The sequence below is a fragment of the Rhodobacteraceae bacterium M382 genome, assembly GCA_025141015.1.
Classification (GTDB): Bacteria; Pseudomonadota; Alphaproteobacteria; order Rhodobacterales; family Rhodobacteraceae; genus Aliisedimentitalea; species Aliisedimentitalea scapharcae.
The window spans coordinates 1-57,671 of the sequence record CP081099.1 but is presented as its reverse complement, the minus strand read 5'-3'; the positions used below and the strand labels follow the sequence as shown (position 1 = coordinate 57,671).

Sequence of the window (57,671 nt, the reverse complement as noted above, 5' to 3'; positions counted from 1 at the left end):
CAACCCCTTGGGGTCGGCCTTGTTGTCCTGCAGGCCGCCGGTGATCGACACGGCGTCCATGGCCGAAACCGTGTCCTTGGTGAAAACATGCAGGTCTTCGCGGCCGGTGGCCCCGAAGGACAGGAAATAGCGTTCGTCCTCTTCGACGAACACCCGATCGCCGCCGCGCAGCAGGGTATCGAACCGGGGATTGTTGAGCAGATTGTCAACCGAGGTGCCATAAAGCGCGCCGCCGCGCATCAGCCGGATCTGCGGGTTGTTCAGCGTCGCAGCGATGCCGCCGCCTGCCGAAATCAGCCCCATCACCGAATAGTTGCGGTCGGGCATCGGATAGGTGCCGGGCCGGGCCACACCGCTGACCAGATCGACCGAGTTGTTGCGCCCTTCGTTCATGTCGAGCTGCAGCTGGGCCGAGGGGATGATGGTTTCCAGCGCCGATTGCAATTCCTCGCGGGCCAGATCCGGGGTCAGGCCGATGACGCTGATATTGCCCACATAGGGCATGAAGATCGACCCGTTCGAGGCGACGGTCACATCCTGCAACTGGACCATCTTTTCATCCAGAGAGGTCAGCAGTGAATTGTCGCTGCTGTCCCAGATCCGCAGCGTCAGCTTGTCGCCGGGCTGGATGATCTGGGTTTTGGCCCCCTGGCTGCCGGCGATCCAGCGCAGGTTTTCCTGGGTTCCGGTGGTCGGCCATTGGGCCACGGTGGGCAGAAAGGCGCGGGTGACCGGGTAGAGCGCGAAATCGGCGGTTTCCGCGTCGGCCTCTTTCAGGATTTCTTCGCTGACCGGCGCGCCCCCGGGCAGGCGGCTGCGCGAACAGGCCGCAGGCAGCAGGCCGACGCTGACCAGAACGAGAAGTAAAAGGATATGCCGCATGAAGCCCGCCTGTCGGAAATGTCTTGATTTTTGGTGTTCGCAAGATACTGCCGTGGGAGAACGCGTCAACCTGAACAAGGAGTATCATGTCGTTTCCTGCCACATTGGTTGTTGGAGCAACAGGCCGGATTGGCCGTGTGTTGCAACGGTGCTGGGGGCGGCGGTCTGCAGACGTGCTGTGGCAGAGCCGGTCCGGGCCTGCCACACAAGCAACAACAGAAGGCCCAACAGCGGGGACATGGGCGATCTTTGACCCGCTGCATGACGGAGATGCCTATCGGCGGGCCGCGCGCGATTGTGATGTGATCCTGTGTCTGGCCGGGGTCATTCCGGGCCGGGGCGCGGATCTGGAGGACAATGTCACCCTGGCCGAGGCGGCGATTCGGGTCGGGGCGGCCACGGGCGCGCGGGTGTTGCTGGCGTCATCGGCGGCTGTTTATGGCAATCAACCGGGCTGCCTGGACGAGACCGCCGCGCTGTGCCCACAGGCCCCTTATGGGGTGGCCAAGGCCCGGATGGAGGCGCGGGGCGCGGCCCTGGGGGCCGCATTGGGGGCGACGGTGAGCGCACTGAGGATTGGCAATATCGCCGGGCTGGATGCGATTCTGGGCGGCTGGCGGCCGGGATTTGCGTTGGATGTCCTGCCCGATGGCGGCACGCCGCAACGCAGCTATATCGGGATGGGAGATCTGGCACAGGCCCTGGGCGATGTGGTGGCGGCGACGGATCTGCCGCCCGCGCTCAACATTGCCGCGCCCGGTCCCATCGCCATGGGCGCGCTGCTGGATGCGGCCGGGTTGGCCTGGACACCACGTCCGGCCCCCGACGGGGTGATCGCCCGGGTTGAACTGGATCCCGCGCGGTTGGCTGCGATGTCCGTGGTCGGGCGCACCGCTGCTGATCCGTCGCAGATGGTGGCGGACTGGCGCCGGATCGGGCCACATGTCACATAGCGGGCAAACACCGCCGATAAACACTGCTGACACATACCGAGGGCAAGGAACCGCATGACCTGGAGAAAACGCATATTCGATCTGTTCTTTGCCGCGCTGCTGGTGCTGCTGCTGGGGCCGATCCTGCTGGGGCTGCTGATCTGGCTGCTGATCCGGGAGGGACGTCCGATTTTCTATGTGGCCGAGCGGATGAACGGGATGGATCGCCCCTTTATGTTGTGGAAGCTGCGCACGATGACGGTGGTTGCCGAGGACGCCGGTGTTTCGGGCGGGGACAAGAGTGCGCGGATCACCCCCACCGGGGCCTGGCTGCGTTCAAAACGGCTGGATGAATTTCCCCAGCTCTGGAACATTCTCAGGGGCGATCTGAGCTTTGTCGGGCCGCGCCCGCCGCTGCGGGAATATGTCGAACGCCATCCCGAGATCTACAGCGAGGTGCTGAAATCACGCCCCGGGGTGACGGGGTTGGCATCGATCACCTATCACCGCCACGAGGCGGCGCTGCTGGCGCGCTGTGCCACCCCTGAGGAAACCGATCTGGTGTATTCCAAGGTCTGCGTTCCGGCCAAGGCGCGGCTGGATCTGATTTATCAGCGCCATCAGAGCATGTGCTATGACTTTGATCTGGTGTTCCAGACCATTGGCAACCTGTTTCGCAGAAGCGGCTGATGGCGGCCCGCAAAACAGGTTGAAACAGGCTCTGATATGGGCGTTTGAGCCTGATCGGGTCGAACCGGATCAGAGTTTGCCCAACACGGCGGCCACCCACAGGGTGGCCTGGTTGAGGCCGCCCTTGCGGCGCAGCCGGGTGCTGCGCAACATGGCCAGCCGGGCCGGCAGCGCGCGGCCGCGATCCCGGGCAAACCGGAACAGGATGTCCTGTGCGTCGGGCATCAGAAGATCACGGGTCGCGTTCAGCGCGGTGACATTGAGATCATTCCAGGTGCGATAGGTGCCGCACAGCATGGCGCGAAACCGCCGCAGTTTCGAGCGCAGCCCGGTATTGGCACCGATCTGATTGCCGTGATGCTGGCGGTAGAGGATATGCGGCTCTTCGCCCAGCAGGACGGTCCCACCGGCCCCCGAAATCAGCTGGTACAGCCACCAGTCATGCACGGCGGCATCCCGGGTGCGGGGCAGGGCGCGTTGCACCAGATCCAGACCGCTGCGATTCAGCATCATGGTGTTGCCACCGGCAAAATTCTGCACCAGCGCGTGGCGGAAATCATAGGGCGGCGGCACCGGGCGTGACAGCTGCCGGCGATCGGTGTCCGGGTCCCATTCCCAGCTGCGCGTGCCCAGCAGGGCCGGGTGGGCACCCTGTGGGGCCAGACGCTGGACCGCGTCCTCCAGTTTGCCGGGCAACCAGATGTCGTCCTGGTCCGACAGCGCCACATGGGTGGTGTCGGCACCGGGGCGGGCCAGCAGCGACAGGAAATTGGCGGTGGCCCCCTTTTGCGGCCCGTCAAACAGCTGACAGTCGATACCGTCGGCGCGGGCGCGCTGAGCAAAGCGTTCAAAGACGGCGCGGCTGTCATCGTGCGACCCATCGTCCGAGGCCAGAATGCGCGCCGGTTTCAGGGTCTGGGTCAGATAGCTGTCCAGCTGGGGGGCCAGTTCGTCCCCGCCATTGCGCATGGCCAGGAGGATCGTGACATGGGCAGAACCGGTCATCGTGCGACCTCAGCCGATCCGGCGCAGGACAAAGACATCGCGAAATTCGCCAACCGCCCCGATGCTGGGGTCGTCGGGGATCAGATGGGTCACTGCAAAATTCGGCTCCCAGGCGCGGACCAGCGTGCTGAAATTGCGCCCGAAATGAAAGGTCACCAGCGCGCCGCCGTCTTCGTCGATCGGGTTGCCATGATATTCGGCCGGAGCCAGATGTTCGACGCCATCGTCAAAATAGATCGCGCGGCGTTCATTGCCGGCCTTGTCCGGATAGATCGGCGTGGTGAAAATCGCCAACCCACCGGGTTTCAGGGTGCGACACATTTCCCGGATGGCCTGGTCCGGGCGGTTCACATGTTCCATCACATCCAGATGCACATGCAAATCCAGGCTCTGATCTGCAAAGGTGAGCGCCTCGAGGTTTTCCGAGCGCACCCCGTCCCGGAGTGTGCCGCGGTCCACGTCCGGGAAGTATTGCGATCCGATATAGCCTGCGCATTCATCGGCCAGCCGTTTGGAGACCGCCCGGTCCGAGGGCGAGCATTCGTGGACTTGCATATCACGCCAGCCGGGGCGAAAGGTTTCCAGCGCCCATGTGAAAATGCGTTCGCGCGGGATTGATCCGCAGCCGCGGCAGATCAGATGGTCGCGAAACCATTCATCCGGGCTTTGGAACCCTTGTGTGGAGGCACAGACAGGGCAGGTACCATGGAATTCAATCATAAATTACGCCTTAAAACATCCAAATTGGCCGCGCCAAATTGTTGCGTGGGCTCCAGCATGGCCTTTTCCGCCCATTCATTCCACGCATTGATAAAAAGTTCGTTCCGATAAGAGCGCCCGAGCCGCTGTTGCAGCGTGCCGCGCAGCCAGCGTTCAAAGGACACCGGGTTGGCGCCATAGGCCATATGGGCATCGCGCCCGCGCCGCGCGGTATTGTCCCAGCTGGGCATGATCCCGGCAATGGTGTTTGCGGGCAATGCGTTGGCATAGCGTGCGCTCAGGCTGGTTTCGCGCACGGCGTTGTAATCATAGATCAACCCCGAAAAGCTGGGCATCACCCCGGCCTGCATCTGGTTGCCGTCGGGGCCACCAAACAGATAGTCGTCTGATCCCACCAGCCCATGCGGCGGCATTTCGACCCAGAAATCGAACAGGTCCTGGGCCACCGGGCTTTCGCCTTCGATATGGAACAGCACGGCCCCCAATTCGACCTCGCCAATGCCCAGGCGACGCCAGGTGTCGCGCATTTCGGCCACGGCCCCGGCGGGATCGGGCATGTCTTCGGGGCGATAGATCACGAACCGGGGCCGGGTGCCGTCGGGACGCTGATAGCGGGGATCGTTGAAATAGGGGATCAGGCTTTCGGCCAGATTGGCCGCGAACCCCGGCGTATAGGATTGATTCAGCAGCACCTCGCCGGTCATGCCATCCCAGTTGCGCCGCCAGCTTTCATTGGCCCAGCAGAGATAAAACGGGAAGTCGACATCGGGCCGCGTCAGCAGCCGGTCGATGGGGGCTTCGAGAATGCGGGTGCCGTCAAACCAGTAGTGATAGACACAGAATGCGTCGATCCCTGCATCGCGGGCCAATGCGGCCTGCTGTCCCAGGGTTTCGGTGACGCGCAGGTCGTAAAAGCCCAGATCGGCGGGCAGCACCGGATGGGCGTGGCCGACAAAATTGGGCCGGGCGCGGGTGGCCGCCATCCATTCGGTAAAACCGGCACCCCACCAGGCGTCGTTTTCCGGGGTCGGGTGGAACTGGGGCAGGTAAAAGGCCGAAACATAGTCGGGCGTGTCCGGCGCCGGGGCGGGATCGGGCAGGGCGGCGATTTCCGAGCTCTGCAGGATCCGCAGACCCGCAGCATCGGTCATCACCCCCAGAACCCGTTCGATCGCATGGGCCACGGTGCCGTCGGTCTGACCCAGTTCGGGGTCAAAATCCTCGGCCCCCAGCTGCAGGCCACGCAACAGCGTCACGATCTGGGGTTTGAGCCAATACATCGACCCGGCCGGAAACGACAGCCGGTCCAGATCAACCGGGATTTCGATCCGCTGCAACAGCTCGATGGTCTTGGTCTTGTTCGATCCCCACCACTGGGTGTCGTTGAAATGCTGCCCGTCGGCCACCCAAAAGGCGGCATCGGGTTCGGCGACAAACCGTTCCAGCAGCGCCCGGGTGCCGGTTTCGGGCAGAATGCCGTCGATCAGATGCTGGCGCCAATGGTCGCCGTCCTGACGGTGGGGCGATTTCTTGGTGTGGAATTTGCAGATCGCCTTGTAGGGGGACAGCAGCCCGGAGTTGATCACATGGATAAAGGGAAAGATGTCGCGCCCGTGGTTGGACATCGGCAGAACCCGCGCCTGGGGCCAATCGGCGCGGATCCGCTCTGCCAGCGCATCGCTTTCGTCGCCCTTGTAGGTCAGGCTGACAAACAGGTCGAAATCGAAGTCCAGCAGTTTCAGCCTGGCGTCGAATTCCTCCCACAGTTCATGGTAATAGACATGGATCACGACCGCATAATCGGCCGGGTTCGCGGCGGCCCCCCGCAGTTTTGGCAGCGGCATGTTCTGTCCGCCGACATCAGCGGGCAGATCTTTGGTGATCCGTTGTTCGTGACGTCCGATGCGCAGGTAATGATCAAAGGGCGGGATTGCGGAGCCCTGGATGTCGGGGTTGTGCTTGAGATAGGCCTTGGGCGAGAAATCGGGATTGGGATACAGCCCCGCAGCCTCTCCGAACAGGGCAAAGTGGCGCTCGGGGAAGAGTTTGAACACCCAGTGGATCAGCGGGTTGACCTCGGTATAGAACCGGCGATCGAACAGGCCGCTCCGCTTCATCCGACGCACATATAGGAACTGATGGGGCGACAGAAAGATCAGTCGCAGCGCATATTTGATTCGAGACAAGGCCGAGCCTGCAATTTTGTAAATTTGATGTTGGGTTGCGCTTAGCAGTTGGGTCTGGGCGGGTCAAATCCGTGATGCAGAAACCCGACGTTTGGGGGTGGTCAAATAGATGGTGGAGTGCCAAGACAACACTCTAGCCTGCCCGTTGCAGCCTGCCTGTTGTGCAGAGACGGGAATACTCAGTGAGCAGCCGAGATTTTGCGACGATGGAAAAGAAGATTGTTTTTCACATTGGACCTGCCAAAACAGGGACCAGCAGCCTGCAGGAAGCGCTGTTTCAGAACCGTCGGCATTTGCACCAACAGGGATACGAGTATCCCGAATTCGGACGCCACACGGACATGCAGCTTTTGCCGGGGCATCACGGCATCCCCGAGCAGCTGAAGAAACAGGGCAAACTGTCGCCCGCCTTGCTGGACAGTCTGGCAGCGCTGCCGGATACGCATACATTGGTCCTGTCTTCGGAAAATCTGGCCCATGTGCCCAGCCCCGCGATCCGCGCGATGCTCGAACAGATCGGGACCCAGAATGTAGAGGTGATCTATTACGCGCGCCGGTGGGATCATCTGTTGCCATCCGTCTGGCAGGAGCTGGTCAAACATGGATTCAGCCGCCCCTATCCGGAATTCCTGAACAACCAGGTGTCCGCGCCGATGGCCAGCATCTATCTGAATTACATGAATGCGCTGGACAAATGGGCCCAGATCGTCGGGCCGCGCAGACTTCGGATTTTTTCCTACAACAACATTCTGGAATCGGGCGAAGATGTCGTGGCGCATTTCAGCCGGGAGGTTCTGGGACAGACGCTGAACATGTCGGGGCCGCGCAGTGACAACCAGCGTCAGTCTCCGGGAGAGACCGAGACCCTGCGGGTGCTGAACCGCCTGACCTATGGCAGCAAGATCCCCTCGGCGCAATTGCGCTATGCCTTTGACAAATGCCGGGGCGAGATTGCGGGCGAGCTGGAGGCGCTGGAACAGATCTATGAGCCCCATCTGCGCGAAGCGCGCCCGTTTCCGCCGTTTCTGTTTGCGCATGTGGAGCGGGCGTTTCTCAAGCAATATGGGAACCGGGTTGAAAATCTGACCCCGAAACAGGCTCTGTTCAACGACCGCGACGTTCGCAACGCGCCCTATATCGACTGTGGCTATCTGTTGCAGCCGGGGGTGGCCGAGCGGTTCCAGAAACTGCTCAAGGTTCTGTCCCGGGCGTGAGGCAAGGGGCTGCGGCCCCTGTTCGTCCCCTGTTCTGTGGCCCCCTGTTCGTCCCCTGTGCGGGGCCTGTGCGGGACCTGCCCTCACTCAGAGGTTCATGGCATCGCGCAGATAGCGGCGCATGATGTGCAGACCGACCAGCAGCAGGACCAGCGACAATCCGACGACATAGGGGACCGACACATAGCTGGCCTCATAGGTGGGATAGATCCCGGCGCGGGTCAGCCCGATGATATGCACCATGGGATTGAACCAGAGATAATCCCGAAAGGGCTGGGGGATGCTGTCGAACAGAAAGAAAATGCCGGACACGATGAACATCGGCCGGTTCAGGATCGCCCAGATCTGGGCATAGGACGGGAAGGCGACGAACAGGTAGCAATTGAAGGTCCCGATGCTGAGCGCAAACAGCCCGGCCAGCAGAATGGCCAGGGTGAGTTTTTCGTAATCCATGACCTGGTTCAGGTCATAGATCGCCATGATGCCGATCAGGATGATCGCAATCACGATGATGTGTGTCAGGAAATTCAACAGGAATCGCGCCAACAGGGCATCCAGCGGCGTCACGGCGGGAAATTCCAGGAGCGGGCGGGAATATTGCACGGCTCTTGCAACGTTGTTGCCCACATCCACGTAGATGTTGAAGACAAGAAATCCCGAGGCAAAGAACAGCGGGAAATTCGACCCTAATGCAGGGTTTCTGAGGAAGGCGCTGAACACCACGGTCATCAGGGTCAGGGCGGCAACGGGTTCGATGATCGCCCAGAGATAGCCAACGACCGACCGGCCATAGGATGTTGCCATCTCACGCAGCATCAGCGCCGTGATCGTCCGCACCGAGCGCAATCGCCGGGTGCGCGGAGCCTGAGCGGGGTGTGCTGTCATGCCGTGAGACGCCTTACATATGCAATTATTGCGCGGTGTTCATTCGGCTTTTAGTGATATAAGAGGCGGAAGACAAAAGATTTCGAGAAGGTTTATTGGCAGTGACACAGCCCGCAGCACAATCCGGAGACGGAGCGCGGTCCGATCAGGGAAAACCCGAGACCGCTCCTGCTCTGAAGCCCGTTCAACCGCCGTCGCCTCAGGCTGGGGCCGCAGCCGGTGCCGGGGCCGGACCGACGCTTGCGGTGCCGCCCATGGCCGGACCCACACGGGTGCGCGCCCGGCATTGGGGTATTCTGTTCAGCTTTATCTGTCTGGTGCTGGCCCCGATTGCAGCCACGATATATTACATGGTTTTTATTGCCGTCGATCAGTATGAATCCCGCGTGGGGTTTGCCGTGCGCGCCGAAGAAACCAAATCGGCGCTGGATGTTCTGGGCGGGCTGACCGGTCTGTCTTCGGCCAGTTCTTCGGACACCGACATTCTGTATGAATTCATCCAGAGCCAGGAAATGGTGGAGCGGGTCAATGCGCAGCTGGATCTGCGTGCCGCCTTTACCAAGCCCGATTTTGATCCGGCCTTTACCCTGACACAGGACAGCAGCATCGAGGACCTGGTCGAATATTGGCCGCGCATGATACGGGTCTATTACGAGGGATCGGGGCTGATCGAAGTCCGCACCTTTGCCTTTGAGCGCGAAACCGCGCACCGTCTGGCCGAGCTGGTCTTTCTGGAGTCCAGCCGCAAGATCAACGAAATGAGCGCGGTCGCCCGAAGCGATGCAACCCTGTATGCGGCCGAGGAACGTGACAAATCCATCGCCCGCCTGATCGAGGCGCGCAAGGCGCTGACAGCCTTTCGCATCGAAAATCAGATCGTGAACCCGGAGGCGGATATCGCCGGTCAGATGGGGCTGCTGAGCGCGCTGCAGTCACAGCTGGCGACCGAATTGATTGAACGGGACAAACTGGTGCTGATCTCGCAGGACACCGACCCGAGACTGGAACAGTTTGCCCGGACGATCGAGGTGATCGAGGCGCGGATCGCCGCCGAACGTCAGAAGCTGGGGCTTGGCGGGCAGGGGGCCAACGACAGCGGCAATCCCGAACAGGGTTATGCGGCTGTCATTGGCGAATACGAAGAGCTGCTGGTGGATCGGACATTCGCGGAACAGACCTATCTGAGTTCGCTGAGCGCCTATGATGCGGCGGTGTCCGAAGCACAACGCACCAGCCGGTATCTGACGGCCTATCTGCGCCCGACCATGCCGGAAACATCGACCGCGCCAAAACGGCTGATCCTGACCGTGCTGATCGGCGGGTTTCTCCTGATCGTGTGGTTCATCCTGCTGCTGGTCTATTACAGCCTGCGGGACCGCAGATAGGGCAGGGGCATGATCCGTCTGGAGAATCTCAAGAAGTCGTTCCTGTTCCGTGGCGAACGCAAAGTGGTGGCGAACAATCTCAACGTCACCTTTCCGACCGGCGTTTCGGTTGGTCTTTTGGGGCGCAACGGGGCGGGAAAATCGACCCTGTTGCGCATGATTGCGGGCGCGATGGAACCAGATTCCGGCCGCATCCGGACCTATGGAACCATTTCCTGGCCCGTGGGGCTGGCCGGGGGGTTTCACCATGATCTGACCGGGGCCCAGAACGTGCGGTTCATCGCCCGGGTCTATGGGGTCGACACGGACGAGCTTTTGTATTTCGTCGAAAGCTTTGCCGAGCTGGGGATGCATTTCCACCAGCCGGTGCGGACCTATTCTTCGGGGATGCGGGCGCGGCTGGGTTTCGGGGTGTCGATGGGAATCCGGTTTGACACCTATCTGGTGGATGAGGTGACATCGGTCGGGGACGAGATCTTCAAGAACAAGGCACAGGCCCTGTTCAAGGAGCGAATGCGCAATGCCGGGGCCATCGTGGTGACCCATGCGCCGCCCATGATGCGCCAGATGTGCGAGGCGGGCGCGGTGCTGGTGGATGGCAATCTGCATTACTTTGACGATGTGGGCGAGGCGATCGCCTTTCATTTCGAGGTCATGCACCAGCAGAACCTGGCCCGTCAGGCCCAGGGTCGGGTCGGGTAAGGGAGCCCCGCCCAGAGACCCCCCAGAGCCCCCCCGGAGTCTCCCGGGCCCTGTTCTGGTTTACCCCAACAGATCGAATGTATCGCCGCCGATCTGGATGTTGATCGCGCTTTGGCCGCCGCCATCAACCAGCGCCCAGATGATCTGTTCGCTGGGCTTGTAGATCACAAACGCCTCCTGCACGCCGTCATCGCCTGACCGTTCGCCCGCGTCATTGGCAGTATGGGCCAGGTTGACCTGGAAATCGCCGGCGGTGGCGGCACCGCCCCCCCAGAGCAGCACATCGCCGTCCGCGGCCACATAATCCTGCACCCAGTCCGACCCGTGTCCTTCGACGCCGACGTGAAAGAACTTGTCCGCGCCCGACCCGCCGTTGATCCTGTCATGACCAAAGCCGCCGTTGACAAAATCATTGCCCGCGCCGCCAAACACCAGATCGGAAAACGCCGAGCCGGTGATCACGTCATTGCCATTCTGACCCTGCAGGTCATCGACGCCCGCGCCGCCTGCGATGGTGTCATTGCCGTCCTGGCCGAACACCTGGTCATTGCCCGCACCGGCGTCCACGCTGTCATCGCCGGCCCCGGCAAAAACCACATCGCGCAGATCCGCAGAGCTGGCCCCGCCGATGATCAGGTCATCGCCATCGCCGCCCAAAAGACGGTCCGCACCATCGCCGCCAAACAGAGCGTCATCCCCGCCGTTGCCGATCAGCCGGTTGTTGGCACCATTGCCGATCAACAGGTCCATTCCCGACCCGCCCGAGGCCTCTTCGATCACGACGCCATTGGCGATGGAGAAGCCGCCCGGAATCCGGGCCAGGCCGTCGTCCAGAATGGAGGAAAAGAACCCGCCCGCCTGATGGGCTTCGTTGGTCAGTTCGGTCTGGAGCGATGTGGACAGCTGGTCAAGCACCCCGCTGTCGCGCAGGGCCTGAAGGGTTCCGGTCAGATTGGCATCAGGCGCGGCCCCCAATGTGGCGGGCAGGAGGTTGATCACAACGCTGCTGTCGCCCTCATAGGTGATGACATCCCCGGCCGATGACCCCGCATCCCAAATGCCGTAATAGGCGCGCCCGATGGCAATGGTGCCATCGTCGTCATTCAGATCCAGGGCAACCGACTGCGGGTCGGTCAGCTGGTATGTGGTATCCCCGGTCCGTGCCGTCATGTTGGCCCCATACATGCGGTGCAGGGCGGCGATGTCCAATGCCATTGCGGTCACACCGCGCCCATAGGTATAGGCGTCTTCTTCGCCGGGGCCGGGGGCGCCGGGGGCGGAGGTATAGCTGACGTTTGTCTGATGCCATTGGTAGGGGGCCTGCATGGATTCTCCGACAGAGTCCGCCCCGGTTCCCAGCGTCGTGCTGCCGCCTGTGTCATGCGGGTGGTTCAGACCCAGGGAATGCAGATATTCATGCACGATGGTCTGGAACCGATCGGACCCGCCGCCCAGCTCGCCTTCGGTTGTATGGGCTTCGTCCAGTGTGTTGAAAAACACGCCGGGCCGGAAAACATCGTCCGGATTGGACGGTGTATTGGCGGCGCCCAGGCTTTCATCGTTGCGCTCTTGCCCGATGAGATAAGTGGCGTCAAAGGCATCGGTCAGCCGCAGGTCGATGGCCACAATGTCATTGATCAAATCCAGCGCCAGCGCCAGATCCGGGGCCCAATATCCGGGCAGATCCTGTGTCATGGTGGTGCCAGCGGGCAGTTGCCTGTTGAACGCCTCAAGCTCTGCCGAGTTGGACAATTGCACGATATTATAGGTGACGGGTCCTTCGGACCAAACCGTGTCTCCTTCGATCGGGCGCAAGATTTCAGGAGCGGTGGTGTTATCGTAAACAAGTGCAACGGCCATGTTGGATCCCTGGAATGTGAAATGTTACGTAAAGAGCGCAATCAAAGATCATCTCAGACTGCGCGCAGTCAGACCCTCGGTGAAGGACGTATCTTTATATCTCGTTGTTTTTTGGCGAGTGTTGCCTTTCAGGCCAGCAAATCGAACACATTGCCGCCGATCTGGATGTTGATCTGATCCTGCCCGGCCCCGTCAACCAGCGCCCAGAGGATCTGTTCGCTGGGTTTGTAGATGACAAACGCCTCCTGCACGCCGTCATCGCCCGACCGTTCCCCGGCGGCATTGGCGGTATGGGCCAGGTTGACCTGGAAATCGCTGGCCGTGGCCGGTCCGCCTCCCCACAGCAGCACATCGCCATCACCGGCCACATAATCCTGCACCCAGTCCGACCCGTGCCCTTCGACACCGACGTGAAAGAACCTGTCCGCGCCGGAGCCGCCGTTGATGCGGTCATGACCAAAGCCGCCGTTGACAAAATCATTGCCCGCGCCGCCAAACACCAGATCGCTATAATTAGAGCCTGTTATGACGTCATCGCCATCCTGGCCCTGCAGCTCGTCCACACCCGCGCCGCCGGCGATGGTGTCATTGCCGTCCTGGCCAAACACCAGATCATTTCCGGCACCGGCGTCGATATTGTCATGGCCCGCACCGCCAAAGATCTGGTCGCGCAGGTCGCTGTCGCCGGGCCCGCCGATGATCTGGTCATCGCCGTCGCCGCCATTGATCGTATCCGCGCCGGGCCCGCCATCCAGGCTGTCATTGCCGCCGAACCCCAGAAGGCGGTCATTGCCCGGCCCCCCGTCGCTGATATCGTCCAAAGGTGTCCCGTTGAGGATATCATTCTCGAAGCTGCCCCCGGGCATCGCCACGGTATATTGGATTGGCAGCGGTTCGAAATTGGAGGGGAGCGAGGTGCCCGCCCCGTCATTGATGTCCGAGACCAGTTCCATGGTTTCATCCGGCGACATGCGCCACAGTTCGAACCCGGTGGTGCCATCATCGCCGGCGAAATACATGTAGCCTTCGAAGACATAGGGCGCTGAGACGCCGGCCCCGTCGCCGGGGTTGAGATCGCGCACCATTTCGGCCCGCCCACCGGCATCGACCCGCCACAGCTCCTGTCCATGGGTTGCGGTCGTGGCGGTGAAATACAGCGCCGATCCGAACGGCGTGAAGCTGCCCGGGTTCGAGGCCGGGGCACCGGGATTGATATCGGCCACCAGTTCGAGCGTGCCGTCGGGGCGGACCCGCCAGAGTTCCTGTCCAAGGCGGTCGCCGTCCACGCTCTCTCCGAGGCCAAAGTACAGCGCGCCGCCAAAATCCTGCATCTGGCGGATTTCCGAGGCCAGACCGCCAACCGTGATGTTTTCGACCAGCTCCGGCGTACCGCCCGATGTCAGCCGGTAGAGGTCATAATTGTTGCCCAGGCTGCTGGACAGATCGGCCTGAAACCAGAGCGCGTCGGCAAAATCATACAACGCCCGCGGTTTGGCGTTGGCACCGATGTCATCCGCATCCGTGACCTGCTGCAGGTTGCCCAGTGGATCGATGCTCCATAACTGGTTTCCATCACCGCGGCTGCTGGCGGTGAAATACAGCGTGCCGCCCGAGACGGTAAAATTGGCAGGGTTGGAATTGCTGGTTCCCGCGTAGATGTCGGCCACCATTTCGGTGCCGCCATCTTCGGTATAGCGCCACAGCTCGCGCCCATGCGCGTCGGTGTCGGCGACGAAATAAAGCACGCCATTGTAGACGGTCAGGGCTGTGGGGCGGGAACTGTCGCTGCCGGGGATGATGTCGGCGACCAGGTCGACCCCCATGCCCGGGCCGGTGCGATACAGTTCGGCGCCGGTGTCCACATTGGTGCCCTGGAAATAGACATGGCTGCCAAAGGCGGTGAATTCGCTGGGGCCGCCATGCGGGCGACCGGGATTGACCTCTTCGATCAGTTCGGGCGTGCCATCCAGGCCGATGCGCCAGGGTTCATAGCCGGTGCTGAAGCGGACCTCAAAGTCCATATTGGCGCGGAAATAGAGCTCGTCTCCGAGGCGCTCAAAGAAGCGCGGGTGGGAATCTTCGTCTCCGGCGTGGATATTGGCGACCAGTTCGACCTGTCCGCCGGGCAGCAGCCGCCACAGTTCGGTGCCCACGTCATTGCGCTCGGCCGAGAAATACAGCGCGGTGCCGCTGGTCGTGCCCAATGTCGTCAGGTCGATTTCCGGTTCACTGCGGGATCCGCTTGCGGTGGTCAGGCGATAGCTGAACTGGTCGTTGCCGACCCCGGTGGGATCGGGTTGAAACACCAGCCGCTCCAGCTGGTTGTGGGTCAGTTCCTGGCCGATCTGGCTCAGCGGCGTGCCGTCCAGCAGGATGGCGCCAATGTCGGGCAGTTCAAGGATGCTGATAACCGTGTCGACCGCGTCCGGGCGGGTCAGGCCCAGGGCGATATTGCCGATTTCAGGGTTTGAGGAAATGTTGCGGGTGCGATCCGTGATGTCGGTCATGAGAGAAGCCTGAACAGAAAGGACATTTGCAGAAGATGGGATCAGCCTACACCAAACCCCGTTTTCGGCAAAATCATGCTGTTCAGGCCCTTTTTAGTCTCTGGTTTACGCCAGCAGATCGAACACATCGCCGCCGATCTGGATGTTGATCGAACTCTGACCGCCGCCATCAACCAGCGCCCAGATGATCTGTTCGGTCGGCTTGTAGATCACAAACGCCTCCTGCACGCCGTCATTGCCCGACCGTTCCCCGGCGGCATTGGCGGTATGGGCCAGATTGACCTGGAAATCGCTGGCCGTGGCTGGTCCGCCCCCCCAGAGCAGCACATCGCCGTCCGCGGCCACATAATCCTGTACCCAGTCAGACCCGTGATCGGCGATCCCGACGTGAAAGAATTTATCCGCGCCGGTGCCGCCATTGATCCGGTCATGGCCAAAGCCGCCGTTGACAAAATCATTGCCCGCGCCGCCAAACACCAGATCGGAAAACGCCGAGCCGGTGATCACGTCATTGCCATTCTGACCCTGCAGGTCATCGACGCCCGCGCCACCGGCGATGGTGTCATTGCCGTCCTGACCAAACACCTGGTCATTGCCCGCACCGGCGTCGATATTATCGTTGCCCGCGCCGCCAAAGATCTGGTCGCGCAGGTCGCTGTCGCCCGGCCCGCCGATGATCCGGTCATCGCCGTCACCGCCATTGAGCGTATCCGCTCCGGGCCCGCCATCCAGCGTGTCATTGCCGCCCTCGCCCAGAATGCGATCGTTGCCAGCCAGACCATTCAGCGCATCCGCGCCAGCGGTCCCATTCAGCACATCATTGCCCGCGGTTCCTCCGGGGCGGTCGCCCCCGGCCCGGTCGGTCATTTCAGCCAGAGACAGGACAAAATCGTTGAAATGGAACAATTCGACCCCGGTGACCCGATCGCTGCCTTCGGCGGAGCTCAGCGCAAAGATACCGCCGCTGAGGGTGGCGGTCATATCGGTGCTGTTGAGGTTGAACAGGGCGACATCGCGCGTGCCCGCACCGCCGTCCATCGAGTCATCTCCGCTGCCGCCCTGCAGGGTATCGTCGCCCCCGCCGCCGATCAGCGTGTCATTGCCCGCCTCCGCGCTCAGCCAGTTGGCCACCTGATTGCCGGTGATCATGTCATTGCCGATGCCGGTATGCACATTTTCGATGAGCGAGCGCAGATCGCCCTCATAGAGCAGGGGGTTGGCGACATTGCCGCGCGCGAAATGGGCCGGTCCGGGCTGTCCGTTGCTGAGATTGGCCAGCTGTGCAGGAGAAAAGGTGCTGAATTGCCCCGGCTGCAGGTTGATGGTCTGGTCGGTTTCGAAATTGCTGAATTCGAACAGATCAGTGCCGCCGCCATCCCAGATCGTGATCAGGATCTTGGCATTATATGAGGCCCCAAAGCTGCCGCCGGTGCCACCATCGGTGATGGTCATCTCGCCAGTGGAGGGGTTGAACTGATAGACCGTGTCATTGTTGTTGGTGCCGGGGCCGAAATTGGCACCATACATATGCTGCAGCGCCGCGATGTCGTTGATCATATAGGTCCAGGGATATTCCTCCATCCCCGAGGCCCCGCCGGACAGGTCGCTGCCCACATAGCTGTGATAGGTCATCACCGAGAATTCCTGGGAATTCTCGCCCGCGGGCAATGTGGGGTAGACCGTGCTGTTGGCGGGGTCAAAATTGCTCTGTTCGGCATGGCCGTGTTTCAGACCCAGCGAATGGCCGACCTCGTGCAGCAGACCGGCGGCATATTGGAAACTCCCCAGAACCGGCGCGGTATAGGCCCCGGTGGTGAACCAATTGTCGCCCTGGGTGTGGGGGCCGGCAAAAAACGGATCCGGTGGATTGGCCTCGGCCGACCCGCGGCCACCGGGGACATGCAGGCCGGTGTTGATGTGGTTGGGGCCGTAATCGATGCGGGTGGCCTGGGCAAAGCGCAGATTCGCCGCCGACCCCGGTGCCGGGGCCGAAAAGCTCAGCCCGCTGAAGACGCCCAGATTGTTCAGGCCAAAATTGATGATCTGATTGGCCTGAAATTCGGTAAAGGATTGGAACCCCTGGATGTCCGCATAGCCACCGTATTCAAAGATGCTTTGGGGAAAGGACACTGTCAGATTTGGGGAATCCCATTTCCATCCCCACAGAAGGCCATCGATACTTTGGTTCCCGGTCAGCGCAACGGGTATCGGCATGGAAAAATCCCCCCAAAACATAAATCAATTGGGGGGATCATACCATTTGGGTGACCAAACGTCACCTTGTCCTGTGCAGGTCAGCCCGCCTAGGCCAGCAGATCGAAGGTGTCGCTGCCGATCTGCAGGTTGATCGAACTTTGGCCTTCGCCATCGACCAGGGCCCACATGATCTGGCCACTGGGTTTGTAGATCACAAATGCCTCCCGCACGGCATCGTCTCCGGCGCGTTCGCCTTCGGCATTGGCGGTGTGGGCAAAGTTGACCTGGAAATCATCCGCCGTCGCTGCGCTGTTGCCAAAGAACAGCACGTCGCCTTCGGTATGGGCGTAATCCTGCACCCAGTCCGACCCGTGATCGGCGATCCCGATGTGAAAGAACTTGTCCGCGCCGGTGCCGCCGTTGATCCGGTCATGGCCAAATCCGCCGTTGACAAAATCATTGCCGTCGCCGCCAAACACCAGATCGCTGAACGCCGACCCGGTGATCACGTCGTCGCCGGTCTGGCCCTGCAGTTCATCGACGCCAAAGCCGCCGGCAATGGTGTCATTGCCCGACATGCCAAAGATCTGGTCATTGCCGGCACCGCCATCAATCAGGTCATCGCCGGACCCGCCAAAGATCACGTCGCGCAGGTCGCCATCCGAGCTGCCGCCGTTCAGGCTGTCGGCGCCGTCGCCGCCATTGAGCGTGTCCGAGCCTTCGCCGCCGTCGATGCTGTCATTGCCTTCGCCGCCACGCAGGGTGTCGTTGCCGCCGCCGCCGTCGATGGTGTCATCACCGCCGCCGCCATCGACCACATCGCCGCCACCGCCAGAGGTCAGCTCTTCGCCGTCGTCGCCCCCGGTGAGCGTATCATCGCCGCCGCCGCCGACGACCACGCCGGGTTCGGGGAACAGGTCGTTGACCAGCACGCTTTCATCGGCAAAGCCCAGCTCTTCGACATTGCTCAGAGTGTCGAGGCCCAGCGACGTCGCCACCTGGATCTCGCCCGTTGTGGTTTGGGTGATGGTGGCATCGGCACGGTTGATGCCCCAGAATTCGGCCCGGTCAAACCCGGTGCCGCCGTCGATACGGTCGTCGCCCTCTTCGCCGATCAGAATATCGTCGCCGCCGCGCCCCTCGATCGTGTCATTGCCGCCGCGCCCCTGAATCCGGTTGCCGCCGGCATCGCCGCTGAGGCGGTCATTGTCGTCGCGCGAGCCGCGCAGGTTTTCGATATTGTCGAGCGTATGGGTGAAATTCTGGCCGCGCCAGACCCCGGTTGCGGTGCCCGCCGCCAGATCCACGGTCACCGCGCCAACCTGGTTGCGGTCATAGCGGGCGGTGTCTTCGCCAGCGCCCCCGTCCAGCGTGTCATTGCCCGCCATCAGGATGAAATTTTCGTCACTGGCCGAGCCGGTGATCTGATCGTTCTGCATCGTGGCGCGCAGCTCGGTGGCCCGGCCGATGATCGTGTCGGTGCCGCCATGGCCGTCCTGGACGGTGCCGGCGGCCAGATCCGCGACGATCCCCGATGGCGCGCCGCGATAGTCGAGGCGCACGCCGCCGTTGCTGGTGTCGACGGTGATGCGGTCATTGCCGCCCTGACCACGCACCTGGACAAAACCGCCATCGACGCCGGTGATATTGAACACATCGTCAAACCGGGTGCCGTAAATCCCCATGCCGCCGCTTTTCATCGCCAGATTGGGCTGCAGCATCACGGTCATGCCCGCCGCGCCCTTGTCGACGCGTCCGATGTCGGTAATGCCGTTCAGCGTGGCGGTGATGCCGGTGCTCAGCCCGTCGTCATGACGCAGCTCGACATAATTGTTGTTGGCATCGGCCAGATCGAGAATGTCGTTGCCGACGCCCAGATCGACCGAGACCTCGGTATAGCCGCGATCGCCGTCGACCAGCACAAAATCATTGCCGCCCAGGGTGCGGACCGTATCAAAGCCGCCGCCGCCGATATCGACCACATCATTGCCGGCCCCTGTTGTGATGTTATCATCGGTCGGGGTGTAGCTTTCGATCTGGGTGCCGGTGCCGGAGACAAAGGCGTCGTTGCCGCTCAGCGGGATCGTGGCCCCGGGCGCAAAGGGGCCGCTGGTGACCAGCGTGGCATTGGTGATGGTGGTTTCAAAGGCGTTCCAGGCGGCAACCGGGTCTGCCAGGCTGGGGAAATCCGCCACCGGGGCTCCGCCCAGCAGGAACACCCAATCGGTGGCGGCGACGCCAACCGGTGCATGGGTGAAGGTCATCACATAAGAGGTGACACCACCATGGGTGACCTGACCGATATAGGAGTCGATGACATTCAGATCGCCGTCCAGCAGCTCGGGCTCTCCGATCACGCCGGGCACGGTGATGTCCACCAGTGGCAAATCTTCGTCCGCCGGGTTGGGAACCGGGTTGGCGGGGTTTTCGAATTGGTAGGTTATGACAGGCGCGGTTCCGTCGGGCAGGACCAGGCTGATGCTGGAATCGGTGACCCCGATGACTTGGTCTGCGCTATTGCGGGTGATCTTGTATCCAAGAAATGTATGTGGAATCACGATCTGTCTCTCCTAGGGGCATTTGATGTCATTGGCGCGTAGAATTAAAAAAGACGCTCTTGTTAACAAGTAAAAAAACCTCTGCGCAGGGGTTTGTTTGCCGTCTGTGCGCCCTGATCCGGGATCTGACGGGGGCAGCTTACCAAAAGGAGAGCGCCTGGGGCTGTGGCCCGCTAAGCGTGTTTTTGGGTGCGACACAAGCGCAGGAATGTCCGATGCTGCATCTTCCGACGCTTGACGCAGGGGGTTTGCGCATGTTTCCCTGAGTTTATTGAATAGATTGCGTTCTTGCAGGCCGGGCCAGATTCTATCCCGGGGACGTTATGAGAATTTTTGTGTCATGTTGCAGATGCTTTGAGGTCTGAGGCGGTCAGCCGGATCTCGAGGGGGACGAAAATGGATCTGTCCGGAATGAAATTTGCTTTGCGACGGTTTTTGGGACTCTGTCTTGCGATTGGGGCTCTGTGGATCAGCGCCGCCTGCCTGCCCAATTCCTCCCAGGCCCGCAACACGACGACGGCCGGGGCTGACCCCGGAGACGGGTGCAGACAGATGATGGCAACCGGGGGAACGGACATTCGAGAGACCTATGTGATTTGCCCGCTTGCGCGCGGGCCCGGCGTGCTGGAGCGCAGCGATCTGCGCGCGGCGTATGACAGGCTGCCCGCCGGGAACAGCCTGAATGTGGCTGAACATTTTTTGCGCGCGGACCAACGCTGGCCCTATGTGGACGTGCGTGGTCCCGGGGCCAATACCAGCCCGAACATGCCCAACCCGCCGCGGGCGGCCTATCTGATGCATGCCGCCGATCCGGCCTTTGACGGGCCGGTTCTGTTTATCGCACCCGCCCAGGTGGAACACAGCCTGGGTCCGGCAGCGAGCGGGCAAACGCCCGCCGATGTCTGGACCGTCACTGCCGGGCCCTATGCCCCGACGGTCTATGGCAGGATCCGGACCGCGGGCGGTGATGTGACCGATTTTGTCGCGCATCCGACTGAGGCCGGAACCGAGGTTTTCGGCGAAGCCGCGCGCATCGAGTTGAGCCAGTTGATCAGCCGCCATTTTGGCGGTGCCTAATTTTTGCAGTCATTCCACAAGGGGGAACCAGACATGGCCGGTACGACCAGTGTGACACCAAGAACCACCAATACGACCCTACGCGGGTTGGAAGGCGATACCAAGTGGAGCTCGACGGCACTGACCTACAGCTTTGCCAGCTCGGCAGACAGCGCCGCGACCACAGCCGAATTCACCGCCCGGTCCCGCCCGGCAGGTGAAACGATCAATTATCTTGATGCCAGCGACACCAGCGAAAACGCCCAGCGGACCGCCTCGGTCGAAGCCTTTACCGCGCTGGCCCGGGTGTCGGGTCTGACCTTTTCGGCCTCGGCCACTTTCGCGGCTGCCGATTTCAAGGTCGTCGGCGTCGATAATTTCGGGCTCGCCGGCCAGTCCACCTTCCCGGGCACCAATCCCAAGGGCACGTCGACCACCGATTTCGAAAGCTGGAATTTCTTCAACACGACCAGTTTCTGGACCAGCCATGGGCGTGAAACCGGCGGTGGCGACTTCATGGTCTACAACACGCTGCATGAATTTGGACACGGGGTGGCCCTGGGGCATCCCCATGACACCGGCCATGGCTCCAGCGCGATTTCGCTCAACGTCGGCTCGACCCCGTCGACCACGGACAATCCGCTCGACAATGAACGCTATACGGTGATGTCCTACGAACGCGGCGGCACCAATTCCAATCTGGGCAACAAATTCGGCCATGCGGTGACGCCGATGGCGCTGGATATTGCGGTGCTTCAGTCGCTTTATGGGGCCAATAGCTCGACCCATACCGGCAATACCACCTACAATCTGACCGACCGCGGCACCACGGCCTATGATGGCGATGGCTCGGATGGCAGCGTGTCGATCGGCCGGGCGTTCTATTCGATCTGGGATGCGGGCGGCAGTGGCGACAGCATCGACTATGGTGGTGGCCAGCGTGCGGTCATCAACCTGAACGCGGCGACGTTGGATCCGACCGGCAATGCCGACCTCAACGAGCTGATCAAGGGGGTCAAGAAATCACAGGTCTATTCGGACCTGCCCACTGATTTCAAATACGACTATCAGGGCGATGCCAATCATGATGCGTCGGCCTATTATGCGGGGGGCTTCTTCTCCCGTGTGTTCACCAATTCCACCACCGGGGATCTGGGCGGCTATTCGATTGCCAATGGCGTGGTGATCGAAAACGCATCGGGCGGGGCCAAGGGCGACCTGCTGATCGGCAACACGGCCAACAACACGCTGGATGGCAAGGGCGGCAAGGACGCGCTGTTCGGCTTTGACGGCAATGACACGCTCAAGGGCGGGGCCGATGACGACGAGATGACCGGCGGCGACGGCGATGACCGGCTCGAAGGCGGTGCGGGCACCGATGTGGCGATCTTCTCCGAAGCCTGCCGCAACTATGAGATCACCCGCGACGATGCCACCGGCCAGGTCACGATCCGGCACAAGGATGGCGGCGCCGATGGCACCGATATTCTGATTGATGTGGAAACCGCGCGCTTCAGCGATGGCGAGATCGACCTGACCGCCGAAGAGATCGACGATTGTCCGCCGCTGGACTTTACCTTCCTGGTCGACCTGTCGGGCTCCTTTGGCGATGACCTGCCCAATTTTGTGGCCTCGGCCAAACAGATTGCGGCTGACCTGCGGGCCGACAACCCGGATGTGAAATTTGCCATTGCGTCCTTTATCGACCATCCGGTCAGCCCCTTTGGCAGCTCCGGTGACTATCTGTACAAGGCGGAACTGTCGCTGACCGACGATGTGGCGGCGTTTGAGACGACGCTGGACGGGTTGCGGGTGCGCAGTGGCGGGGACTTCCCCGAAGCACAATGGGTCGGCCTGTGGCGGGCGGCCAATGGCGTTGGTCTCAACCTGCGCGACGGGTCTTCGCGGATCATCTATATGGCCACCGATGCGCCGGCGCATGATGCCTCCGACTATGGTCTGGACGAAAGCACCATCACCGATTTCCTGGAAACCGAAGGCATCGCAACCGAAGGTGCCCCAGGGGACGAAGAACCGTTCGAAGCCCCCGATGGGTATGACGGCGAGGGCACCGCGCCTGAGCTGCCATCCTCCGAAGATCTGCTGATCGCGGCCGTGGGCGAGGCCTTCAGTGGTCTGTCGGCGATCCCGATCATCGGCACGTCCGGGTCCGAGGAGCATTACCGCGAGGCGCTTGGCGGGCTGGGCAGCGACGGCGTTGTCGTGACCACCAGCCGGGACAGTTCGGATGTGGCCGACGCGGTGCGCGCGGGTCTGGCCGAAATTGGCGGTGATATCACCGAAAGCGGCACCGCCGGCAATGACGAGCTGACCGGGACCGCAGACCCGGACGTGTTGCTGGGGCTGGGTGGCAATGACACCATCCGTGGCCTGGGCGGTGACGATGAGCTGGACGGCGGCTCGGGCAACGACCTGATCGAAGGCGGCGACGGCAATGACCGCATTGATGGCGGGTCGGGGGACGACACGCTGGATGGCGGGGCCGGAAATGACCGGCTCAACCCCGGTTCGGGCAGTGATCTGCTGTTGATCGGCGATGGCGACGATGTGATCGAAGGTCCCGGCAATTCGCTCAATGGGGACCGCGTCGGGCCGGGCTTTGGTCCTGGTGACATGGTGATCCTGCGCACCGAGACCCTGTTTGGCGACCCGTTCATGGATTTCACTCCGGGTCCGGATGCGTCGACCCCGGGGACCAGCGGCGTGCTGCTGGATCTGGATGGGGATGGCACCAACGAATTCTCGCTGTTCTTTGAGGGCAATGTGATCGACGGGCTCAAGGTCGGAGGATTGGGCAATGATCTTGTGATCGGTTATCTGGGATCCGAAGGGACCGCAGGCAATGACACGCTGACCGGCACCGAATTCCCCGACGAGATCAATGCTTTGGGCGGCGATGACCGTCTGATCGGTCTGAACGGCGACGACACGCTGATCGGCGGGCCGGGGGATGACACCTTCCTGCCGGGTCTGGGCAATGACCTGATCCGTCCCGGCGATGGCACCAGCCTGATCGAAGGGTCTGCGGCCGAGCTGAACGGCGACCGCATCGGGGATGGGTTCGGCAATGAGGACGCCATCTTCCTGCGGGGGGCGAATTTCACCGGCGAGCCCGAACTCCTGTTCACCCCGGATGCGGGCGGAACCGGCCCGGGGTCCACGGCAGTGATGCTGGATCTGGACGGCGATGGCACCAAGGAGTTCTCGCTGTTGTTTGACGGGGATCTGACCGGCACCGGGCTGGGCGTGGTCGACGAAGGGTCCGACATCGGCATCGGGGGCATCACCTTTGACGGCACGGCCAATGATGACGATCTCACCGGGAACCAGCTGTCCAACCAGCTCAACGGCTTTGCAGGCAATGACCGCCTGATCGGTCTGGGCGGCGATGACCGGATTTCCGGGGGCGATGGCAATGACACGCTCAACGGGGGCGACGGCAATGACGTGATCCGCGGTGGCGCAACAGATGCCGACCTGCGCGACGTGATCTTTGGCGGCGACGGCAATGACGACATCGACGGGGGTCACGGCAATGACGGGATCTTTGGCGGGGCCGGCAACGACATCATGGCCGGTGGCTTTGGCGTTGACGAGCTCGAAGGCCAGGCCGGCAATGACGTGATCACCGGCTCGGCGTTTTCCGACCTGGTGTTTGGCGGCGCGGGCAATGATTTTGTCAACGGCGGCTTTGGTCATGACCGGATCAACGGCGGTACGGGCGCGGATAAATTCTTCCATGCCGGTGTCGAAGGCCACGGGTCTGACTGGGTGCAGGATTATGTCGGCGCGGATGGCGATGTGCTGCTGTGGGGTGGCGGACCGGCAACGGCCAGCGATTTCCAGGTCAACTTTGCCCATACCGCCACACCTGCGGGCGAACGCTCGGGCGATGATGCGGTCATGGAGGCCTTTGTCATCTACAAGCCCACCGAACAGATCATGTGGGCGCTGGTCGATGGGCAGGGTCAGAGTTCGATCAACCTGCAGATCGGCGGCGAGACCTTTGATCTGCTGGTCTGAGCCAGACAGGGCGGGGGTCAACAGCCCCCGCCACGGTCCTCTCGCAGATGGACCAGACCCTGGTGTCGCCCGCAAACCGGGCGACACACGCATATCTACCGCATGATGTTAGAGACGCGGCCCCCGCCACAGGGGCAGCCGCGATGTATTTCCCCTGTCATCAGGGTTTGAAACACCAGATTTTCAATTGGAGATTAACAATGAGCGTTACCGGAGACCTGCTGTTTGGCCTTGCGACGTCGACCCCGGGCCAGCCCGCAAATTTCGAGGATGTCACCGTCGCCTTTATCAACGCCACCGACCAGTTCGGGATTGCCCCGAATGTCGTCGGTGTCACCCGGCCCGATCTGGTGACTGTCACCAATACCACCACGGGCATTCGCGCGGTTGTCCGTGGTGAGTTCCCGGCTCCGATTCCGCTGTTGGATGCGCTCAGCCCGACATCGGGGGCGTATCAGAACTGGATCAACGCGGCGCTTCCGGTGCGTGTTCTCGAAGCCCGGATTGAAAACAATGACTTCATCCTGGATGTCGACTTTGGCGGGGCCGGCCCGACATTGGATGATTTCTATTACCGCTGGACACCGGACGATCTGTTTGCCCTCAGCCCTGTGATCAATGATGTGGCCTATGGGCCGGACGGAACGCCTGTGGGTGGTCCGACCGATCCGGGCGCGCCGGTCGACCCGGTGGATCCGATTGATCGCACCGGATCTGAGGGGCCGGATGAGCTGGTCGGTGATGCGGGCAATGATCGGCTGATTGGTCTGGGCGGGGATGATACGCTGCGCGGGGGCGACGGTGCGGATACACTCAACGGCGGTGACGGGGATGACGTCATCTTTGGGGGGCTGACCGGAACAGACCTGCGCGACCAGATCTTTGGCGGGGCGGGCAATGACCACATCGAGTCGGGTGCCGGCAATGACCAGGTGTTTGGTCAGGATGGCAATGACACCATCGCAGGCGGCGGCGGTGTCGACGAACTGCAGGGCCAGGACGGTGATGACGTGATCACCGGATCGGCGTTTTCCGATCTGGTGTTTGGCGGCGCGGGCAATGATTTTGTCAACGGCGGCTTTGGTCATGACCGGATCAACGGTGGTACGGGGGCGGATAAATTCTTTCATGCCGGTGTCGAAGGCCACGGGTCCGACTGGGTGCAGGATTATGTGGCTGCGGATGGCGATGTGCTGCTGTGGGGCGGCCCGCCGTCGAGACCTTCGGCTGTTGGAGATACGATTGACCTGATCACCAAGGCCGATTTCCAGGTCAACCTGGCCCATACCGCCAACGCCGCCGGAGAACGCGCGGGCGACGACGCGGTGCAGGAGGCGTTCGTGATCTACAAGCCTACTGAACAGATCCTCTGGGCGTTGGTTGACGGGGCCGGGCAGGATCAGATCAACATCCAGATCGACGGCACGGTGTTCGACCTGCTGGCCTGAGCCATACGGTGTCCTGCGGTGTGATCTGCGGTTGCCCCGGGGGGGCAGCCGCGACCTTTTTGTCGTTGTTCTCGCCTTTGGTCTCTTGCAAGGTGGTGCCAATTGGCGTCTGCGATCTGCGCCCTGGTACATGTATTGACTGAAGATTTTTGACCGACGTTGTTCTGCCCTGTTTTCTCATCGAACCAGCCAGGTTCCCGGCGCGCCAAATTTTCTGGCCGCGCCCCAGCATCCGCCCAACCGTCATTCAACTCGAATATATAACAAAAGGCCCGATTTCACATGACCACCTATAGTTTGCCCGGCTTCAAAGTCATCCGAAATGCAAGTGATGCCATCATCGACATTCAGGAGATTTCCCTGAACCTCGTGGTGCAGGAGGGCGCAAATGCCGTGCTGTCCTACAGCCTGATTCCGGGGGCCACATCGGATGGTCTGTTCCCCGAAGTCGATATCACGGCGCCGGGGGTCTTTAATGCCGATACCAGCGATGGTGTCAGCACCGAGGTGGTCGATAACTTTATCGGCCAGATCGCGCGTGGCACCGATATCACCTATATTCTGAATTTGACCAACAATTCGACGGGTGGGATTCCGGAAAACTACATCTTCCGCCTGGGTGGTGCCGAGTTGCCCATTCCGACCACCCCGGCCGAGATGACCGCATTGGAAGGCTCGATCACCGGGGGCGGTGCCATCACCAGCGGTCCCTTTGCTCCGGGGGCCAGCTTTGATTTCGCCACGCTGCCCTTTGTGACGATGACCGAGGACGACAGATTTGTCGGCACGCCCGGCAATGACACGATCAATTCCGGGGATGGCAATGATCAGATCCAGGGCGGCGCGGGGGATGATCTGCTCAACCCCGGTGACAACCGGTATTTTGACGGGGTCGCGCCGGGCGCAGGCAATGACACGGTCGTCCTGTCGGATATGCACAGCGGCTATGTCGAGTTTTATCACTATGATCTGAACGCAGGTGTCACCTTCAATATCGACGGCAACGCCAATACCGCGACCGTCGACAAGGGCGTCAATGGCACGACCCAGATCGTCGATCTTCAAAAGCCGATGCTGGGGGACGCGCTGAACCTCTATGGGGTGGGTCTGTTCGCCACCGGCCATGACGATGTGTTCAATATCACGGTGGCCGACAATGGCTGGGTCCAGATCGATGGTGAGAACGGCAATGACACCTTCAACGTCGGTGCCAGCACCAACGGTTTCCTGCGCCTGAGCTATCGCAATGCGCCCTCCGGGGTGACAATCGATCTGGCGGCGCGCACCGTCAGCAGTGATGGCTATGGCGGCAGCGATACCATCACCGGTCCCGGAACGGTCACGGGCATTCGTTCGTCCATGCACAATGACACTATTCTGGGCAGCGATCTGGACGAACATTTCATCCTGATGGCCGGCAATGACACCCTGGATGCGGGCGCAGGCCGCGACCGGCTGCGCTATGACCGGACCGGGGTCGAGGCGGTGACGCTGGATCTGGGGGCGGGCACGGCCAGCGGCACCTGGCGGGGCGAGGCGTTCAGCCACATGATTTCGAATGTCGAACGGGTGCGGGGCAGCCGCGAAGGCCACGACAATCTGGCCGGGGCCGATGGGGTCGATGTGGAATTGGATGGCCGCGGGGGCAATGACACGCTGATCGGGCGCAATGGCAATGACATCCTGATCGGCAATGCCGGCAATGACAGTCTGGATGGCGGCGCGGGCAATGATCAGGCGCGGTTCAATGTGGCCAGCAGTGATTTCACCGTCACCAAGGCCGCAGGCGTTTATACCATCGTGTCGGCCGATGGCACCGATACGGTGACCAATGTCGAAGAGTTTGTCTTTAGCGACACAACCCTGAACGTGACGCAGATGGATGCCCGCGCCGGGATCACCGCGCCGCCCGATGCCCCCGTTGTTGAAACCGGGACAACCGGGGATGACACCCTGTCGGGGGGCACCGGCAATGACCGTCTGGTCGGGGGCGATGGCAACGACCGGTTGGTCGGCGGCGACGGGGCGGACACGCTGAATGGCGGCGATGGCGATGACACCATCCTGGGCGGTGACAGCGCCGGTGATCTGCGCGACGTGATCTATGCCGGGGGCGGCGGCGACAGTGTCGAGGCCGGTGCCGGCAATGATCTGGTATTTGGTCAGGACGGCAATGACACGATCGCCGGGGGCGCGGGCGTGGACGAGCTGCAGGGCCAGAATGGCGACGATGTCATAACAGGCTCTAACTTCAGTGATCTGGTGTTTGGCGGTGCGGGCAATGATTTTGTCAACGGCGGCTTTGGCCATGACCGGATCAACGGCGGTACGGGCGCAGACAAATTCTTTCATGCCGGTGTCGAAGGGCACGGATCGGATTGGGTGCAGGATTATCTGTCCACCGAAGGCGATGTGCTGTTGTGGGGGGGGGCCGCTGCGACGGCCAGCGATTTCCAGGTCAACCTGGCCCATACCGCCAATGCCGCCGGAGAGCGCGCAGGCGACGACGCGGTGCAGGAGGCGTTTGTGATCTACAAACCCACCGGCCAGATCATCTGGGCGCTGGTCGATGGCGGCGGTCAGGATCAGATCAACATCCAGATCGGTGGCGCGGTGTTCGACCTGCTGGCATGAGCGGTTTCCTGTCTACGGGCCTGCTGCGGTGAAATAGGGCCTTTTTCCTGCTTTGGATTGGATTATCATGCTCAAAAAACAGCCCCAATCCGAGCAGGTCCACCGTGGCAACAGAAGCCGAAATTATCTCGGGTCTCCAGTACCCGTTCTCCCTTTTGTCCGGGAGCATCCATACATCGACACAATCGCCCTATGAGCTGAGCTATCAGTTCGCAGGGCGCACACAGCCCGCCGACATGTCCCGCACCTATACCGGCTGGACGGCCCTGACGGCGGCGGAACAGGTGGAGATCCGCGCGACATTGGATCACATCGAAAGCTTTCTGAATGTGCGTTTCGACGAGATCACCGGATCGGCGGACCCGGATGTCAACCTTGGCAAGGTCGACATCCCAGGATCGACGGTTGGATATGGCGGGTATTCCTATACGGCCTGGTCCGATGGCACGCTGGCCGATTTCGACGGGTTTGCGGTCTATGACAATACGGTCGATCTGTCTTCGGGCTGGCGCTGGCTGATCCTGCATGAATTGGGCCATACGCTGGGTCTGAAACATTCCTTTGAATCCAGCACCTCGGGCACCGAGACCAACGGCCCCCTGCCTGCCGCTTATGACAATCGCAAATACACGCTGATGTCCTATACCGACAATCCCGATACCACAGGCAACCCGGCCGGGTTTGCCCTGTTTGACGTGCTCGCCTTGCAGGATCGCTGGGGCAGCAACCTGACCTACAATACCGGCAATGACACCTATTCCGGCCCGCGTCTGGCCGGGGTTGATGTGATCTGGGATGCGGGGGGCGAGGATCTGCTGGATGCCTCCGGCCATGGCGGGGGTGTGGTGCTCAGCCTGGTGGCGGGGACCTATTCCCGGTTCGGATCCTACGAGGATGTGGCCATTGCCTATGGGGCCGAGATCGAACATGCCACCGGCGGTGCGGGTCATGACAGGCTGACGGGCTCGGTGCTGGCCAATCGCCTGCAGGGGGGCGCGGGTAATGACAGCCTGACGGGCGCGGGCGGCAATGACACGCTGGATGGCGGAGACGGGGCGGATGTCGCGATTTTTGCCTATGACAGCGCGGGTCTCACCGTGACGCGCAGCGGTGCGGGCTATGTGCTGGATACCGGAACCGAACAGGATCTGGTTGTGAATGTGGAGCGGTTTGAATTCCGCGATGGGGCGCTCAGTGCAGATCAGATTGCGGCCCGCGCCGGTCCTGTCAGCGGTCCGACCGGGACCCCTGGGGATGATGTGCTGATCGGGACCGAAGACGCGGAGTCGCTGGACGGGTTTGACGGCAATGACCGGCTGGTGGGTGCCGGTGGCAATGACAGCCTGGATGGCGGACCCGGCGCCGATACGCTCAATGGCGGTGACGGCGATGACCGGATCATCGGCGGGCCCGCGGCGGATGATCTGCGCGATGTGATCTATGCCGGGGCAGGGCATGACAGTGTGGACGCCGGTGCCGGAAATGATCTGGTGTTTGGCCAGGCGGGCAACGACACCATCGCCGGTGGCGCGGGTGTGGACGAGCTGCAGGGCCAGGATGGCGATGACGTCATAACAGGCTCTAATTATAGCGATCTGGTGTTTGGCGGCGCGGGCAATGATTTTGTCAACGGCGGCTTTGGTCATGACCGCATCAATGGCGGCTCCGGCGCGGACAGGTTCTTTCACGTCGGTGTCGAAGGGCACGGGTCGGACTGGGTGCAGGATTATGTGGCCGGTGACGGCGATGTGCTGCTGTGGGGGGGCGGACCGGCCACGGCCAGCGATTTCCAGGTCAATCTGGCCCATACCGCCAATGCCGCCGGGGAACGGTCGGGCGATGACGGCGTGCAGGAGGCGTTTGTCATCTACAAACCCAGCGAACAGATCCTCTGGGCGCTGGTGGATGGGGCCGGGCAGGATCAGATCAACATCCAGATCGGCGGCGCGGTGTTTGATTTGCTGGCCTAGGCTCAGGACCATAGGCTCTCGCTCCGGGAGCCTGTGGTCACTTGGCGTAGTCGGTCACTTTTCGGCGATAGGCTGCATTGGTATAGGGGGTTTCGTGCCAGGCCTGAAAGATCAGCTGGTCAATCGTGACCTGGCCCAGGCTGCTTTGGGCGCTGATCCGCTTGCGCAAATCCCCTGAGGGTTTCAACCGGTCCGCAAATTTGAACGATTTGATATAAAACGCGTGGTCGCCAGAGCGGATGGTTTCGATCTGGCACCAGGGCATCGGCTGTTCCCAGGCCTGACCTGGTGCGCAGTCTGGCGTGCCCGGATCTGATTTGGCCGGATCGGACTTGGCCGGATCGGACTTGGCGGGGCGACAGGCCCGATACACCAGAAAAAACGGGAATTTTGTATCCGTCACGACGCAGCTGTCAGCGTCCTGTTCGGTATTTGTCACCACCGACAGGGTCGGGCCCTTGGAACCGGGACCGTTCAGGCCCCGTGAATGGTCCCACACCTCGGCGACCTTGCTGACAAAGATCGTCTCCAGTTTCTGGCGCGGCCGCCCCCCGGCCGCGCAGGGGCCGGTGACATAGCAATACGGATAATCCAGCTTGATCCGGCGAATGGCCGGTTTTTGCCCCGCGCTGTCGCGCAGCCTGTCAAAGGCGGCCAGAACTGCCAGAAGATCGGGGTTGGCCACCTCGGGGTGGAAGACCCGGTCCAGATCGCCGACTTTCCAATTGGGCAGGTTGATGGTCAGGTCAACCTGCAGATCGATACCGCGCTGGACCGGATGCGTGGCCAGCAGAGCCACCATTTTGACCAGATAGGCCTGCACGGCGGCAACGGTTTGGGATGTCTTCAACCGGACTCCCGCATGGGTGTCGCAGCTGAAGGCCTTCTTGGACCCGGCGATCAACCGCAGAAACGCCCCGTCCACCGCGATGGCGTGCACGGGGACCTGATTGTCCAGCATCGGACGCAGCACATTGTTGTATTCCACAAGCGCCGCCGCAGCCCCTCCGGTGACGGGGTCCTGTTTGATCTGGCGACAGCGATCGCCCCCCAACCCGTATCCCGCCTCATAGACAAAGCGAAACCCGCCGCGCCGGACCAGATCTTTCATCTGGCTGAATTGTGGCCCGGTCAGATAGGTGGCCGCCGGGCGCGCGGGCCAGCGTGGCGGGGTCATCTGCAGGATGTCGTGACGCAACAGAAACGCCGCATTCAGGTGAATCTCGGTCACACCCGCGGTGTTCAGCGCAGTCCATTGCTGGCGCGATGTCTTGGACGAATAATCCCAGACCTCCAGATTGTCATAGGATCTGGGATTTGGCCCGAACGCGATATCCACCTGGGACAGCGCGGCGCCTGCCATCGCAATCAGAACGGCAGCCAGGGCCATTACCTTCATGTGTCGGTCTCCGGTATGGTTGGGCGCTCCTGCGCGCCATGATCCATCTTATTCAGCCCCGGGCGCAGAGCGCAATCTCTTGCTCCGGGTCCCCGTCTGGGGCAGCGGTCTGGATTCGGGGCCAAAGTCGATCGCCCAAAGCCTCCAAGTCGTTAAGAAACAGATAAAACTGGCGAAAACCTCCGCTGTTTCGCCATATTCCCGGCCCATCCACAGCCGCCGTGCCTCGTCAGACTGATCCCCGTGGTGAGTGATATGGCAGGAGGGCGCGGGGTGCTGTCTTTGCAATTTCAAGGGCTGCCGGATCTGTCCGGTCTGCCTTTTGAGGGTCCTGTCGCCGATCTCGAGGTGATCGGGGTCGGGGGCGAGATACGGTTGCTGATGGCGACCGAAGCTGGCGGCGGGATCGCCAGTTTCAACCTGTCGCCGGGAACTCTGGCAACAGTCCAGACGGTTCGATCCTATGCGCCGGGTCGGATCGGGGCGTCGGGTGTGGATCTGTTGCCGATTCCCGATCCCGATGGGGTGACGGTTGTTCCGCTGGGAACCGGGCTGCCGCTCTGGACCGGATATCGGCTGGAGCCGCTCCCGGGGGTGGAGCTTGGTGCGGGAACCGGGCTGCTGGCAGGCGGCAGCACCATCGCCGCAGCACACACCGCGGTGAGCGGTGTCTATGGCGGACAGACCATCGTGTTTGCCCTGTCCGGGATCGGGGACACCATTGTCTCGCATCGGCTGACAGAGGCGGGCACCCTGACCCAGCTGGATCTGCACACCGAGACGGACGCCGGGTTTTCGGCGCTGGCGCTGACCGAGGGCGGGCTGGTGCTGGCGGCGGGGCTCACCGGCGGAGAGCTGTTCAGCTATCGCGCCGACAGCAACGGGCAGCTGACCCTGCTGGATCGGTTCGGTGGCCCCGACGGCCCCGGAATTTCCGGGCCGACGGCGTTGGAAACCCTGCGGCTGGCAGGGCAGGATTTTGCGGTGTTGGCCGCGTCGGGCAGCGCGTCGTTGACCGTGTTCCGGGTTGGGGGCGATGGCACGCTGACCGCGACCGATCACGTGGGCGATACGCTGTCGACCCGGTTTGACGATGTGGTGCATCTGGCCACCGCCCGCCAGGGTGACTGGACCTTTGTTCTGGCCGCCGGTTCCGATGACGGGATCAGCCTGTTTGCCCTGTTGCCGGACGGGCATCTGCTGCATCTCGACAGCATTGCCGACGGGCTGGAGTCGACCCTGACCAATGTCAGCGCTCTGGATGCGGTGGTGCAGGGCGATGTCCTGCAGCTGTTTGCCGCCTCTGGACGCGACCCGGGGATCAGCCAGCTCCAGGCGGATCTGAGCGGATTGGGCGAGATCCTGCAAGGCGATGGCAGCGGCGATATCGTGACCGGCACGGACCGCACTGATGTGATGATATCCGGAGGCGGGGCGGACCGGTTACAGGGCGGGGGCGGCGCGGACATCTTTGTGTTCCGCCAGGACCAGGCCGCAGCGGACGGGCTGATGGGGCGGGTGCTGGATTTCAATCCGGCCGAAGACCGTCTGGACCTGTCAACCTTGCCCTTTCTCTATCAGGTTGATCAGTTGCAGATCGAAACCTCCGGGTCTGGCGTCACCCTGCGGTTCGCAGATCTCAGGGTCGAACTGAACGGCGCCGCCGGGGTCGCCCTGACGCCGGACATGTTTTCAACCGGCATGATCCTGAATGCACAACATCTGCCGGTCGGCAATGTCGCCGCCGCCAGCGATGGCGGTGGATCCGGCGGAGATGGTGGTGGGGACGGCGGGTCCGGCGGTGGCGGTGATGGTGGATCTGGTGGTGATGGTGGCGGCGACGGCGGATCCGGCGGTGATGGTGGCGGTGACGGCGGTGGGTCTGGTGGTGACGGTGGTGGTGGATCCGGCGGTGGCGGGATCGTGCAGAGCGGTGGCGCATCCGAAGATCGCCTGGATGGCGGTGACGGCAATGACATTCTGATGGGGCTGGCCGGCAATGACAGGCTGACCGGCGGCGCAGGCAATGACACGCTGGATGGCGGAGTTGGGGCCGATACCCTGAACGGAGGCGATGGCGATGACCACATCATCGGCGGCAACTCATCCGCCGATCTGCGCGACGTCATCTATGGCGGCAACGGGCATGACAGCATCGAGGCTGGTGCCGGCAATGATCTGGTCTATGGCATGAACGGCAATGACACCATCGCGGGCGGGGCCGGGAGCGACGAGCTGCAGGGCCAGGACGGCGATGACGTGATCACCGGCTCGGCGTTTTCCGATCTGGTGTTTGGTGGTGCGGGCAATGATTTTGTCAATGGCGGCTTTGGACATGACCGCATCAATGGCGGCACCGGTGCGGACAGGTTCTTTCACATCGGGGTCGCCGATCACGGGTCGGACTGGGTGCAGGATTTCACCTCGTCCCAGGGCGATGTGCTGTTGTTTGGCAACAGCACAGCGACAGCGGATGATTTCCAGGTCAATTTCGCCCATACCGCCGATGCCGCCGGTGAACGCGCCGGGGATGACGCGGTGCGCGAGGCATTCGTGATCTATAAACCCACGGGCCAGATCATCTGGGCGCTGGTCGACGGCGAAGCCGAAGGCACCATCCGCCTGCAGATCGCCGGATCATCTGAGTATGACAACCTGCTGATCTGAACAAAAAAGGGCCGCCCTGACAGGCGGCCCCCTTTGCAAAAGATATGGTGCAGATCAGACGCTGGTGAAAATATCGTCCAGCACGATCTGCGACCCGTCGCTGGATACGAAGCTGACCGCAAAGATATCGTCGAACTCCAGCACACCGGGATCGAGCGGATCGGTGCTCTGGGTGCCCGCGTTCCCGGCATCATCGGCAAAGGCGACATCGTTGAAGTCGAGCACGGTGGCCGGGGTCGCTGAATCGACATCGAAGACAAATGTATCGACTGCAACCAGACCGGCATAGACATCTTCGAATCCAGAGCCGAGATTGCTATCCAGACGCTCGGTCATTTCTCCCAGGCGCCAGGTGGTCATGCTGACCGTGCCACCGCCGCCGGCGACGTTCAGCGACAGCCCATCCAGATCGAAATCGTCAATTCCTCTGTCCGCAATGGCCAGATCAATCCGGCCCTGCACGATTGTTGAATTGGCAGCTGCACCATCTGCCACCGTCTGGGCAAAAATGCCCAGATCGTCCAACCCAAAATCCATGCCCGGCGCCAGAAGGGCCAGCTCATCCGTTACGGTCTCGGTGTCCTGCACCATGACCGGCTCACCGGTAAATGGATCAAACAGCGGATCGCCACGATCATCGGTGTCCTGCACCATGACCGGCTCGCCAGTCTCTGGATCAAACAGGGGCACGTCGGTCTGCGAGGCTCCGCCCAGAAGCACATTGTCGCCACCCGGCGTGGTCTGGCCGCTGGCAATACCGGGCGTGCCGCCACTGCCGCGACCGCCACCGCCCAATTCGTCGGTCTCGATCACCGAGGCCGCACCCTGGAACCGGAACCCTTCGTAGGGTTCACCGACATCGTCGCCGCCATTCGGGTTCAGCGTGTCCAGCACGATCGAGGCCTCGATGGCATCCGCAAAGGGTTCAAAGTCCAGCGTGCGTACATCGGGAACAACCGGTGCCGGGTTGGTGTAGTTGAACGTAACTGCACCGGTCGTGGTGTCCTCTCCGTCGCTGACGGTATATTCCAATATACCTTCGGCGTTTTCGCCATCCGCCAGCGGGAAGCTGTCATCCACCGGGATGGTCAGCTCGTTGGTGGCGGGATCGAACAGCACATTGGCGGTGATCGGCTCTCCGGTTGTTTCATCCGTGCCAATCACGATGCCGGCGATGGTCTGCACGCCGGTCACCCCATCGGTGCTGACCACATCCCCGACGATGGCGATCGTCAGCGGGTTCGGCCCGCCGTCCGGGTCGGACACATGGCTGTCCAGATCGATCACGATCGCCGCTGCGCCGACGTCACCCACGGTCACGGGGAAGGGGATCTCGCTGGATGGGAAGCCTTCGAAGATCGGCGTTTCGCCCGGCGGTGTCTGGATCAGATCCGCATTGGGCGCGTCATTGCCCGTCGGACCCGTGTCCGGATCCACCCCGGTCAGATTCAGGGTCAGAACCTCGGAGGCCGTCTGTCCGGCGCTGTCCACGACTTCAAAGTTCAGCGCGACAGCCACCTCTTCCCCTCCGGACAGGATCCCATCACCTGCGGCTTCGGGTGTGACGCTGGCCTCCTGAAAGAAGAACCAGCTGGGGTCGGTGAGGATCAGATTGCCCTCGCTCACCTCGAACGGCACATTCTGGTTCGTGAACACACCGTCGAACCGATCCGAGGTCAGAGTCGTGATTGTCAGCGTATCGCCCACATCCGTGGCCAGATCGCCCAGGGAAATCACGATATCTCTGTCGCCTTCGCTGGCATCAACCGCAAAGGCATTGGCAACCGGGGGCGTGTTCACGGGTGGTGGGATCACCGCATCATCGATGCCGTTGATCGTCAGATCGACCACCCCGGTGGCCGTGTCATTTGGTTCGCCGCTGTCATCCATCACCGTATAGCTGAACTGGGTGTTCAGAATATCCCCAGTGTTCAGCGTCACGCCGATATCGGAGGGAGCAATGCGAATGATCCCGCCCCCCAGATCTTCGAAATCAATGGGGGCTGCCCCCCGGCTGATCCCGATATTCGAGAAGCTCAGCGCGTCGCCGATATCCACGTCCGTCACATAGTCGTTGAGGTTGATCAGGAACGTTCCGTCTACCTCGTCAGCCACCACAGTGCCCGGAGTGGTGACGGGCGCGTCATTGACCGGGTTGACGGTGACCGTCACGGTTGCCGTGTCACTGTTGTTGGCGGCACCACTGTCATCCATCACCGTATAGGTGATGGTGTCGGTGCCAAAGAAATTGGCATTCGGGGTATACCGCAATGTGCCGTCATTGTTCAGATCGACCGTGCCGTTGTCCGCCGAGAAGGACATGGCCATCAGAATGTCGGTGGCATCCACATCGCTGTCATTGGCCAGCACGTCGATATCGACCGGGGTATCCTCATCCGTGGTTGCCACATCGTCATTGGCCACCGGCGCATCATTGCGCCCGTTGACTGTGACCGAAACCGTGGCCGTATCGGTGCCCGTGTAATTGTCCACCACGTCATAGGTCAGTTCGACCGTGGTGCTTTCGCCCAGGGCCAGATAGTCGTAATCGGTGCCCGGATCAAAACGGACCTGACCACCCACGATCGTGGCCGTGGCCGAGCCACCCGAGCCGCCGCCCGCATCCGAAATCGACACGCTGTCCAGCGACACCACATCGCCATCGTCAATATCGCTGTCATTGGCCAGCACGTCGATAAGAACGGCGGTGTTTTCATCGGTGGTGGCGGTGTCATTGCCTGCGTCGGGGTCGTCATTGACCCCATTGACGGTGATGGTCACCGTGGCGCTGTCACTGTCGAGATCCGCATCGGTGGCCTCATAGGTAAAGGTGACATCCTCGGAAGTCCCTTCGGCCAGATGCTGATAATCCGATCCCGGATCAAAGCTGAAACTGCCATCGGGTCCCGGCAGGCTGGGCGAAACGGTGCCCGGGTTGAAGGTGAAGCTGCCCTTGACCGGGGTCGGGCCAGAGGTCAGCGACACTTCGCGCACCAGATCGGGCACAACGTCATTGCCCAGGACCGATCCAAAGACGGTCAGCGTGTCATCTTCGCTCAGCGACACCGCATCATCATTGGCGGTGACCGGGTCGTCCTCGGGGCTGAGTTCTTCGCCATCGACAAAGACCCGCAGATCCTCGAAACCGGCAGCGCTCAGACCAAAGGCGCTGAAGTCGAACTGCTGACCCGAGGCTTCGCCCGTGATCGGGTCGGTCTGCGCCGCGACAAAGGCCAGATATGCAGCGATATCCGCCTGGACCGCCGCATCGAACCAATTGGCCCGATCCATATCCAGAACCAGCGTATCAATCCCGTCCTGGCCCTTGTAATCGTCCAGATCCCCGGGTCCATTCAGGGTCAGGTCATAGTGGGCTTCGTCATCGCCATCCTGCCCCTTGAGCGTGTCGCTGCCCGCACCGCCCAGGAGCGTGTCATTGCCTTCCTGGCCTTTGAGATCATCATTTCCGGCCCCGCCTTCCAGGCGGTCATTGCCCTCTTGGCCCTTCAGGTCATCATTGCCGTCCAAACCCTGAAGAAGATCGTCGCCCTGCTTGCCGGTGATATCGTCATCCAGAGCGGTACCGGGCAGTGTATCATTTGCATTGGTGCCTTTAATCTTGGCCATTTTTACCCCCCTCAGAGCGGGTTTTTATTCAGCCGCCCTGTTCAACATATAATTAACTTCTTCTTAACGTTACGGCAGTTTAGTACAGTTTTCCGAAAATTTGTAACTTTTGATGCAGTTTTTGCAAAACGGTCCATTTCCAGAACTGCAACGATCCGCCGCCCTCGGAATTGGCCCCCCAGCACCTATCAGGAACCAAAATCTCTGCTACACTGGGGTATTCTCGTTGTTTTTTTACAGGTGTTTAGATGACCAACACATTGTTTCTGCAGGAAACCCATCCTCTGACAACCCGCGACTCGTTTTTGACTCCCCTGGCCGAGACCCTGCTGCCCTCCGGGGATCTGGCACGGCTATATGACACCGGATCCGGCGACATTGTCCTGGAGGTCTTTGCCCCGGGTAGCGATGCCGCCCAATCCCAGGTCACCCTGCCGGTGCCCGAGGGGCATTCGATAGAGTTCTGGCCGCTTGAATTTGCCACCGCGCCCAATGGCACTGTGGCGCTGTTCTACAAGACGGCAACCTATGTCACGGTCGAAAATGAATATGGCAGCTATCAGGACGTTGATCAGCATTATCTATCAGCGGTACATGTCGCCGCCGATGGCAGCGCTGTCAGTGATCCGGTGACCCTGTCGTCTGGGGATGCCTACAACATTGACTGGGCTGGTTTCGCCCACTTTGACGGCGGCGGTTTTGCCTTTGTGGACTCAGTCCCGGCTTTTGACGAGGACATGAATTATCTCGGGAATGTGAGCCGCCTGGTGCGCACCACCGCAGACGGGGTTGCCTTTGGAGCCGATGTGCCGCTCCCGGAGGGTGTCAATGCCTATAACACACAGCTCACCGCTCTGCCTGATGGCGAACTGATGCTTTTGTGGCTGGGAAATTCCGGAGACAGCTATGTGTTGCGCGGTGAAACATTTGCCGCGGATGGGACCCCGGGCCCGGTCCTGGAGTTGTCGGATCTGGGGGATTTTGGGGGAAGATATTATTACACTTACCTGCAGGATGTGCAGGTCTTTGACGACGGCAGTTTCGGGGTGTTGATCTACAGCGAGGCGGACAATGTACGGGTGCTGTATCAACATTTTGCCGCCGATGGCAGCGCCCTGAGCGATCTGACCCTGGTGAACGAGATGCCGTTCTGGGAATTAACCCATGATGCAACGGCGCTGCTGCCGGACGGAGGGGTCGTCGTCCTGCGCCAGAGCGGGACTTATGAGACGGCCGAGGAAACTCTGTTCGTGCAGTATTTTGATGCGAATGGTGCCCCGATGGGACCGGAAACCGCCATCGCCACTGAAGGCGAAGATTACTATCTCTACAACCCGCGGGTACAGGTTTATGGCGATGGCAACACAGTGTTCAGCTGGTGGGCTGACGGATACACCGAGGAGACGGGCTGGCACTCCGTCAACCGCGAGATAGGATACAGTCCGCTGCCGTTCCGGCCCCTGACTGATGGCGATGATACCGAAATCCTGAGCAGCCCCGATCAGGTGGACGGGCTGGCGGGTGATGATGCCATCACCGGATCGGACGGGATCGACCGTCTGCTGGGATCGGGCGGGGATGATACGCTGGATGGCGGGGCAGGGGATGACTTCCTGTTTGGCGGATCGGGCAGCAATGTGCTGATCGGCGGCGCGGGCACGGATGCGGCCTGGTTCGACGGCGATTTTGATGCCTTCACCTTTGCCTTTAACGACGACGGGTCCGAAATCACCGTGACCGGGGGCGATGGCAGCGACCGGACCAGCGGGGTCGAGCGCTTTGATTTCCGAGATCAAAGCCTTGGCAGCGATGATATCCTGATCCGGGGCGGGTTCTATGACGGGGCCGAAACCGGGACCGCGGGGGATGATGCGCTGGACGGTGGTCTGGGCAATGACACATTGCGTGGCGAGGACGGCAATGACCTGATTGATGGCGGCACCGGCCGGGACCTGCTGAATGGCGGTGCGGGCAATGACACCATTGTCGGCGGGCCAGGGGACGAGGATCAGCGTGACCGGATCTTTGCCGGGGCTGGCGATGACAGCGTCGATGCGGGCGCGGGCAATGATCTGGTCTATGGGCAGGAAGGCAATGACACCGTTGTCGGCGGCAGCGGTGTGGACGAGATCTTTGGCCAGGGGGGCAATGACGTGCTGACCGGATCGGCCTGGTCCGACCTGATCTTTGGCGGCGACGGCGATGATTTCATCAACGGCGGCTTTGGCCATGACCGGATCAATGGCGGCGCGGGTGCGGATACCTTCTATCATGCCGGGGTTCGGGGCCATGGCTCGGACTGGCTACAGGATTATTCGGCCGAAGACGGGGATATCCTGTGGTTTGGTCTGGACGGGGCCACCGCGGACGACTTCCGCGTCACCTTTGCCCATGCCGGCCATGTCGATGGTGCGCGCCCCGGAGATGCGGATGTGGCCGAGGCCTTTATCGCGCATGTGCCGTCGGGGTTCGTGGTCTGGGCCCTGGTGGACGGCGCCGCACAGGATCACCTGTGGCTCGATATTGCGGGGATGGCGGGTCCGGGCGTGGATCTGCTCGGCTGATCCGGGCCGGTTCAGATCGGCTCTGTATTGAAATGGGGCGGAGGGATGTATCCCTCCGCCCCATTTGTTCTGTCACCGGCTATTTCGGTACCGGCCTGTTTCGGCGGTGCTCCCTGGTCTCACGCCAGCAGGTCGAAGACATCGCCACCAATCTGGATGTTGATTGCATCCTGTCCGTGCCCGTCGACCAGGGCCCACATGATCTGACCCGAGGGTTTGTAGATGACAAAGGCCTCCATCACGGCATCATCCCCCGAACGTTCGCCCGCAGCATTGGCTGTGTGGTTGAAATTGACCTGGAAATCGCTGGCCGATGCCGCGCTGTTGCCAAACCGCAGCACATCGCCCTCGGAGGACGCATAATCCTGCACCCAGTCGGATCCATGATCGAGGATCCCGATGTGAAAGAACTTGTCCGCACCGCTGCCGCCGTTGATCCGGTCATGGCCAAAGCCGCCATTGACGAAATCATCGCCCGCGCCGCCGAACACCAGATCAGAGAAGGACGACCCGGTGATCACGTCATTGCCATTCTGGCCCTGCAGCTCATCGACGCCGGCCCCCCCGGCGATGGTGTCATTGCCATCCTGCCCGAAAACCAGGTCGTTTCCGGCCCCCGCATCCACGGTGTCATCCCCGGCCCCGGCATAGACCACATCGCGCAGGTCATCCTCGGTCGCGCCGCCGATGATGGTGTCATCCCCGTCGCCGCCATTGAGAATGTCCGCACCGTCACCGCCTTCCAGCAGGTCATTGCCTTCGAGCCCCACCAGCCGGTCATTGCCATCCAGCCCCCGGATCGTGTCATCGCCACCATTGGCGGTGAGCACATCATTGCCCGGGGTCCCGGTCAGCTCCAGGTTTGATCCGGCGATGGTCGAGGTGGCCGTGCTGCTCAGGCTCTCTTCGGTGCCCTGAGCATCGGTATAGATGACCCGAACCCGAACGGCCGTCCCCACATCGTCATGGGTCAGCGTATAGCTTTCGCCAGTGGCCCCGGAGATCGGGGTGCCATCACGTTGCCATTCATAGCTGAAGCTGCCCAGCCCGTCCGCATCGGTGATCGACGACGCATCGGCCAGCAGCAGAGTGCCCTCGGTGGCACCGCCAATGATGACCGGCACACCGACCGGGGCGTCGTTCACATTCTCGACCGACGCTGTTGGCGTGCTGGTCAGGGTTTCTGTGGTTCCCCCACCATCCCCAAAGGTGACCCGGACCGAAATGGCCGTGCCCACATCCACCTGGCCCAGACCAAAGGTGCGGCTGTTGGCGCCGCTGATCTCGGTGCCATCGCGCAGCCACTGGTACTGAAAGGTGCCCAGCCCGTCGAAATCGGCAATTGTCCCGGTCTCTGCGGTCAGGGTCTGGTTCTGCCGGACCGTGCCGCTGATGGTGACTGCGCCGGTGGGCGCATGGTTGACCGGGGCCGGGACCAATGTGATCGAGGATCCATCGCTGAGCGTATGCACCTCGTTGCCGTCCCCGTCGGTGGTCACGACAATGGCCGCCTGCTCCGAGGCGCTCAGCGCGCTCAGATCCAGCTGATCGACCGCCGCGTCATAATCGGTGACCCGATCCTGTCCCATGCCCAGGGTCACGACAAACCGGTCGGCACCGTCGCCGCCGGACATGCGGTCATTGCCCGTCCCGCCATTCAGCGTATCGTCACCCGTGCCGCCATGCAGGGTGTCATTGCCCGCATCACCATTGAGCACATCATTGCCATCCAGCGCGGTGATGATGTCATGACCACCCTGACCTGACAGCGTGTCGGCCAGACGCGTGCCGTTCAGGGAATCGTCATTGGCGCTGGGGCTGGTCGACGCCGGGATCAGGATCTGGCCGATCTTGGAGACCAGTGTCGCCTGGTCCCAGACTTCGCCATCGCCAAAGACCACCCGCTCGATGGCGCCGGGGTCGCTGCCGTCCAGGGTATTGGCCAGAACCAGCTTGTCGGCTCCAAAGTCCAGCACGATCGCCTTGTTGTTCGGATCGGCCGGGTTCTGCCGGACCACATTGGCGTTTTCCGAACGATAGCTCATGACATAGGCGGTGTCCGCGCCACCCGAACTGCTGCCCAGATCGTTGATGGTATCAACCTGATCTCCGGCATAATAGAAATAGCTGTCGCCACCGGCCCCGCCCGACAGCACGTCGTTTCCGCCACCGCCCTCCAGCGTGTCATCGCCGTCAAAGCCGACCAGCTGGTTGGCCGCATCCGACCCGCGGATGATATCGTTGTGATCCGATCCGTGGACCTCTTCGACATTGGACACCAGATCGGTGCCGCCACTGCCGTCCTGGATTTCTCCGACAATCAGATCGGCCCGGATCCCGGCCAGCGCGCTGCGATAGCGCACCATGTCAAAGCCCGCGCCGCCATCCAGCGTGTCATCGCCCAGTTCGCCCCAGATTTCGTCGTTGCCACCCCCGCCCTGGATGGAGTCGTTGCCGTCGCCCCCCAGCAGGATGTCATTGCCGCCATTGCCCTGCAGGCTGTCTGCGCCTTCAAAGCCGGCCAGCCGGTTGGCCACGCCGTCCCCGGTCAGGACGTCGTTGAAATCCGACCCATGCACGTTTTCGACATTCATCACCGTATCGGTAGACCCCAGCCCGTCGGTCACGGTGCCCGTGGTCAGATTCGCGGTCACCGGACCGGTGGCGTTCAAATAGCGGATCAGGTCGTTGCCCCCGGCGCCGCCATCCAGCGTGTCGTTGCCGGCTTCGCCCCAGATCTCGTCGTCATTGCCGCCGCCCCGGATCAGGTCGTTGCCATCGCCCCCGAGCAGGATGTCATTGCCGAACCCGCCATCCAGCGTGTCATTGCCCCCCAGGCCCGACAGGCGGTTTTCGCCGCCGTTGCCGGTGAAATTGTCACCATTCTCAGAGCCATAGACGTCTTCGATGCTGATCAGCCGATCGGTGTCCCCGAACCCGTCCACAGCCGTCCCGGCCACCAGGTCGACCACTGCACCAGCGGTGCCCCCGGTCAGGTAATCCTCGCCAAAGAGGATACTGTCAGTGCCGTCGCCGCCGTTGATCGTATCCACACCGGCGAGGCCCCAGAACCGGTTATCACCGCTGCTGCCCTGCAGCTGGTCGCCAAATCGGGTGGCCCGGATATCATCGATATTGATCAGCGTATCCGTGCCGCCAAAGGTATCGGTGGCCGTCCCCGTGGCCAGGTTGACCACCGCACCGCGATCCCCGAACTGGTGAAATCCCAAGGTGTGGTTATACGACCCGATGGTGACTTCGTCTTCATACACGATGGTGTTGGAGTTCCCCGATCCGCCATCAATGGTATCATTGCCCTGGTTGCCGACGAACCATTCCAGATAATCATGGCGCGGGTTGCCCCCGGTCAGGCGGTCATCAAACGAGGTGCCGCCCAGTTCCAGAAAAAACAGCGCCGACGAAAAATCCACAGTCAGCCCGTCGGCCGTGGCGATGCCGGTGGCCAGGTTCACGGTCACCGCACTGTCGTTTTCAAAAACGATATGATGGGCAAACCGGGTTCCCTGGGCACCGGTTCCGGTGATGATCTTGTCTCCGCGCCCGTCGATCACCACGGTGTCGCGGGCATCGGTCTGGGTGGTGCCGATCACCACCTGATCATTGCCGTTGCCGGTATAGATCAGATTGTTGCCGTCACGCCCGTCAATATAGTCGTCCCCATCGTCGCCAAACAGCCGGTCACCGTCCACATTGGTGCCCAGCAGCGTATCGTTGCGCTTTGTGCCCAGCACATATTCGACCGATGTCAGCGTGTCGGTATTGCCGAAGGTGTCTGTGGCGGTACCGGCCAGCAAATCGACGCTGACCCCGCTGGATCCGGTCTCCATCTCATAGGCCACCAGGTCGTTGCCCGCACCGCCATTGAAGGCATCCTGTCCGGCACCACCGACCAGGGTATCATTGCCCCCACCGCCGTTGATCGCATCATTGCCACCACGCCCGACCAGCAGATCCCCGACGCCATCCCGCCCTGTCAGCGTGTCATTGTGGCTGGTGCCATAGACCCGTTCGATATTGCTGAGACTGTCGGTATTGCCATGGCTGTCCGTGGCCTGCCCGGTTTCGAGATTGACATTGACCCCGTTGGGACCGGTTTCCCGGTAATACAGGACCTCATCCGTGCCATTGCCACCATCCAGCGTGTCATTGCCCTCGCGCCCCACGAGAAAATCGCTGCCGTCCCCGCCGGACAGCAGATCATTGCCGGCCAACCCGGTCAGTGTGTCATTGCCGCCTTGTCCGCTGAGCGTGTCATTACCATTGGTACCGACAAGATCATTGTTGCCACCATCACCATTAATCGTCGCCATATCCGCCCCCTAGACGTGTTCATATATAAAAGTCAGGACCGCAGCCCTGTTGGAAATCAATCTGCAAACTCAGGGATGAGTATGACGAAAGTGTGGACGGATTTCCTCTCAATTCAGAAAAACCGACCGATTTAGGCGCAAAAGTGATCTTAGAGACTCAGCTATAAGACCGCTTCCTGCCTGGCATGCAGCTCCACGGCGCGCAAACCCGGACCTGCGCCTGTCTGGCCCCGGTGAGCGACCCACCACACCAGAGCCACTCCAGATCCGGGCCAGATCCGGGCCAGATCCGGGCCAGAACCGGGCCACAGGGCATCTGCAGGACCCCAGCCCCAACAGGAACGGCCCAGAACAGGGTTGACCCGGTGCCTGTGACGGGAGGTGATTATTTCTCCATGATTTACCATAATATAGATTACAGGATAAAATTTCGACTGGGCAGGCACACGCGCGCGCGCCTGCGACTCCTGTTGGAAACCAACATGTTACCTGCCAACATGTTCCTTGGCTGTCGTGTCGTGTCTTGGGATCAGACCGAGACCATCGCCTGCAGATCAAAGATCGGCAACAGCACCGCCAGCACCACCACCAGAACAAATCCGCCCACCAGCATCATCAGCATCGGCTCCAGCAGCGCCGCGATGCGTTTGCGTTCGGTCGACAGCGTGTTTTCCACCAGCACCGCGCTGCGTTCGGTCATCCGCGCCAGCCGGGCCGACATCTCGCCGGCCGACACCAATTGCCGCGCCACCGCCGGAATAAAACTCAGCTGCTCCAGTGCGACGGACAGGCTTTCGCCCGTGCGCACCGCCTCGGACACCTGCTCCGCCTCTGCCCGGAACTGCGCGAGCGTCAGAACACCCGCAGCGCTTTCGGTGGCCGTCAGCACCGCATGCCGGCTGGTCAGCACCAGCGCCAGGGTGCGCAGGTATTGCACCGCCGCCCCGCGCCGGATCAGCCGCCCCACCAGCGGCAGCCGCAACAGTACCGCATCGCGCCGGACCCGCAGCCAGGGCACCCGCGCCATGGCGACACTCCCCACCACCAGCGCCACCGCCGCCACGGCCAGCCCCACCAGATGCATCCGGATCCAGTCGGTGATGCCCAGAACCACCTGGGTCAGCTCCGGCAGGGGCCGACCCGACACTTCGAACATCGAAACGATTTCGGGGGCGACGCTGGTCATCAGGATGGCACAGACCAACAACGACACCACCGCCACAAACGCGGGATAGACCAGCGCGGTCGAGATCTGCGCCCGGTCGGCCCCGGCATCTTCCAGATGATCGGCCAGTTCGGCAAACACCGTCGCCAGATCCCCGGCATTTTCCCCCGCCCGCAGCGCGGCAATATAATAGCGCGGAAAGCCCGCGCCGCTTTGTTCCAGCGCATCCGACACCGGGCTGCCTTCGAGCAGCGCCACCTTGGTGCGTGCCACGACCCCGTCCATCACCGGCGTATGCCCCGAGGCCCGCACCGCATCCAGCGCCGCCTCGACCGGCAGCTCCGCACCCAGAAGCACCGCCATCTGCCGGGTCAGAACCATCTGCAGATCCGCATTCAGCCGCCCCCGCAAACCGCCGCGCAGGCTGCCAAACCACCCCCCGGAGCGCCCCTCTGCCCGTGCCGTCTGTCGGCTCCGGGCGTCGCCCTTGTCGTTCAGGTCCGAGACGAACAGCCCCTTGTCCTTGAGCATATGCGCGGCCTGCATTTCGGTTTCGGCCACCACCGTGCCCTGCTTGCGACGGCCGGTGTCGGTATAGGCGATATAGCTATAGGCCTTCACGCCACATCCCCGACCACGCGCAGGGTTTCGGCCAGGCTGGTGTGGCCCGCCGCCACTTCGATCAGCCCCTGACCGACCAGCGTTTCCTCTTCGCTCAGCACGATCTGCTTCAGCGCGCCTTCCGACACGCCGTCGTCAATGGCGGTGCGCAGCGCCTCGTCCACCTCGATCATCTCAAAGACCCCGATCCGCCCGGCATAGCCGCTGCCATCGCAGGTCGGACAGCCCACCGGTGCATGAATCCGATCCGGCACGGCCATATTATGTCGGGTGAAATGCGCCGCCTCGGTGGGGCTGGGAGGCGCGGCCTGTTTGCAGGCCTCGCACAGCCGCCGCAGCAACCGCTGCGCAATCACCCCGCGCAGGGTCGAGGCGATCAGGAAATTGTCCAGCCCCAGATCCCTGAGCCGCACCACCGCCCCGACCGAGCCATTGGCATGCAGCGAGGAAAACACCAGATGCCCGGTCAACGAGGCCTGGGCCGCCACGGATGCGGTTTCGCTGTCGCGGATTTCCCCCACCAGGATCACATCCGGATCCTGGCGCAGGGTGGCACGCAGACCGGCGGCGAATGTCATGCCGATCTCGGCGTTGATCTGGCTTTGGCTGATGCCGTTCAGATCATATTCCACCGGGTCTTCGACGGTGACGATATTGCGTTCTTCGCTATTGGCCAGCTTGAGCAGGGAATACAGCGTCGTGGTTTTGCCCGACCCGGTCGGGCCGGTGGCCAGGATGATCCCGTTGGGCAGGCTCGAAAGCCGTTCCAGCAGCCCCACCTGTGTCGGCGACAGCCCCAGCTGATCCAACCCCCGCAGCCCCGCCTGTCGGTCGAGGATCCGCAGCACGATGCGTTCGCCATATTTGCCCGGCAGCGATGACACCCGCGTGTCGATCAGCCGCCCGCCCAGACGCAGCGGGATACGGCCATCCTGTGGCAGGCGGGTTTCGGCAATATCCAGCCCCGCCATCACCTTGAGCCGCGAGACGATCTTGCGCACCGGCACATCCGAACGATCCATCGTGGTCTGCAGGAATCCATCCACCCGCATCCGGATTCGCAGCCCCTCCTCATGCGGTTCCACATGCAAATCCGACGCCCCGGCCGACACCGCACGCCGCAACAGCGTGTTGACCAACTGGATGACGGGCGCGTCCTCGGTGTCTTCCAACAGGTCGCGCTGGCGGGTGGATTGGCCCTGATCTTCGAGATCAAAGGAAAGACCTTCGCCCTCGCCCGCTTCGTCGCGCTGATACAGCCGTGTCAGCGCCGCTTCAAATCCGGCCTGGCTTTCCTCGACAATCTCCAGCGCCTGACCCGCGCGGCGGCGCGCCTCGCTCAGCCCCAGCACGGTCATGCCGGGCCCGGCGATCAGCCGTCCGTCCTCCAACATCACCTGCTGGTCACGGGCAAAGGCAAAGGGCAGCCGCGCGTTACTGTCCGTCGAACCGGAGCCGGGTCGGGAGCGGCGGGTAGTTTCGGCTCTGGGCGAGGTCATCGATGAATCCGGCATCAAAGGGTTGGTTCAGGTTTGCCCCGTCAAACGGCAGGGCCTGACTGGGCGCACGCGGGTATCTTCCACTATCGATCGGCTGTGCCGCAAGGCTTGCGTTGCGCGCATCCCGCGCCGCCTTGCGCGTCAGACGTTCGGCTTCGGCATCCGAATTCACCACCTGCGGGCGCAGCATCACCAGCAGCACCCGCTGATCGCGTTCGGCATTCTTGCCCTCGAACAGCCCGCCCACCAACGGCAGATTCGACAGGCCGGGCACCTTCTGGCTGACCGCCCCCGAGCCATTTTCCAGCAAACCGCCCAGCATGACAACATTGCCATCGCTCACCAACACCGTGGTCGACAGGGCGCGCCGGGCGGTGATTTCGCCGCCCGAGGCCGAGGTTGTATTGGTCAGGTTCGACACTTCCTGTTTGATGATCATGCGCACGGTTTCATCGGCGTTGATCTGCGGCGTCACATTCAGCGTCAGCCCCACATCCTGACGTTCGATGGTCTGGAACGGGTTTTCCGGATTGCTGCCATCCCCGGTCGAGGTGAACGATCCGGTAACAAAGGGCACATTCTGCGCCACCACGATTTCAGCTTCCTGGTTGTTGAGCGTCATGATCGACGGGGTCGACAGCAACCGGGTGCTGTTGGTCGCGGCAATGGCGGTCAACAGGCCGACAAAGCCATTGTCCCCATTGCGTTTGGCCCCGCCCAGAATGCCACCGGGACCCGCATTGGGGGTCGTGCCATTGATCACGCTCGACACCAGGCTGGTCAGGCTGGGACGGCCTTCCAGGGTGAATTGCGCCCCGCCCACAACCGCATTGTTGAGCACCGCGCCAAATTGCACCGACAGATCGGAAAACCCCTGGACCGACATTTCAAAGATCACCGCTTCGACCAGCACCTGCACGGGGCGCCGGTCCAGATGGCGGATCATCGCCACGATATGCGGCATGGTCTCTGACGGGGCGGTGATCAGCATCGAATTGGTCCGCGGTTCCGGCACGATACGGATCGCCTGTTCGTCGCCGCGCTGGTCCTGGGAAAAACTGCGCAGCACCACATCTGCCAGCGTCGCCGCTTCGGCATAGTTGAGCTGTTCGACCCGGCTGTCGAGCCGCCCGCCCTGGGTATCAAGCCGGTTGGACAGGGTCCGCACCTGTTCGCGCAGCGCCACCGATCCCGACACCACCAGCGAATTCGAACGCCGGTCCACGCTCACGCTGGCCCCCTGCGGCACGATCCCCAGCGACTGGATCACCTGCTGCACTTCGGTGGCATTGGCATTGTTCAATCGAATCATCTCGACCGGTTCCGCCCGCGGCACATCCAGACGCTGGATCAACCGTTCGATGCGGCGGAAATTGGCCCCGCGGTCGGACAGGATCAGCAGATTGGCAGCCGGCACCGGCGTGATCACCGCTTCGGATGGCAACAGCGGCCGCACCACTTCGACAATCTCGCTCAGTGACACGTAGCGTACTGAAATCACACGTGTTTCATAGCCATCGGCCCCGATGATACCGGTTCCGCCATCCTCTCCGGGGGCCAATTCTCGGGCGACGTTCATCGGCACGATCCGATCCGCCCCATTGCCCTGAACCACGGCCAATCGGTTGAGCTCCAGAACATTGAGGAACACCTCATAGAGCGCCGCCGAAGACATCTCCCGCGGAGCCAGCACCGTCACGGTGCCGCGAATGGCCGGATCCAGCACAAAGCTGCGCCCGGTTGCTTCGGAGACGATCTGGACAAAACTGCGCAGATCGGCGTCGCGCAGGTCCAGGGCGACCTGGGCCTGGACGGGGGAATTCGTCGCCAGCATCCCTGTTCCGGTCAGGATCAGGGCCACAACAAGGGCGCGAAGGCGTTTGAAAAACTGCATGGCCTGCTCATTCTCAATCATGACCCGCCGGTATTTTTACCTGATCGGATCAACCGCTCGTTTCTTATTCTGGGGCACAGCTTACCCTATCACAAAGTAAATAGCACCTGTCTTCGTACCCGGTGAGACCTCATTGCCCGGCCGGGGCGTCAAATCCCAACAAAACCCGATCCCCACCCCGGGTCAGCCACAGGCCCTGGTCGTCGATTTCATCCACCTGGATGCCCTCGGTCAGGTCATCTCCCGGCTTCAGGATCACATCTCCGGTCGGATGGGTGACAATGGCCCAATTGCCGCCTTCGGCGCTGACCACCCCTTTGAGCCGATAGCCCAGGCTGTCGATCGGTGGCATCGGCGGAGCCGGCGGCGCGGGGGGTTGCGGCGGTTGCGGTTCGGGGACGTCGCGGGTGCCGAACAAGCTCGGCCAGGCCCGGGTCTGGCCCGCCCTGTCCGGCTGGGCACCGGTTTCATCGGGCAGCGCCGCGGCCAATGTCGGCACCGCGGGCGGTGGGGTCTGCAGCCGCTGCCACAGGTCATATCCGAACCAGCCCGCCACGGCGAGACAGGCACAGGTCAGGAGCAGGGCAAGCAGACGCATCAGGCAGCAACCTCCGGGCAACAGTTCTGAACGGGTATCGCGCACGCTGATAGACGCAGACGCGGCGTCATGGTACGTGTATGAAAAAGAAAAGACAGCCGAAAGAGCAGGTCATGATGGCAGGACAGTTTCTGAAACCCGCGTTCGCGGGCGTTTTCTTGATGGCATTGGTTGGCTGTGATGACGGCCAAAGCACCGGATCCGACGGGTTCCGCCGCGATTACACCTCGGCGCGCTCGGCGCTTGAGACCGGCAATTACGACAAATCCAACCGGCTCTATGCCAAGATGATGCAGGAGGCAGGCCCCCTGCGCGACCGGCTTCAGCTGGAATATGCGCATAGTCTGCTGCGCAGCGGTGCCTATGGTCAGGCGGCCACCCAGGCCCAGGCGCTGAGCCAGCGCCAGAGCGGCACCGCGCGCAGCGCTGCGCTGGCGGTGCTGGGCACCTCCTATCACGAACTCGGGCTGACCGCGCTGACCGGTGGCGACAGCACCAAGGGCCGGCAATATCTGGGCCAGGCCCAGAGCGCCTTTTCCGAAGTGCTGAAAAATGACCCCGAGCTGGACCCGCTGGGCGCCGTCGCCGGGCGCCAGGCCAGCATCGCGGTTCAGCTCAAATCCCTGCGCTGAGCGGACCTCCAGTCCCCGCATCCCCGGCTACCCCTGCGGCTCGAGCGTGAGATCGACGGCGACCAGCCCCGGTTCTTCACCGCGCTCGAGCCGGAAGGCCGTGATGTCATACCCCCAGTCCGGATCCGAGTGCGACAGCCAGCCCGCCAGATCGGTAAAGGGCACCCTGTCAAAGCGCAGTTCGATCCGGCCATCCGCCTGCCCGCCCAATTCGCTCACCGCCGTGCGCAGCCCCGCAGCCACCAGGCTCTGTTCCAGACCGCTGATCCCCAGCGGCGGCACCCGCTGTGATCCGGCAGCCCCGCCCATGTCACCCCCAAGCCGAACCTGTTCGGCCGTGCGTCCGACAACCCAGCTCCCCAGCGCCCGGATGTCGCTCCGGGCCTGGAGCGCCGCCGCGTGGCGGGTCTGAAGCGGCGCGATCACCGCCATCCAGATCAGCGCCGGCAGAACCACCGCCCCCAGCAGCCCCAACAGGGCGCGTTCCCGCGGGCTGAGCCGCAACAGCATGTCGATGAACCGCTGTGTCATTGCCCGACCTCCCCGGTTTCGGATCCGCTCTTGGGACGCAGCCGCAGATCGGCCCGCACCTCGCGGGTTTCACCGCTGACCCGGGCGTCTCTCAGATCGACCGCAATCCCGGCGGTCTCAAAGGCATCGACCAGCCGGTCCACGGCCGCAAAATCGGCCAGACGCAGATCCAGCGCCAACCCGTCAACCGGCGTATAGACCGCCAGATCGGTCTTGGCGTCGGATCCGGCCAGCACGTCGGCCACCTGTCCGAACAGGACCAGCGGCGATTCCCGCCCCGAGGCCGCCGCCGCCTCGGCCTGGCGGGCCGCCAGCGCCCGCGACACCTGCGTCCGCACGTCCAGAATTGGCCCCGAGGGCACGAAATACTGCCGCACGATCGTGTCCATCTCGGCCCGAAGCGCCGCTGTTTCACGCTCCATCCGGTCAATCTCGAACAGCTGTACCGCGGCCCAGACCCCAACCGCCACCAGCGCCGCCAGCACCGTCCAGCGCCAGGGCAGGATGCGGCGATGCAACCGGTCGCGGGCCGCGCGCGGATCGGCGCGCAAATCGGCCGCCAGCTCTCCATGGGCCAGCACATCCGGCGGGTCGACCCCATGATCCTTCAGCGCGCCCGTGTCCCGCAGAAGGGGAATGTCATACTCGTCCAGCAGCGCCGCCAGCCAACCGGCGGATCCGGCTCCCTGCAGAAGAACCGCCCGGGGCGGATCTTCGACGGCTTCTTCCAGCGCCCGGCGCAGCATCAAGGGCGCAATCCCGGCCTCGCAGGAGAACCCGCTGTCGGGGCCCAGCCGGACCTGCATGGTCCCTGACCCACTGTCTGGCCCGCTGTCTGATCCACTGTCAGATCCTGTATCTGCCCCGTTCCCTGGTGGCAGCGCCAGCACCCACAGCCCCGGTGCCGTCGGCAGCGCCAGATAATCCGGCAGCACCGCCCGCGCCGCACCCACCCGTGCGCGCCAGCCCGCCATCAGCCCGGCATCCGCCACCAGCACCCGGGTCCAGCCATCCGGCCTGCCCGCCCCGCGATAGGGATGCATTTCGACCGTGTCCGGCCCCAACCCGATGTCATCGCGCAATTGCCGCCACGCCACCTGTTCGCGCGCCGCGCCCCGCACCCCCTGTGGCAGATCCAGCGCCAGCATCAGCACCTCGGCCCCCGGCACCAGCACCACCTGGCCGGCCATATCCGCGCGATCCGCGTCCAGACGCAGAAACGCCTCAGCCTGGGCGGCTGCGGCCTTGTCGGCCTTGTCGGCCCTGCGGGTTTGGCGCGCTGTCATGGTCTGTTCTCCAGCCGATAGGCAACTTGTGGCCCATACGGCAGGGGCCTGCGTTCGAATATGGTTTGACGTCTCAGGATAAGCCCGTCCAGCTCAACCGCAATATCGGCGTGAAACCAGGCCGAGCCAATGCCAAAGCGCAGCTCTTCCAGTTCCGGCACCCCGGCATCGCCCACCACCGGCGCGACCCGGGTCAGGAAATCCTCGGTCGAGCCAAAGGGCTGGCGGGCCCGGTTGCTCAGGATTTGGGTCAACCCCTCGGCCTTGGCTCCGGGCAACAGGCTCTTGAGCACCGTGACAGAAGCCGTGTTCACATTCAGCTGGCTGTCGCTGGGCAAGGCCGCCAGATGCGGGGCCAGCCGCGCGTAATCCCGCGGGCGCAGCCCCGGGATCTGGCGCAGCTGTTCGACCATCAGAACCGGCCCCCCCACCGGCGTCACCGGCGGCTGCAGCCGCGCATAGGCCTGTTGGGCCGCCGCCCCGCCCGGGCGCAGGCTGGCCACGATCACCCCGACCAGTTGCGGGCGCAGGTTCAGATCGACCAGCAACCGTTCAAAGGCGGCCAGCGCGGCGACATCCTCGGGGTTGGCCAGCCAGTTGACGTTGAACCGCCCCTGCAGATCCTGGATCCCGCCCGAGATACGCCCCCGGTCAATATCGACTGTATATTCTGCCCGGGCCCAATTGTCGCCCGGCCCGTCAATCGGTCCGCCACGCTGATCGGCTCTCAGCAGGGTCAGGGCCAGCGCCTCGAACCCATCAAGATACAGCCCGCCCTGCACCGCGCCCTGCGCCCCGGCCTGACGCTGGCGGGTGGATTCGGCCCGTGACAGCACAAAGGCCGCCGCCGCGGCCAATGCCGCCACCAGCACCAAGGCATTGAGCAGGACAAACCCGCGCGTGGCCTCTTGTGTCTCTGCGGTCCCGGCCCGCCTCATCGTATCGCCTCCACCAGCCGGATCTGTCCAAAACCCTCCAGATCAAGCGTCAGCTCCACCGCATCGGGCAGCGTATCGGAATAGCTGTCAACCACCGCCACCAGCGGCCCATCCGAATCCGCCCCCCCCGGAGCAGGCGCGACGCGCGGTGCCCCGCTTTCGACCCCGGGCACCCATCCCAGTTGCGGCCAGTAGCTGCGCACCGACAGGGCACGCACCCCGGTGAGATAGATCACCTCGGGTCCGGCGGCGCGGGAATCAGCCGGGGTCAGCACCGGCCAGGCCCGGCGCAGCAGGACCTGACGCCCCGGATCAAGCCGCCATTCGACCCGGTGCAGCCCCAGGCTGTCGACCGGGGGCAGATCCGCCTGCCCGCCAATGGAAAAGGACAACACCAACCCATTCCCGGACAGATCCAGCCCCGACCGGGTGCCCCCGCCCGGCGGGTGAAACAGCAACGGCATCATCGCCGACAGATCGTTGCGCAGCAGCCCCAGCCCCAGCCCCAGATCGCCCGCGTCCTGTGCCATCTCATCCAGACGGTCGCGCATACGCAAGGCCCCGGTCAGCGCCTGCAGCCCCATCACCGCCACCAGCGCAAAAATCGCCATGGCCGCGATCAGTTCGATCAGGGTCAGACCCAGATCCCGGCGCGCCCTGCCGATGTGGCCAGATCCGCTCATCCGCTCATCCGCCCGGCCCCTGCGGTGGCACAAAGGTCAGCAGCACCGCGCCCGGCCCCGACGGGCTGCGGGCCACGATCCGGGCCTGAACCAGCCCCCCTGCGGTGGGTTTCGCTGTCCGACGCGCACCGTGATCGGATAGGGGCCCATCTGGACCTGCGCGGGCAGACCACCCGCCCCGGCAAACGCCCAGCAGGCGCAGCTCTTCGGCCCGGTTCTGCGCCGCGACCTGGGCCAGCAGCCGGGGCATCGCCCCCCCCAACGACAGCCGCGCCTGATCCATCGCCCGTGTGGTTGCAATCGCGCCCAGCGACAGCACCGCCACCGCAATTACCAGTTCGAGCAGGGTCAGCCCCTGTTGGTCGCGCCCTGATCTCAACCCGCGTCGCATCTGAGCCCTGTCCATCCGTCACTTGCGGCATTGCCGCGCCTCAAAGGTGATCACAAAGGCGCTGGTCTGTCCGGTGGGCAGAAACAGGATATCCGGTGCATCCGAAGCGGCCGAACGCGCACCTTCAACCAGATATGACACCCGGCCATTCCAACGCTGCAGCCGCCCCGGCTGATCCCAGGCACCATCCTGTTTCAAGGCCTGGCGGCTGCCCGCCGGATCCAGAACCAGGCCGCGCATCCGCCGTTCCAACACCGCAAGACTGCGGTTCTGCTCATAGCTGCGGACAAAGCGGGACAGATCGCTCTCGCCCGCTGCCACGCCGCGCCCCGCCATCAGGCTGACCCCGGCGGCCAGGCTGGCCATCACCGCAACCACGATCAACAATTCGATCAGCGTCACCCCCGCCTGTCCCGGCCTTTCGTCTGGCCTCTCGTTTGGCAGACCCGGACGCGCGCGCGCCACCGACAGATCCCTGCGGGTTATTGCGTGCTCCATGATCCGATATCCGCATCCGCCCCCGCGCCGCCGGGCACCCCGTCGGCCCCATAGGTGAAGACGTCAAAATCCCCATGCACCCCGGGCGACAGATACTGATAGATCTGCCCCCAGGGATCCTTGGGCAGCCGATCCATATACCCGCCGCTGGCCCAATTCGGCGCCAACGGTTCCGCGTTCGGCGGGCTGACCAGCGCCTGCAACCCCTGTTCGGTCGTCGGATAGCGGAAATTGTCCAGCTTGTAGAGCTGCACCGCGCTGGAGATGGCGGCAAGGTCGGATTGCGCCCGGGCGGCGCGGGCCTGGTCGGGGCGGTCGATGACCCGCGGCACGATCACCAGCGCCAGAACCGACAGGATCACGACCACGACCATCAGTTCGAGCAGGGAAAACCCCTGCTCGCCCTTGGCGCTTGTGGTCTCGTGCATGTCACCTCCCGACTCCGGGTGTGTCGGTCTGGAAAACGGCTGCGGCTGTGAAAGACATCTGAATTCCCTGTGCTGGCGCCATGATAAAACATTTCCCGTAAAAGTGGATAGCGGTTTTCAGGTGGGGCTGCGATCCGCTATTGCCAAAGGCCAGGAAAAAACCGCCGGACCCGCCCCCGCCATGTTCGATACCATGTTCGATGCCATGTTCAATACCGCGCCCCGCTCTCTGACAGGCTCTCTGACGGGCCCTCTGTCTCTGCTGATCCTTCTGATCAGCCCTGCGGTGGGCTCGTTTCTGGGCGTGCTGGCCGACCGGCTGCCCCGGGGCGAAAGCGTGATCCGCCCGCATTCGGCCTGTCGGCGCTGTGGAGCCCGGCTGACTGTGCCGGATCTGATCCCGGTCCTGTCCTATGCCCTGCTGCGCGGGGCGCTGTCGCCACTGTGGCGGCGCAGTGGCCCCCTGGCATCTTTATATCGAACTGACCGCCATGGGGCTGGCGGCAATCGTGGTGGCCAGGGGCGGCACAGCCCCGGAGCTGCTGTTGAATGTGGCGCTGCTCTGGGGGCTGCTGGCGCTGGTGGCAAGCGACCTGATGTGGTTCCGCCTGCCTGATCTGCTGACCGGGGCCACCTTGATCCTGGCGCTGGGACTGGCGCTGCAGCCCGGCGCGGGGGTGGTCCTGCTGCGGCCCTGGTCGGGGCCGGGCTGGGCGCGGCAGCTTCTGGCTGATCCGGATCACCTATCGCCACTTGCGGGGGCGCGACGGGCTTGGGGTTGGGCGATGTCAAACTTATGGCCGGGCTGGGGGCGCTGACCGGTCCCGCGCTGCTGCCGCATCTGGTGGGTCTGGCCGCCCTTGGGGCGCTGACCGTGGCGCTGTTGCAGCGGCTGTCCGATCGGAGCGCGCTGGCCCCGGACAGGCCCCTGCCCTTTGGTGCGGCGCTGGCCCTGGCCGGGATGGGGCTTTGGGTCTGGCAACGCCTGCCGGGGTGATGCCCCGATCTGCCCGCCCCGACCTGCCTGCCCCGACTTCCGCAAAAC

At 62.7% G+C, this 57,671-nt stretch carries 38 protein-coding genes and 2 pseudogenes (1 of these 40 running past the window's edge); 15 read left to right on the top strand and 25 right to left on the bottom strand.

Going from position 1 to position 57,671, the window contains the following annotated elements; translation table 11 throughout:
• Window positions 1-882: the 5' portion of a polysaccharide export protein gene (locus K3727_21565; protein ID UWQ93494.1), read on the bottom strand. It extends 246 nt beyond the left edge of the window; 882 of the gene's 1,128 nt are visible here — the first part of the coding sequence; its start codon is at window positions 880-882; the stop codon falls past the left edge of the window.
• An 86-nt stretch (window positions 883-968) separates the two neighbouring features.
• Here K3727_21565 and K3727_21560 point away from each other — a divergent pair, with 86 nt between their 5' ends.
• Both K3727_21560 and K3727_21555 read left to right on the top strand, forming a co-directional pair.
• The gene (locus tag K3727_21560) at window positions 969-1,835 is read left to right on the top strand and encodes an NAD(P)-dependent oxidoreductase (GenBank protein ID UWQ93493.1); all 867 of its coding nucleotides are present in this window, start codon (window positions 969-971) and stop codon (window positions 1,833-1,835) included.
• Between the two features lie 54 nt (window positions 1,836-1,889).
• Complete coding sequence (locus K3727_21555; GenBank protein ID UWQ93492.1) at window positions 1,890-2,504, top strand: sugar transferase; 615 nt, start codon at window positions 1,890-1,892, stop codon at window positions 2,502-2,504.
• Window positions 2,505-2,573: 69 nt separating this feature from the next.
• Here the strand turns inward: K3727_21555 and K3727_21550 are convergent, their stop codons facing one another.
• Genes K3727_21550 through K3727_21540 form a run of 3 tightly spaced genes read right to left on the bottom strand, consistent with a single transcriptional unit; the run spans window position 2,574 to window position 6,346 of the window.
• Window positions 2,574-3,509 carry a glycosyltransferase gene (locus K3727_21550; protein UWQ93491.1) on the bottom strand — a complete coding sequence of 312 codons (936 nt, stop codon included), beginning with the start codon at window positions 3,507-3,509 and terminating at the stop codon, window positions 2,574-2,576.
• A 9-nt stretch (window positions 3,510-3,518) separates the two neighbouring features.
• A complete protein-coding gene (locus K3727_21545; GenBank protein ID UWQ93490.1) occupies window positions 3,519-4,229 on the bottom strand; it encodes a methyltransferase domain-containing protein in 711 nt (236 codons plus the stop codon).
• Entirely contained in the window at window positions 4,226-6,346 is a 2,121-nt protein-coding gene (locus K3727_21540; protein ID UWQ93559.1) for a glycoside hydrolase family 99-like domain-containing protein, read from the bottom strand. Before K3727_21540 ends, K3727_21545 begins: the two co-directional genes overlap by 4 nt.
• A gap of 275 nt (window positions 6,347-6,621) precedes the next feature.
• Here K3727_21540 and K3727_21535 point away from each other — a divergent pair, with 275 nt between their 5' ends.
• Window positions 6,622-7,629: a hypothetical protein gene (locus tag K3727_21535; GenBank protein UWQ93553.1), complete on the top strand. Its 1,008-nt coding sequence runs from the start codon at window positions 6,622-6,624 to the stop codon at window positions 7,627-7,629.
• An 87-nt stretch (window positions 7,630-7,716) separates the two neighbouring features.
• Here K3727_21535 and K3727_21530 read toward each other — a convergent pair whose 3' ends face one another.
• Complete coding sequence (locus K3727_21530; protein ID UWQ93552.1) at window positions 7,717-8,514, bottom strand: ABC transporter permease; 798 nt, start codon at window positions 8,512-8,514, stop codon at window positions 7,717-7,719.
• A 254-nt stretch (window positions 8,515-8,768) separates the two neighbouring features.
• Here K3727_21530 and K3727_21525 point away from each other — a divergent pair, with 254 nt between their 5' ends.
• Both K3727_21525 and K3727_21520 read left to right on the top strand, forming a co-directional pair.
• The gene (locus K3727_21525) at window positions 8,769-9,899 is read left to right on the top strand and encodes a sugar transporter (GenBank protein ID UWQ93558.1); all 1,131 of its coding nucleotides are present in this window, start codon (window positions 8,769-8,771) and stop codon (window positions 9,897-9,899) included.
• Window positions 9,900-9,908: 9 nt separating this feature from the next.
• Window positions 9,909-10,601 (top strand): ABC transporter ATP-binding protein, encoded by a 693-nt coding sequence (locus K3727_21520; protein UWQ93551.1) that lies wholly within the window; start codon window positions 9,909-9,911, stop codon window positions 10,599-10,601.
• A gap of 60 nt (window positions 10,602-10,661) precedes the next feature.
• On the opposite strand, the gene K3727_21515 is transcribed toward K3727_21520, so the two are convergent.
• The 6 genes and pseudogenes from K3727_21515 to K3727_21490 all read right to left on the bottom strand — a co-directional run bounded on the left by K3727_21515 (window position 10,662) and on the right by K3727_21490 (window position 19,722).
• A complete protein-coding gene (locus K3727_21515) occupies window positions 10,662-12,461 on the bottom strand; it encodes a hypothetical protein (protein ID UWQ93550.1) in 1,800 nt (599 codons plus the stop codon).
• 128 nt (window positions 12,462-12,589) lie between these two features.
• Complete coding sequence (locus K3727_21510; protein UWQ93549.1) at window positions 12,590-14,968, bottom strand: hypothetical protein; 2,379 nt, start codon at window positions 14,966-14,968, stop codon at window positions 12,590-12,592.
• Between the two features lie 105 nt (window positions 14,969-15,073).
• Window positions 15,074-15,835: a hypothetical protein gene (locus tag K3727_21505; protein UWQ93557.1), complete on the bottom strand. Its 762-nt coding sequence runs from the start codon at window positions 15,833-15,835 to the stop codon at window positions 15,074-15,076.
• Window positions 15,836-15,961: 126 nt separating this feature from the next.
• Window positions 15,962-16,117: pseudogene (locus K3727_21500) on the bottom strand (hypothetical protein).
• A gap of 144 nt (window positions 16,118-16,261) precedes the next feature.
• Window positions 16,262-17,203: pseudogene (locus tag K3727_21495) on the bottom strand (M10 family metallopeptidase C-terminal domain-containing protein).
• Window positions 17,204-17,271: 68 nt separating this feature from the next.
• Complete coding sequence (locus K3727_21490) at window positions 17,272-19,722, bottom strand: hypothetical protein (protein UWQ93548.1); 2,451 nt, start codon at window positions 19,720-19,722, stop codon at window positions 17,272-17,274.
• 396 nt (window positions 19,723-20,118) lie between these two features.
• On the opposite strand from K3727_21490, the gene K3727_21485 reads away from it, so the two are divergent.
• The 5 genes from K3727_21485 (at window position 20,119) to K3727_21465 (ending at window position 30,874) form a co-directional block, all read left to right on the top strand.
• Window positions 20,119-20,799, top strand: coding sequence for a hypothetical protein (locus K3727_21485; GenBank protein ID UWQ93547.1), 681 nt, complete (start codon window positions 20,119-20,121; stop codon window positions 20,797-20,799).
• Between the two features lie 33 nt (window positions 20,800-20,832).
• Window positions 20,833-24,822, top strand: a complete 3,990-nt coding sequence (locus K3727_21480) for a M10 family metallopeptidase C-terminal domain-containing protein (GenBank protein UWQ93546.1) — start codon at window positions 20,833-20,835, stop codon at window positions 24,820-24,822.
• A 47-nt stretch (window positions 24,823-24,869) separates the two neighbouring features.
• Window positions 24,870-26,270, top strand: coding sequence for a hypothetical protein (locus K3727_21475; protein UWQ93545.1), 1,401 nt, complete (start codon window positions 24,870-24,872; stop codon window positions 26,268-26,270).
• 282 nt (window positions 26,271-26,552) lie between these two features.
• Window positions 26,553-28,904: a hypothetical protein gene (locus tag K3727_21470; GenBank protein ID UWQ93544.1), complete on the top strand. Its 2,352-nt coding sequence runs from the start codon at window positions 26,553-26,555 to the stop codon at window positions 28,902-28,904.
• Between the two features lie 956 nt (window positions 28,905-29,860).
• Entirely contained in the window at window positions 29,861-30,874 is a 1,014-nt protein-coding gene (locus K3727_21465) for a hypothetical protein (protein ID UWQ93556.1), read from the top strand.
• Between the two features lie 37 nt (window positions 30,875-30,911).
• Here the strand turns inward: K3727_21465 and K3727_21460 are convergent, their stop codons facing one another.
• Window positions 30,912-32,273 carry a hypothetical protein gene (locus K3727_21460; protein ID UWQ93543.1) on the bottom strand — a complete coding sequence of 454 codons (1,362 nt, stop codon included), beginning with the start codon at window positions 32,271-32,273 and terminating at the stop codon, window positions 30,912-30,914.
• Window positions 32,274-33,689: 1,416 nt separating this feature from the next.
• Here K3727_21460 and K3727_21455 point away from each other — a divergent pair.
• Window positions 33,690-34,940 carry a hypothetical protein gene (locus K3727_21455; GenBank protein UWQ93555.1) on the top strand — a complete coding sequence of 417 codons (1,251 nt, stop codon included), beginning with the start codon at window positions 33,690-33,692 and terminating at the stop codon, window positions 34,938-34,940.
• A 54-nt stretch (window positions 34,941-34,994) separates the two neighbouring features.
• Here K3727_21455 and K3727_21450 read toward each other — a convergent pair whose 3' ends face one another.
• On the bottom strand, window positions 34,995-38,567 hold the full coding sequence (locus K3727_21450; protein UWQ93542.1) for a tandem-95 repeat protein: 3,573 nt from the start codon (window positions 38,565-38,567) through the stop codon (window positions 34,995-34,997).
• 248 nt (window positions 38,568-38,815) lie between these two features.
• Here K3727_21450 and K3727_21445 point away from each other — a divergent pair, with 248 nt between their 5' ends.
• Window positions 38,816-41,131, top strand: a complete 2,316-nt coding sequence (locus K3727_21445) for a hypothetical protein (protein ID UWQ93541.1) — start codon at window positions 38,816-38,818, stop codon at window positions 41,129-41,131.
• A gap of 119 nt (window positions 41,132-41,250) precedes the next feature.
• Here the strand turns inward: K3727_21445 and K3727_21440 are convergent, their stop codons facing one another.
• The 5 genes from K3727_21440 to K3727_21420 form a co-directional block, all read right to left on the bottom strand.
• Entirely contained in the window at window positions 41,251-45,462 is a 4,212-nt protein-coding gene (locus K3727_21440) for a hypothetical protein (protein ID UWQ93540.1), read from the bottom strand.
• Between the two features lie 529 nt (window positions 45,463-45,991).
• On the bottom strand, window positions 45,992-47,158 hold the full coding sequence (locus K3727_21435; GenBank protein ID UWQ93554.1) for a type II secretion system F family protein: 1,167 nt from the start codon (window positions 47,156-47,158) through the stop codon (window positions 45,992-45,994).
• 86 nt (window positions 47,159-47,244) lie between these two features.
• Complete coding sequence (tadA, locus tag K3727_21430) at window positions 47,245-48,747, bottom strand: Flp pilus assembly complex ATPase component TadA (GenBank protein ID UWQ93539.1); 1,503 nt, start codon at window positions 48,745-48,747, stop codon at window positions 47,245-47,247.
• A complete protein-coding gene (gene gspD, locus K3727_21425) occupies window positions 48,683-50,641 on the bottom strand; it encodes a type II secretion system secretin GspD (protein UWQ93538.1) in 1,959 nt (652 codons plus the stop codon). Before gspD ends, tadA begins: the two co-directional genes overlap by 65 nt.
• Window positions 50,642-50,771: 130 nt before the next feature.
• A complete protein-coding gene (locus K3727_21420) occupies window positions 50,772-51,239 on the bottom strand; it encodes a hypothetical protein (GenBank protein UWQ93537.1) in 468 nt (155 codons plus the stop codon).
• Window positions 51,240-51,319: 80 nt separating this feature from the next.
• Here K3727_21420 and K3727_21415 point away from each other — a divergent pair, with 80 nt between their 5' ends.
• On the top strand, window positions 51,320-51,871 hold the full coding sequence (locus tag K3727_21415) for a hypothetical protein (GenBank protein UWQ93536.1): 552 nt from the start codon (window positions 51,320-51,322) through the stop codon (window positions 51,869-51,871).
• Between the two features lie 27 nt (window positions 51,872-51,898).
• Here the strand turns inward: K3727_21415 and K3727_21410 are convergent, their stop codons facing one another.
• The 7 genes from K3727_21410 to gspG are packed head-to-tail and all read right to left on the bottom strand — an operon-like array spanning window position 51,899 to window position 56,626.
• The gene (locus K3727_21410) at window positions 51,899-52,402 is read right to left on the bottom strand and encodes a type II secretion system protein M (GenBank protein UWQ93535.1); all 504 of its coding nucleotides are present in this window, start codon (window positions 52,400-52,402) and stop codon (window positions 51,899-51,901) included.
• The gene (locus K3727_21405) at window positions 52,399-53,688 is read right to left on the bottom strand and encodes a hypothetical protein (GenBank protein ID UWQ93534.1); all 1,290 of its coding nucleotides are present in this window, start codon (window positions 53,686-53,688) and stop codon (window positions 52,399-52,401) included. The genes K3727_21410 and K3727_21405 overlap by 4 nt, the downstream gene beginning before the upstream one ends.
• Entirely contained in the window at window positions 53,685-54,626 is a 942-nt protein-coding gene (gene gspK, locus K3727_21400) for a type II secretion system minor pseudopilin GspK (protein UWQ93533.1), read from the bottom strand. Before gspK ends, K3727_21405 begins: the two co-directional genes overlap by 4 nt.
• The gene (locus K3727_21395) at window positions 54,623-55,309 is read right to left on the bottom strand and encodes a prepilin-type N-terminal cleavage/methylation domain-containing protein (GenBank protein ID UWQ93532.1); all 687 of its coding nucleotides are present in this window, start codon (window positions 55,307-55,309) and stop codon (window positions 54,623-54,625) included. Before K3727_21395 ends, gspK begins: the two co-directional genes overlap by 4 nt.
• Before the next feature lie 4 nt (window positions 55,310-55,313).
• The gene (locus K3727_21390) at window positions 55,314-55,700 is read right to left on the bottom strand and encodes a prepilin-type N-terminal cleavage/methylation domain-containing protein (protein UWQ93531.1); all 387 of its coding nucleotides are present in this window, start codon (window positions 55,698-55,700) and stop codon (window positions 55,314-55,316) included.
• Between the two features lie 18 nt (window positions 55,701-55,718).
• Entirely contained in the window at window positions 55,719-56,198 is a 480-nt protein-coding gene (locus K3727_21385; GenBank protein UWQ93530.1) for a prepilin-type N-terminal cleavage/methylation domain-containing protein, read from the bottom strand.
• Window positions 56,183-56,626: a type II secretion system major pseudopilin GspG gene (gspG, locus tag K3727_21380; GenBank protein UWQ93529.1), complete on the bottom strand. Its 444-nt coding sequence runs from the start codon at window positions 56,624-56,626 to the stop codon at window positions 56,183-56,185. The genes K3727_21385 and gspG overlap by 16 nt, the downstream gene beginning before the upstream one ends.
• On the opposite strand from gspG, the gene K3727_21375 reads away from it, so the two are divergent.
• Window positions 56,625-57,242, top strand: coding sequence for a prepilin peptidase (locus tag K3727_21375; protein ID UWQ93528.1), 618 nt, complete (start codon window positions 56,625-56,627; stop codon window positions 57,240-57,242). The genes gspG and K3727_21375 overlap by 2 nt on opposite strands.
• 162 nt (window positions 57,243-57,404) lie before the next feature.
• Window positions 57,405-57,623, top strand: coding sequence for a hypothetical protein (locus K3727_21370; protein UWQ93527.1), 219 nt, complete (start codon window positions 57,405-57,407; stop codon window positions 57,621-57,623).
• Window positions 57,624-57,671: the final 48 nt, after the last annotated feature.

Bases quoted from the DNA above. Each gene is read 5' to 3' on its own strand.
- K3727_21560 (UWQ93493.1), top strand. From the start codon at position 969: ATGTCGTTTCCTGCCACATTGGTTGTTGGAGCAACAGGCCGGATTGGC.
- K3727_21555 (UWQ93492.1), top strand. From the start codon at position 1,890: ATGACCTGGAGAAAACGCATATTCGATCTGTTCTTTGCCGCGCTGCTG.
- K3727_21550 (UWQ93491.1), bottom strand. From the start codon at position 3,509: ATGACCGGTTCTGCCCATGTCACGATCCTCCTGGCCATGCGCAATGGC.
- K3727_21545 (UWQ93490.1), bottom strand. From the start codon at position 4,229: ATGATTGAATTCCATGGTACCTGCCCTGTCTGTGCCTCCACACAAGGG.
- K3727_21540 (UWQ93559.1), bottom strand. From the start codon at position 6,346: ATGAAGCGGAGCGGCCTGTTCGATCGCCGGTTCTATACCGAGGTCAAC.
- K3727_21535 (UWQ93553.1), top strand. From the start codon at position 6,622: ATGGAAAAGAAGATTGTTTTTCACATTGGACCTGCCAAAACAGGGACC.
- K3727_21530 (UWQ93552.1), bottom strand. From the start codon at position 8,514: ATGACAGCACACCCCGCTCAGGCTCCGCGCACCCGGCGATTGCGCTCG.
- K3727_21525 (UWQ93558.1), top strand. From the start codon at position 8,769: ATGGCCGGACCCACACGGGTGCGCGCCCGGCATTGGGGTATTCTGTTC.
- K3727_21520 (UWQ93551.1), top strand. From the start codon at position 9,909: ATGATCCGTCTGGAGAATCTCAAGAAGTCGTTCCTGTTCCGTGGCGAA.
- K3727_21515 (UWQ93550.1), bottom strand. From the start codon at position 12,461: ATGGCCGTTGCACTTGTTTACGATAACACCACCGCTCCTGAAATCTTG.
- K3727_21510 (UWQ93549.1), bottom strand. From the start codon at position 14,968: ATGACCGACATCACGGATCGCACCCGCAACATTTCCTCAAACCCTGAA.
- K3727_21505 (UWQ93557.1), bottom strand. From the start codon at position 15,835: ATGACCGACCGGGCCGGGGGCGACCGCCCCGGAGGAACCGCGGGCAAT.
- K3727_21485 (UWQ93547.1), top strand. From the start codon at position 20,119: ATGGATCTGTCCGGAATGAAATTTGCTTTGCGACGGTTTTTGGGACTC.
- K3727_21480 (UWQ93546.1), top strand. From the start codon at position 20,833: ATGGCCGGTACGACCAGTGTGACACCAAGAACCACCAATACGACCCTA.
- K3727_21475 (UWQ93545.1), top strand. From the start codon at position 24,870: ATGGACCAGACCCTGGTGTCGCCCGCAAACCGGGCGACACACGCATAT.
- K3727_21470 (UWQ93544.1), top strand. From the start codon at position 26,553: ATGACCACCTATAGTTTGCCCGGCTTCAAAGTCATCCGAAATGCAAGT.
- K3727_21460 (UWQ93543.1), bottom strand. From the start codon at position 32,273: ATGAAGGTAATGGCCCTGGCTGCCGTTCTGATTGCGATGGCAGGCGCC.
- K3727_21455 (UWQ93555.1), top strand. From the start codon at position 33,690: ATGATATCCGGAGGCGGGGCGGACCGGTTACAGGGCGGGGGCGGCGCG.
- K3727_21450 (UWQ93542.1), bottom strand. From the start codon at position 38,567: ATGGCCAAGATTAAAGGCACCAATGCAAATGATACACTGCCCGGTACC.
- K3727_21445 (UWQ93541.1), top strand. From the start codon at position 38,816: ATGACCAACACATTGTTTCTGCAGGAAACCCATCCTCTGACAACCCGC.
- K3727_21440 (UWQ93540.1), bottom strand. From the start codon at position 45,462: ATGGCGACGATTAATGGTGATGGTGGCAACAATGATCTTGTCGGTACC.
- K3727_21435 (UWQ93554.1), bottom strand. From the start codon at position 47,158: ATGCTCAAGGACAAGGGGCTGTTCGTCTCGGACCTGAACGACAAGGGC.
- tadA (UWQ93539.1), bottom strand. From the start codon at position 48,747: ATGACCTCGCCCAGAGCCGAAACTACCCGCCGCTCCCGACCCGGCTCC.
- gspD (UWQ93538.1), bottom strand. From the start codon at position 50,641: ATGCAGTTTTTCAAACGCCTTCGCGCCCTTGTTGTGGCCCTGATCCTG.
- K3727_21420 (UWQ93537.1), bottom strand. From the start codon at position 51,239: ATGCGTCTGCTTGCCCTGCTCCTGACCTGTGCCTGTCTCGCCGTGGCG.
- K3727_21415 (UWQ93536.1), top strand. From the start codon at position 51,320: ATGAAAAAGAAAAGACAGCCGAAAGAGCAGGTCATGATGGCAGGACAG.
- K3727_21410 (UWQ93535.1), bottom strand. From the start codon at position 52,402: ATGACACAGCGGTTCATCGACATGCTGTTGCGGCTCAGCCCGCGGGAA.
- K3727_21405 (UWQ93534.1), bottom strand. From the start codon at position 53,688: ATGACAGCGCGCCAAACCCGCAGGGCCGACAAGGCCGACAAGGCCGCA.
- gspK (UWQ93533.1), bottom strand. From the start codon at position 54,626: ATGAGGCGGGCCGGGACCGCAGAGACACAAGAGGCCACGCGCGGGTTT.
- K3727_21395 (UWQ93532.1), bottom strand. From the start codon at position 55,309: ATGAGCGGATCTGGCCACATCGGCAGGGCGCGCCGGGATCTGGGTCTG.
- K3727_21390 (UWQ93531.1), bottom strand. From the start codon at position 55,700: ATGCGACGCGGGTTGAGATCAGGGCGCGACCAACAGGGGCTGACCCTG.
- K3727_21385 (UWQ93530.1), bottom strand. From the start codon at position 56,198: ATGGAGCACGCAATAACCCGCAGGGATCTGTCGGTGGCGCGCGCGCGT.
- K3727_21375 (UWQ93528.1), top strand. From the start codon at position 56,625: ATGTCACCTCCCGACTCCGGGTGTGTCGGTCTGGAAAACGGCTGCGGC.
- gspG (UWQ93529.1), bottom strand. From the start codon at position 56,626: ATGCACGAGACCACAAGCGCCAAGGGCGAGCAGGGGTTTTCCCTGCTC.